The sequence below is a fragment of the Saccharopolyspora antibiotica genome (genome assembly GCF_047200635.1).
Lineage (GTDB): Bacteria > Actinomycetota > Actinomycetes > Mycobacteriales > Pseudonocardiaceae > Saccharopolyspora_C.
On the sequence record NZ_JBJZOI010000018.1, the window covers coordinates 56,543 to 112,295 of the forward strand.

At 72.8% G+C, this 55,753-nt stretch carries 56 protein-coding genes and 1 pseudogene (1 of these 57 only partly in view); 35 read left to right on the top strand and 22 right to left on the bottom strand.

Going from position 1 to position 55,753, the window contains the following annotated elements; genetic code table 11:
• Positions 1-107 precede the first annotated feature (107 nt).
• From ACL03H_RS16290 to ACL03H_RS16325, 8 genes are all read left to right on the top strand, one after another.
• A complete protein-coding gene (locus ACL03H_RS16290; protein WP_412812092.1) occupies positions 108-593 on the top strand; it encodes a helix-turn-helix domain-containing protein in 486 nt (161 codons plus the stop codon).
• Between the two features lie 23 nt (positions 594-616).
• Positions 617-1,189 (top strand): 2'-5' RNA ligase family protein, encoded by a 573-nt coding sequence (locus ACL03H_RS16295; protein WP_412812093.1) that lies wholly within the window; start codon positions 617-619, stop codon positions 1,187-1,189.
• Positions 1,190-1,520: 331 nt separating this feature from the next.
• The gene (gene rpsO, locus ACL03H_RS16300) at positions 1,521-1,790 is read left to right on the top strand and encodes a 30S ribosomal protein S15 (protein ID WP_412812094.1); all 270 of its coding nucleotides are present in this window, start codon (positions 1,521-1,523) and stop codon (positions 1,788-1,790) included.
• A gap of 233 nt (positions 1,791-2,023) precedes the next feature.
• Positions 2,024-4,279 carry a polyribonucleotide nucleotidyltransferase gene (locus tag ACL03H_RS16305; RefSeq protein WP_412812095.1) on the top strand — a complete coding sequence of 752 codons (2,256 nt, stop codon included), beginning with the start codon at positions 2,024-2,026 and terminating at the stop codon, positions 4,277-4,279.
• A gap of 125 nt (positions 4,280-4,404) precedes the next feature.
• The gene (locus ACL03H_RS16310; RefSeq protein ID WP_412812096.1) at positions 4,405-5,781 is read left to right on the top strand and encodes a M16 family metallopeptidase; all 1,377 of its coding nucleotides are present in this window, start codon (positions 4,405-4,407) and stop codon (positions 5,779-5,781) included.
• Positions 5,778-6,551, top strand: coding sequence for a 4-hydroxy-tetrahydrodipicolinate reductase (dapB, locus tag ACL03H_RS16315; RefSeq protein WP_412812097.1), 774 nt, complete (start codon positions 5,778-5,780; stop codon positions 6,549-6,551). Before ACL03H_RS16310 ends, dapB begins: the two co-directional genes overlap by 4 nt.
• Entirely contained in the window at positions 6,552-7,037 is a 486-nt protein-coding gene (locus ACL03H_RS16320) for a hypothetical protein (protein WP_412812098.1), read from the top strand.
• Between the two features lie 793 nt (positions 7,038-7,830).
• The gene (locus tag ACL03H_RS16325) at positions 7,831-9,075 is read left to right on the top strand and encodes a YeeE/YedE family protein (protein WP_412812099.1); all 1,245 of its coding nucleotides are present in this window, start codon (positions 7,831-7,833) and stop codon (positions 9,073-9,075) included.
• A 566-nt stretch (positions 9,076-9,641) separates the two neighbouring features.
• Here the strand turns inward: ACL03H_RS16325 and ACL03H_RS16330 are convergent.
• A complete protein-coding gene (locus tag ACL03H_RS16330; protein WP_412812100.1) occupies positions 9,642-10,133 on the bottom strand; it encodes a hypothetical protein in 492 nt (163 codons plus the stop codon).
• Between the two features lie 111 nt (positions 10,134-10,244).
• Entirely contained in the window at positions 10,245-10,811 is a 567-nt protein-coding gene (locus ACL03H_RS16335; RefSeq protein WP_412812101.1) for a GNAT family N-acetyltransferase, read from the bottom strand.
• A gap of 163 nt (positions 10,812-10,974) precedes the next feature.
• On the opposite strand from ACL03H_RS16335, the gene ACL03H_RS16340 reads away from it, so the two are divergent.
• Positions 10,975-12,219, top strand: coding sequence for a winged helix-turn-helix domain-containing protein (locus tag ACL03H_RS16340; protein WP_412812102.1), 1,245 nt, complete (start codon positions 10,975-10,977; stop codon positions 12,217-12,219).
• On the opposite strand, the gene ACL03H_RS16345 is transcribed toward ACL03H_RS16340, so the two are convergent.
• Both ACL03H_RS16345 and ACL03H_RS16350 read right to left on the bottom strand, forming a co-directional pair.
• Positions 12,203-13,183 carry a DUF4097 family beta strand repeat-containing protein gene (locus ACL03H_RS16345; RefSeq protein ID WP_412812103.1) on the bottom strand — a complete coding sequence of 327 codons (981 nt, stop codon included), beginning with the start codon at positions 13,181-13,183 and terminating at the stop codon, positions 12,203-12,205. The genes ACL03H_RS16340 and ACL03H_RS16345 overlap by 17 nt on opposite strands.
• Positions 13,184-13,200: 17 nt before the next feature.
• A complete protein-coding gene (locus ACL03H_RS16350) occupies positions 13,201-13,773 on the bottom strand; it encodes a toxin-antitoxin system HicB family antitoxin (RefSeq protein WP_412812104.1) in 573 nt (190 codons plus the stop codon).
• 218 nt (positions 13,774-13,991) lie between these two features.
• Here ACL03H_RS16350 and thyX point away from each other — a divergent pair, with 218 nt between their 5' ends.
• The 6 genes from thyX to ACL03H_RS16380 all read left to right on the top strand — a co-directional run bounded on the left by thyX (position 13,992) and on the right by ACL03H_RS16380 (position 20,281).
• The gene (gene thyX / locus ACL03H_RS16355) at positions 13,992-14,744 is read left to right on the top strand and encodes an FAD-dependent thymidylate synthase (protein ID WP_412812105.1); all 753 of its coding nucleotides are present in this window, start codon (positions 13,992-13,994) and stop codon (positions 14,742-14,744) included.
• Between the two features lie 71 nt (positions 14,745-14,815).
• Positions 14,816-16,243, top strand: coding sequence for a serine/threonine-protein kinase (locus ACL03H_RS16360; protein WP_412812106.1), 1,428 nt, complete (start codon positions 14,816-14,818; stop codon positions 16,241-16,243).
• A gap of 40 nt (positions 16,244-16,283) precedes the next feature.
• Entirely contained in the window at positions 16,284-16,910 is a 627-nt protein-coding gene (locus ACL03H_RS16365) for a TIGR03085 family metal-binding protein (protein WP_412812107.1), read from the top strand.
• Between the two features lie 178 nt (positions 16,911-17,088).
• Complete coding sequence (gene dapA / locus ACL03H_RS16370; protein ID WP_412812108.1) at positions 17,089-18,030, top strand: 4-hydroxy-tetrahydrodipicolinate synthase; 942 nt, start codon at positions 17,089-17,091, stop codon at positions 18,028-18,030.
• Positions 18,031-18,062: 32 nt separating this feature from the next.
• Complete coding sequence (locus tag ACL03H_RS16375; RefSeq protein ID WP_412812109.1) at positions 18,063-19,751, top strand: ribonuclease J; 1,689 nt, start codon at positions 18,063-18,065, stop codon at positions 19,749-19,751.
• 155 nt (positions 19,752-19,906) lie between these two features.
• Positions 19,907-20,281, top strand: a complete 375-nt coding sequence (locus ACL03H_RS16380; protein ID WP_412812110.1) for a hypothetical protein — start codon at positions 19,907-19,909, stop codon at positions 20,279-20,281.
• Between the two features lie 142 nt (positions 20,282-20,423).
• Here ACL03H_RS16380 and ACL03H_RS16385 read toward each other — a convergent pair whose 3' ends face one another.
• The gene (locus ACL03H_RS16385; RefSeq protein WP_412812111.1) at positions 20,424-21,065 is read right to left on the bottom strand and encodes a hypothetical protein; all 642 of its coding nucleotides are present in this window, start codon (positions 21,063-21,065) and stop codon (positions 20,424-20,426) included.
• Between the two features lie 119 nt (positions 21,066-21,184).
• Here ACL03H_RS16385 and ACL03H_RS16390 point away from each other — a divergent pair, with 119 nt between their 5' ends.
• Complete coding sequence (locus ACL03H_RS16390; protein WP_412812112.1) at positions 21,185-21,802, top strand: TetR/AcrR family transcriptional regulator; 618 nt, start codon at positions 21,185-21,187, stop codon at positions 21,800-21,802.
• 228 nt (positions 21,803-22,030) lie between these two features.
• On the opposite strand, the gene ACL03H_RS16395 is transcribed toward ACL03H_RS16390, so the two are convergent.
• The 7 genes from ACL03H_RS16395 to ACL03H_RS16425 all read right to left on the bottom strand — a co-directional run bounded on the left by ACL03H_RS16395 (position 22,031) and on the right by ACL03H_RS16425 (position 26,308).
• On the bottom strand, positions 22,031-22,483 hold the full coding sequence (locus tag ACL03H_RS16395; RefSeq protein ID WP_412812113.1) for a hypothetical protein: 453 nt from the start codon (positions 22,481-22,483) through the stop codon (positions 22,031-22,033).
• A 161-nt stretch (positions 22,484-22,644) separates the two neighbouring features.
• Positions 22,645-23,244: a hypothetical protein gene (locus ACL03H_RS16400; RefSeq protein WP_412812114.1), complete on the bottom strand. Its 600-nt coding sequence runs from the start codon at positions 23,242-23,244 to the stop codon at positions 22,645-22,647.
• 35 nt (positions 23,245-23,279) lie between these two features.
• Complete coding sequence (locus ACL03H_RS16405) at positions 23,280-24,425, bottom strand: hypothetical protein (RefSeq protein ID WP_412812115.1); 1,146 nt, start codon at positions 24,423-24,425, stop codon at positions 23,280-23,282.
• A gap of 2 nt (positions 24,426-24,427) precedes the next feature.
• Complete coding sequence (locus ACL03H_RS16410) at positions 24,428-24,709, bottom strand: hypothetical protein (RefSeq protein WP_412812116.1); 282 nt, start codon at positions 24,707-24,709, stop codon at positions 24,428-24,430.
• 1 nt (position 24,710) lies between these two features.
• Positions 24,711-25,070, bottom strand: coding sequence for an SAV_915 family protein (locus ACL03H_RS16415; protein ID WP_412812117.1), 360 nt, complete (start codon positions 25,068-25,070; stop codon positions 24,711-24,713).
• A 165-nt stretch (positions 25,071-25,235) separates the two neighbouring features.
• The gene (locus ACL03H_RS16420; RefSeq protein WP_412812118.1) at positions 25,236-25,427 is read right to left on the bottom strand and encodes a DUF397 domain-containing protein; all 192 of its coding nucleotides are present in this window, start codon (positions 25,425-25,427) and stop codon (positions 25,236-25,238) included.
• 17 nt (positions 25,428-25,444) lie between these two features.
• On the bottom strand, positions 25,445-26,308 hold the full coding sequence (locus tag ACL03H_RS16425; RefSeq protein WP_412812119.1) for a helix-turn-helix domain-containing protein: 864 nt from the start codon (positions 26,306-26,308) through the stop codon (positions 25,445-25,447).
• A 139-nt stretch (positions 26,309-26,447) separates the two neighbouring features.
• On the opposite strand from ACL03H_RS16425, the gene ACL03H_RS16430 reads away from it, so the two are divergent.
• Complete coding sequence (locus tag ACL03H_RS16430; protein ID WP_412812120.1) at positions 26,448-26,738, top strand: hypothetical protein; 291 nt, start codon at positions 26,448-26,450, stop codon at positions 26,736-26,738.
• Positions 26,735-26,956: a hypothetical protein gene (locus tag ACL03H_RS16435; RefSeq protein ID WP_412812121.1), complete on the top strand. Its 222-nt coding sequence runs from the start codon at positions 26,735-26,737 to the stop codon at positions 26,954-26,956. Before ACL03H_RS16430 ends, ACL03H_RS16435 begins: the two co-directional genes overlap by 4 nt.
• 400 nt (positions 26,957-27,356) lie before the next feature.
• Here ACL03H_RS16435 and ACL03H_RS16440 read toward each other — a convergent pair whose 3' ends face one another.
• Positions 27,357-28,946 (bottom strand): alpha/beta hydrolase, encoded by a 1,590-nt coding sequence (locus ACL03H_RS16440; protein WP_412812122.1) that lies wholly within the window; start codon positions 28,944-28,946, stop codon positions 27,357-27,359.
• 302 nt (positions 28,947-29,248) lie between these two features.
• Here ACL03H_RS16440 and ACL03H_RS16445 point away from each other — a divergent pair, with 302 nt between their 5' ends.
• Positions 29,249-29,602 (top strand): hypothetical protein, encoded by a 354-nt coding sequence (locus tag ACL03H_RS16445; RefSeq protein ID WP_412812123.1) that lies wholly within the window; start codon positions 29,249-29,251, stop codon positions 29,600-29,602.
• A gap of 3 nt (positions 29,603-29,605) precedes the next feature.
• Here the strand turns inward: ACL03H_RS16445 and ACL03H_RS16450 are convergent, their stop codons facing one another.
• Positions 29,606-30,349, bottom strand: a complete 744-nt coding sequence (locus ACL03H_RS16450; protein ID WP_412812175.1) for a lysophospholipid acyltransferase family protein — start codon at positions 30,347-30,349, stop codon at positions 29,606-29,608.
• A 277-nt stretch (positions 30,350-30,626) separates the two neighbouring features.
• Between ACL03H_RS16450 and ACL03H_RS16455 the strand changes: the two genes are divergently transcribed.
• Positions 30,627-33,143 (top strand): DNA translocase FtsK, encoded by a 2,517-nt coding sequence (locus ACL03H_RS16455; RefSeq protein WP_412812124.1) that lies wholly within the window; start codon positions 30,627-30,629, stop codon positions 33,141-33,143.
• A gap of 196 nt (positions 33,144-33,339) precedes the next feature.
• Complete coding sequence (locus tag ACL03H_RS16460) at positions 33,340-34,623, top strand: sialidase family protein (protein ID WP_412812125.1); 1,284 nt, start codon at positions 33,340-33,342, stop codon at positions 34,621-34,623.
• Positions 34,624-34,662: 39 nt separating this feature from the next.
• Here the strand turns inward: ACL03H_RS16460 and ACL03H_RS16465 are convergent, their stop codons facing one another.
• Positions 34,663-35,877, bottom strand: coding sequence for an alpha-hydroxy acid oxidase (locus tag ACL03H_RS16465; protein ID WP_412812126.1), 1,215 nt, complete (start codon positions 35,875-35,877; stop codon positions 34,663-34,665).
• Between the two features lie 83 nt (positions 35,878-35,960).
• Between ACL03H_RS16465 and ACL03H_RS16470 the strand changes: the two genes are divergently transcribed.
• Positions 35,961-36,098 (top strand): hypothetical protein, encoded by a 138-nt coding sequence (locus ACL03H_RS16470; protein WP_412812127.1) that lies wholly within the window; start codon positions 35,961-35,963, stop codon positions 36,096-36,098.
• Positions 36,099-36,133: 35 nt separating this feature from the next.
• Here the strand turns inward: ACL03H_RS16470 and ACL03H_RS16475 are convergent.
• Positions 36,134-36,451 (bottom strand): annotated as a pseudogene (locus ACL03H_RS16475) (phospholipase A2); the annotation flags it as partial.
• Between the two features lie 306 nt (positions 36,452-36,757).
• Between ACL03H_RS16475 and ACL03H_RS16480 the strand changes: the two are divergent.
• Both ACL03H_RS16480 and ACL03H_RS16485 read left to right on the top strand, forming a co-directional pair.
• Positions 36,758-38,071 carry an AAA family ATPase gene (locus ACL03H_RS16480; RefSeq protein WP_412812128.1) on the top strand — a complete coding sequence of 438 codons (1,314 nt, stop codon included), beginning with the start codon at positions 36,758-36,760 and terminating at the stop codon, positions 38,069-38,071.
• A complete protein-coding gene (locus tag ACL03H_RS16485; protein ID WP_412812129.1) occupies positions 38,068-38,646 on the top strand; it encodes an RloB family protein in 579 nt (192 codons plus the stop codon). The genes ACL03H_RS16480 and ACL03H_RS16485 overlap by 4 nt, the downstream gene beginning before the upstream one ends.
• Positions 38,647-38,653: 7 nt before the next feature.
• Here the strand turns inward: ACL03H_RS16485 and ACL03H_RS16490 are convergent, their stop codons facing one another.
• The gene (locus tag ACL03H_RS16490) at positions 38,654-39,187 is read right to left on the bottom strand and encodes an amino-acid N-acetyltransferase (protein WP_412812130.1); all 534 of its coding nucleotides are present in this window, start codon (positions 39,185-39,187) and stop codon (positions 38,654-38,656) included.
• Between the two features lie 171 nt (positions 39,188-39,358).
• On the opposite strand from ACL03H_RS16490, the gene rimO reads away from it, so the two are divergent.
• The 7 genes from rimO to ACL03H_RS16525 all read left to right on the top strand — a co-directional run bounded on the left by rimO (position 39,359) and on the right by ACL03H_RS16525 (position 46,090).
• Positions 39,359-40,798, top strand: a complete 1,440-nt coding sequence (rimO, locus tag ACL03H_RS16495) for a 30S ribosomal protein S12 methylthiotransferase RimO (RefSeq protein WP_412812131.1) — start codon at positions 39,359-39,361, stop codon at positions 40,796-40,798.
• Positions 40,798-41,412 carry a CDP-diacylglycerol--glycerol-3-phosphate 3-phosphatidyltransferase gene (gene pgsA / locus ACL03H_RS16500; protein WP_412812132.1) on the top strand — a complete coding sequence of 205 codons (615 nt, stop codon included), beginning with the start codon at positions 40,798-40,800 and terminating at the stop codon, positions 41,410-41,412. The genes rimO and pgsA overlap by 1 nt, the downstream gene beginning before the upstream one ends.
• Positions 41,409-41,885 (top strand): CinA family protein, encoded by a 477-nt coding sequence (locus tag ACL03H_RS16505; protein ID WP_412812133.1) that lies wholly within the window; start codon positions 41,409-41,411, stop codon positions 41,883-41,885. The genes pgsA and ACL03H_RS16505 overlap by 4 nt, the downstream gene beginning before the upstream one ends.
• Before the next feature lie 188 nt (positions 41,886-42,073).
• A complete protein-coding gene (locus ACL03H_RS16510) occupies positions 42,074-42,568 on the top strand; it encodes a helix-turn-helix domain-containing protein (protein ID WP_412812134.1) in 495 nt (164 codons plus the stop codon).
• Positions 42,569-42,939: 371 nt separating this feature from the next.
• A complete protein-coding gene (locus tag ACL03H_RS16515; RefSeq protein ID WP_412812135.1) occupies positions 42,940-43,761 on the top strand; it encodes a PspA/IM30 family protein in 822 nt (273 codons plus the stop codon).
• Positions 43,762-43,770: 9 nt separating this feature from the next.
• A complete protein-coding gene (gene pspM, locus ACL03H_RS16520; RefSeq protein WP_412812136.1) occupies positions 43,771-44,604 on the top strand; it encodes a phage shock envelope stress response protein PspM in 834 nt (277 codons plus the stop codon).
• 178 nt (positions 44,605-44,782) lie between these two features.
• Complete coding sequence (locus ACL03H_RS16525; protein ID WP_412812137.1) at positions 44,783-46,090, top strand: uracil-xanthine permease family protein; 1,308 nt, start codon at positions 44,783-44,785, stop codon at positions 46,088-46,090.
• On the opposite strand, the gene ACL03H_RS16530 is transcribed toward ACL03H_RS16525, so the two are convergent.
• Positions 46,066-46,836 carry a DNA-formamidopyrimidine glycosylase family protein gene (locus ACL03H_RS16530; protein ID WP_412812138.1) on the bottom strand — a complete coding sequence of 257 codons (771 nt, stop codon included), beginning with the start codon at positions 46,834-46,836 and terminating at the stop codon, positions 46,066-46,068. The two genes, ACL03H_RS16525 and ACL03H_RS16530, sit on opposite strands and share 25 nt — an antisense overlap.
• Complete coding sequence (locus ACL03H_RS16535; protein ID WP_412812139.1) at positions 46,836-47,732, bottom strand: ParA family protein; 897 nt, start codon at positions 47,730-47,732, stop codon at positions 46,836-46,838. The genes ACL03H_RS16530 and ACL03H_RS16535 overlap by 1 nt, the downstream gene beginning before the upstream one ends.
• Positions 47,733-47,834: 102 nt before the next feature.
• Here ACL03H_RS16535 and ACL03H_RS16540 point away from each other — a divergent pair, with 102 nt between their 5' ends.
• Together ACL03H_RS16540 and ACL03H_RS16545 are read left to right on the top strand one after the other, a co-directional pair.
• The gene (locus ACL03H_RS16540; RefSeq protein ID WP_412812140.1) at positions 47,835-48,560 is read left to right on the top strand and encodes a class I SAM-dependent methyltransferase; all 726 of its coding nucleotides are present in this window, start codon (positions 47,835-47,837) and stop codon (positions 48,558-48,560) included.
• A 271-nt stretch (positions 48,561-48,831) separates the two neighbouring features.
• A complete protein-coding gene (locus tag ACL03H_RS16545) occupies positions 48,832-49,248 on the top strand; it encodes a DUF3040 domain-containing protein (protein WP_412812141.1) in 417 nt (138 codons plus the stop codon).
• Between the two features lie 194 nt (positions 49,249-49,442).
• Here the strand turns inward: ACL03H_RS16545 and ACL03H_RS16550 are convergent, their stop codons facing one another.
• The 3 genes from ACL03H_RS16550 to ACL03H_RS16560 are packed head-to-tail and all read right to left on the bottom strand — an operon-like array spanning position 49,443 to position 53,981.
• The gene (locus ACL03H_RS16550) at positions 49,443-51,671 is read right to left on the bottom strand and encodes a transglutaminase TgpA family protein (RefSeq protein WP_412812142.1); all 2,229 of its coding nucleotides are present in this window, start codon (positions 51,669-51,671) and stop codon (positions 49,443-49,445) included.
• The gene (locus tag ACL03H_RS16555; protein WP_412812143.1) at positions 51,668-52,924 is read right to left on the bottom strand and encodes a DUF58 domain-containing protein; all 1,257 of its coding nucleotides are present in this window, start codon (positions 52,922-52,924) and stop codon (positions 51,668-51,670) included. Before ACL03H_RS16555 ends, ACL03H_RS16550 begins: the two co-directional genes overlap by 4 nt.
• A 4-nt stretch (positions 52,925-52,928) precedes the next feature.
• Entirely contained in the window at positions 52,929-53,981 is a 1,053-nt protein-coding gene (locus ACL03H_RS16560) for an AAA family ATPase (protein ID WP_412812144.1), read from the bottom strand.
• A 516-nt stretch (positions 53,982-54,497) separates the two neighbouring features.
• Here ACL03H_RS16560 and mraZ point away from each other — a divergent pair.
• Both mraZ and rsmH read left to right on the top strand, forming a co-directional pair.
• Positions 54,498-54,929 (top strand): division/cell wall cluster transcriptional repressor MraZ, encoded by a 432-nt coding sequence (gene mraZ, locus ACL03H_RS16565; protein WP_412812145.1) that lies wholly within the window; start codon positions 54,498-54,500, stop codon positions 54,927-54,929.
• Between the two features lie 391 nt (positions 54,930-55,320).
• Positions 55,321-55,753, top strand: partial view of a 16S rRNA (cytosine(1402)-N(4))-methyltransferase RsmH gene (rsmH, locus tag ACL03H_RS16570; protein WP_412812146.1) — the 5' portion only. Its footprint extends 557 nt past the window's final position; 433 of the gene's 990 nt are visible here — the first part of the coding sequence; the start codon lies at positions 55,321-55,323; its stop codon lies beyond the right edge, outside the window.

The following is a 55,753-nucleotide window of genomic DNA, read 5'->3' on the forward strand; positions in this document are numbered from 1 at the left end:
GGCGCGATTTCGCGAATCCGTTCGGCCCCGGGCGGCGACCTGGCAGTATGCAGTACCGGCGCCTCCCGCGGAGGCGGCGATCGACGGTGGCACCGGGGGAGCTGAGGGTGGCGGAGCACAAGAGCGTCCAGCGCAATCTGGAGTTGCAGCGGCAGTGGTACGGCGAGCCGCTGGGCGACCGGGTTCGGCGGCTCGTGGTGGCGTTCCGGATCTCGCAGGCCCAGCTCGCCGAGGTCCTCGGCATCAGCGCTCCCATGCTCAGCCAGGTGATGAGCGGCCGCCGCGCGAAGATCGGCAATCCCTCGGTGCTCGCCCGGCTGGTGATGCTCGAGCGGAAGGTGCTCGTGCCCGGGGTGGCCGCCGGCGAGTCGGAGGCGATCCAGGCGGCGCTGGCCGACGTGAAGGACTCCCGCCCTTCGGTGGGCCGGGACACGCTGCCGGTGATGGGGGCCTCCGGCGAGGAGGCGGCGTGGCCGGTGCTGCGGGGCGCGGCGAAGCCGAGCGAGCTGGAGGCCGCCGCCTCGCTGATCGACGGGCGCTACCCGGCGCTGGCCGGTTTGCTGCGCCGGGCCGCGAACGGGGAGCCCGCCTGAGCGCCCCCGAGGAGGCGGCGCGGTTGTTCACGGCCGTGCGCCCGCCCCCGGCAGCCCTGGACCACCTGCGCTCGGCGCTGCGCGCCCTGCCGCCGGGAGCGGTGGAGCGAGCGGCCTCGGGACTTCGCGGGTTCCGCCTCGCGCCCGCGCGGCAGTGGCACGTCACGCTCCGCTTCCACGGGACCGTCGAACCCGCGCCGCTGCTGCGCTCGCTGGAGCGGGACCTGCCCGCCGCCGGTCCCGCGCCGCTGCTGCGGCTCGCCGGGGCGGGGACGTTCCGCGGCGTGCTCTGGGTGGGCGTGGAGACCGCCGCGGAGGGCGACACGCGCGGGCTGCGCGCGCTGGTGCGGGCCGCCGGGGGCGATCCGGAGACGTTCCGGGCGCACCTCACCCTGGCCCGCTGGAACGGCGGCCACCCGGACCGGCGGGCGCTGACCGCGCTGCTCAGCGGGTACGCCGGCCCGTGGTGGGAAGCCGCGGACGTGGCACTGCTGCGCAGCGATCCCGGCCCGGAGGGCTCGGTGCACCGGGAGGTCCGCGCGGTCCCGGTGCCACGCCGGTCCGCAGGGGACCAGGGTCCCGGCGGAAGCTCCTGATATCCTGGCGGGTGGATTCGGCTGTAGTCCGTGGCGGCCGGATCCGGTGTGCCTGCACCTGGTGATACCGGCCCGAGGCCCCGGCCCGATCCTCGCGATCGGCCCGGAGACCGGCGGCCGGAGCAGCTGGAGCCTCCCGGCGAGCCCGAATTCGGCTCGTGACCGGGGGATGGACTCGGTGGGGGCCGCCCGGTGTGCGAGGTGTGGCGATGGCCGTGAGTCGTGTCCGGTGCGTCTCCCACCCGGTGTTCCTCCCCGGTTCCAGCGGGATCGAGGTGTCCGGCACATCCGCAGCACTTGACACGGCACGTGAAACAAGGAGAGTCAACAAGTGGCGCTGTCCACCGATCAGAAGAAGCAGATCCTGGCCGACTACGGTCTGCACGAGTCCGACACCGGTTCCGCCGAGGCCCAGGTGGCCCTGCTGACGAACCGCATCTCGGGCCTGACCGAGCACCTCAAGCAGCACAAGCACGACCACCACTCGCGTCGTGGCCTGCTGCTCATGGTCGGTCGTCGCCGTCGCCTGCTGAACTACCTGACCAAGGTCGACATCGAGCGCTACCGCTCGCTGATCCAGCGGCTCGGTCTGCGTCGTTGACCCACGTCGGGGGAGCGTTCCACAGTGGAGCGTTCCCCCGATGCACAACTGAACGCTACGAAGGCGGGCCGGACGGCCCGCGCACGAACTGGGTCCACGCCCACGGCGGGTCATCATCCGCCGGTCCTCGGTAGTGGCTTCCGGGCGCATTCGCCCCGGTGGCTTCGATCGATGACCGGCCTCGTCGGAAAGAGCCCGCGCGACCGTGGACCCCCTGAAACGAGGAGTTCCACTTGACACAAGCGCACACCGTCGACGAAGGCGTCTACGAAGCCACCGCGGTGCTGGACAACGGTGCCTTCGGCACCCGCGAGGTCCGGTTCGAGACCGGCCGCCTCGCCAAGCAGGCCGCGGGCAGCGTCGTCGCCTACCTGGACGACGACACCATGCTGCTGTCGGCCACCACGGCCTCCAAGCACCCGAAGGACAACCTCGACTTCTTCCCGCTGACGGTGGACGTCGAGGAGCGGATGTACGCCGCGGGCCGCATCCCCGGCTCGTTCTTCCGCCGCGAGGGCCGCCCCTCCACCGACGCGATCCTGACCTGCCGGCTGATCGACCGGCCGCTGCGCCCGTCCTTCGTGGACGGCCTGCGCAACGAGATCCAGGTCGTGGTCACGGTGATGAGCCTGGACCCGAAGGACCCGTACGACGTGCTCGCCATCAACGGCGCGTCCGCCTCCACCCAGCTGTCCGGCCTGCCGTTCTCCGGCCCGGTCGGCGGCACCCGGATGGCGCTCATCGACGGGCAGTGGGTGGCGTTCCCCACCTACGAGCAGCTCGAGCGCGCCGTGTTCGACATGGTCGTCGCCGGGCGCATCGTCGGTGAGGACGTCGCGATCATGATGGTCGAGGCGGAGGCCACCGACAAGACGATCGACCTGGTCGGGCAGGGCGCGCAGGCGCCGACCGAGGAGGTCGTGGCCGCCGGGCTCGAGGCCGCGAAGCCGTTCATCCGCACCCTGTGCCAGGCGCAGCAGCAGCTCGCCCAGGCCGCGGGCAAGGCCACCGCCGAGTACCCGCTGTTCCCCGCCTACCAGGACGACGCCTTCGCCGCCGTCGAGGACGCGGTCTCCGCCGACCTCGCGCAGGCGCTGGCCATCGCGGGCAAGCAGGAGCGCGAGTCCCGGCTGGACGAGATCAAGCAGTCCGCGCTGGAGAAGGTCGGGGTCGAGGAGGGCCAGGCCTTCGCCGGTCGCGAGAAGGAGATCGGCGCCGCCTTCCGCTCGCTGACCAAGAAGCTGGTCCGCCAGCGGATCATCACCGAGAAGGTCCGCATCGACGGTCGCGGCCTCACCGACATCCGCAGCCTCTCCGCCGAGGTCGGCGTGGTGCCGCGGGCGCACGGCTCGGCCCTGTTCGAGCGCGGCGAGACCCAGATCATGGGCGTCTCCACGCTGAACATGCTGCGGCTGGAGCAGACGATCGACTCGCTCGGTCCGGAGACCAGCAAGCGGTACATGCACCACTACAACTTCCCGCCGTTCTCCACCGGTGAGACCGGTCGCGTGGGCAGCCCGAAGCGCCGCGAGATCGGCCACGGGGCGCTCGCCGAGCGGGCGCTGCTGCCGGTGCTGCCGACGCGCGAGGAGTTCCCGTACGCGCTGCGCCAGGTCTCCGAGGCGCTGGGCTCCAACGGGTCCACCTCGATGGGCTCGGTCTGCGCGTCGACGCTGTCGCTGCTCAACGCCGGTGTGCCGCTGAAGGCGCCGGTCGCGGGCATCGCGATGGGCCTGGTCTCGGACGTCGTCGACGGCCAGACGCACTACGTGGCGCTGACCGACATCCTCGGTGCCGAGGACGCCTTCGGCGACATGGACTTCAAGGTCGCGGGCACGCCCGAGTTCGTGACGGCGCTGCAGCTGGACACCAAGCTCGACGGCATCCCCTCCGAGGTGCTGGCGCAGGCGCTGGGCCAGGCCAAGGACGCCCGGTTCACGATCCTGGAGGTCATGGCCGAGGCCATCGGCACCCCGGACGAGATGAGCCCGCACGCCCCGCGCGTGACCTCGGTGTCCATCCCGATCGACAAGATCGGCGAGGTCATCGGGCCGAAGGGCAAGATGATCAACTCGATCACCGAGGAGACCGGCGCCGAGATCACCATCGAGGACGACGGCACCATCTACGTCGGCGCGGCCGACGGCCCGTCCGCGGAGGCCGCGATCGACAAGATCAACGCCATCGCGAACCCGCAGCTGCCGAAGGTCGGCGAGCGCTTCCTGGGCACCGTGGTCAAGACCGCGGCCTTCGGCGCGTTCGTCTCGCTGCTGCCGGGCAAGGACGGCCTGGTGCACATCTCTAAGCTGGGCAACGGCAAGCGCGTCGGCAAGGTCGAGGACGTGGTCAACGTCGGCGACAAGCTGCGCGTCGAGATCGCCGACATCGACAACCGGGGCAAGATCAGCCTGGTCGTCGTCGACGAGGAGGGCGACGCCGCGAAGTCCGACGAGAACGTCGAGGCCCCCGCGGAAACGCCCGCCGAGTGACCTCCTGACCCGGATCGGGACAAGCCCGATCCGCGGCACCACCGACGCGGCCCGCCCCGGACAGCACGCCCGGGGCGGGCCGTATCGTGTGGCGGGCGGGGGAAGCGCGACGAGACCTGGAGACGATGAAGCAGAACCAGACCCGTGCCGGACACCTGCAACGGCCCGGAACCACCCGAGTCCTCGGGCGCGACGGAGCCGAATCGGTGCGGCGCACCGTGCTCCCCGGCGGCCTGCGCGTGGTGACCGAGGAGGTGCCGGGCGTGCGCTCGGCGTCCGTGGGCATCTGGGTGGGCGTCGGTTCCCGCGACGAGACCCGGCCGCAGGCCGGAGCCGCGCACTACCTCGAACACCTGCTGTTCAAGGGCACCGCGCGGCGCACCGCCGTGGACATCGCCCAGGAGATCGACGCGGTCGGCGGTGAGCTCAACGCGTTCACCTCCAAGGAGCACACCTGCTACTACGCGCACGTGCTCGACGAGGACCTGCCGCTGGCCGTGGACATGCTCTGCGACGTGGTGTTCGACGCCGTCAACGCGGCGGCCGACGTCGAGGTGGAGCGCAGCGTGGTCCTCGAGGAGATCGCGATGCGCGACGACGATCCCGAAGACCTGCTGCACGAGCTGTTCGCCGCCGCCGTCCTCGGCGACCACCCGCTCGGGCGTTCCGTGCTGGGCACCGAGGACTCCATCACCGAGATGAGCCGCGGCCGGGTGCACGGCTTCTACCGGCGCAGCTACGCGCTGCCCAAGATGGTCATCGCCGCCGCGGGCAACGTGGAGCACGCCGACGTGCTGCGAGCCCTGCGCAAGGCGCTCGGCGACCGGCTGCGGGGCGAGGAGCAGCCCGCCCCGCCGCGAACGGGCCGCACCCGGCTGCCCCGGCAGCGCTCCCTCGTGCTGGAGCACGACAACACCGAGCAGGCGCACCTGCTGCTGGGCTGCCGCGCGCTGCACCGGCACGACGACCGGCGCTTCGTGCTCGGCGTGCTCAACGCCGCGCTGGGCGGGGGCATGAGCTCCCGGTTGTTCCAGGAGGTGCGCGAGCAGCGCGGACTGGCCTACTCGGTGTACTCGTCGGTCAGCGCCTACGCCGACGCCGGCACCTTCTCGGTGTACGCGGGCTGCCAGCCGGACCGGCTCGGCGAGGTCGCGGGCGTGATCCGGGACGTGCTGGCGGAGGTCGCCGAGAACGGGCTCGGCGAGGACGAGGTGGCGCGCGGGCGCGGGCAGCTGCGCGGCGGCCTGGTGCTCGGGTTGGAGGACAGCGCCTCCCGGATGAGCCGGATCGGCAAGAGCGAGCTGAACTACGGGCGGCACCTCAGCGTCGAGGACACCCTCGCCCGCATCGAAGCGGTCACCGCGCAGGACGTCGCGGAGCTGGCCCGGGACCTGCTGCGGCGCCCGCTGAGCACCGCGGTGGTCGGTCCCTACGAGAACGTCGAGGAGCTGCCGGACTCGGTCCGGCTGCCGGAGCAGACCAGGAAGGCGGCACGTTCGTGACATCCCCAGCATCCCCGGTGACCACCCCGGTGCGGGTCGGCGTGCTCGGCGCCCGCGGGCGGATGGGCTCGGAGGCCGTGCGCGCCGTCAGCGAGGACCCCGGAGCCGAGCTCGTGGCCGCGGTGAACCGGGAGGACCCGCTGCAGGCGCTGGTCGACTCCGGCGCCCAGGTCGCCGTCGACCTGACCCACCCGGACTCCGTGCTGGAGAACGTGCGGTTCTGCGTGGAGCACGGCATCCACGTCGTCGTCGGCACCAGCGGCCTCGGCTCGGCCGAGCTGGAAGAGGTCGGCTCGCTGCTCGACGAGCACCCGAGGGTCGGGGTGCTGGTGGCGCCGAACTTCGCGCTCGGAGCGGTGCTGTCGATGAAGTTCGCCGAGGTCGCCGCGCGGTTCTTCGAGTCCGTGGAGATCGTGGAGCTGCACCACCCGAAGAAGGCCGACGCCCCCTCCGGCACCGCCGCGCGCACCGCCGAGGTCGTGGCGCGCGCCCGCGCGTCGGCCGCGCTGGACCCGGCGCCGGACGCCACCACGAAGCAGCTCGACGGAGCCCGCGGCGCCGCGGTCGACGGGGTGCCCGTGCACTCGATCCGGATGGCGGGGCTCGTCGCCCATCAGGAGGTGCTGTTCGGCACCGAGGGAGAGACGCTGACCATCCGGCACGACTCCTACGACCGGCGCTCGTTCATGCCCGGGGTGCTGCTGGCGATCCGCGAGGTCGGCGGACGCCCCGGCCTGACCGTGGGCCTCGACGCGGTGTTGGGGCTGTGAATGTCCGGCGCTGAGCGGCGGCGCGGTCCCGGTCCGCGCGCCGCGGCGTTCGTGCTCGCCGCCGTGCTGCTGGTGTACCTGGTGATCATGGGCGGCCGGGCCATCGAGATGATCGTCACCGGGCGGCCGGTGTTCGTGGTGCTCGGCGCGGCGATCTTCGTGCTGCCGGTCCTGGGCGTGCTGCTGGTCGCCGACCAGCTCCGGTTCGGCGCGCAGACCGAACGGCTCGCGCGGAGGCTGGACGAGGAGGGCGCGCTGCCCGACGTCTCGCACCTCCCGCGCCGCCCGTCCGGGCGCGTCGAGCGCGCGGCCGCCGACGAGTGGTTCGACGCGAAGCAGGCCGAGCTGGAACGCGCGCCGAGCGATTGGCGGGCGTGGTTCGCCCTCGCGCAGGCCTACGACCTCGCGGGTGACCGGAACCGGGGGCGCAAGGCGATGCGCCGGGCGATCGAGCTGGAGCGCGGCGGAGCGGACGACCAGCGGTAGTTCCGCCGATCCGGCACCGGAGTGCGCTGCCGAGCCGGCTTCCCGGGTCGAGCCGCGCGCCTCGTGACGGCGGTCGACGTCCCCGGCTCCGCGGTGGTCGCCGCTCCGGTGGTCGTGCTGCGCGGCAGCGGTCCGGTGCCCCCGCCGCGATCGGCTGCCGCCGCGACCTCAGCTCCCGGTTCTCCTGGCGGGAGGCGGCGCGGCCCCCGTCCCGGCCCGGTTCGCCCGGCTTGCCGTCAGCGGGTGGCGCGTCACCGCCGTTCCACCCGGTGGGATACGGCCGGAGCGTGCCGGGCGTTCTCGGCGGTGATGTCCACCACGGCGACGCGCGCGATCCCCGCCCCGCGACGGTTCGTCGCGTGGTGGTGGAGCGGCTGGTCGGCCGCGCCCCGACCGGGCGTTGGTGCTCGTCGGCTGCCGGGCGCGGCCGCTCGGAGCTCGACGAGGCCGCCGCGCCGGGGCCGGATTCCCGGCGTCCGCACGGGCTGCGCCCCGCCCGTGGCCGCCCGCCCCCGAACGCCGGTGCCGCCGCCGCTCGATCGGCGAGCCGCGGCACCGGAGGTCCGTTCCCCCGGCAGGCGCGTCCCCAGGCCGGGGGAGGGCATCGACGGCCCGCTCCCGGAGGTGGCGCGGGCGAGAGCTCCGGGAACGAGTGGCGGAATGCACGTCGCCGAACCGTCCGGCCAGCGGGTTCCACGTGGCACCGTGGTGGCCGCGTCCGGCCTCCCGGGCCCTGACCGCGCGTCCGCGCCCCGACCGCCCGGCGCCGCGCACCGAGAACGAGGAGAAAGCGATGTCCGCAACGGACACGGTCACCGAACCCAGAACCGCCCCGTCCCCTGCCGAGGCCCCGCCCGCGCGGCGCGGTGTCGTCGCCATCGGCGTGGGACTCGCCCTCGTCGTCGGTCTCGCCGTGCTGCACGAGGCGGGCTGGAAGCTCGCCTCGCTGTACGTCGTCGGTCTGGCGCTCGGACTGGTGCTGTTCCACTCCCGGTTCGGCTTCACCTCCGCCTGGCGCCAGCTCGTCGCGGTCGGGCAGGGGCGCGCGCTGCGGGCGCACATGCTCATGCTCGCCGCGGCCTGCGTGCTGTTCTCGGTGATCCTCGGCGCCGGACTCGGGTTCTCCGGCGCCACCGAGGGCTCCGTCGCCCCCGCGGGACTCGGCGTGCTGCTCGGCTCCTTCCTGTTCGGCATCGGAATGCAGGTCGGCGGCTCCTGCGCCTCCGGCACCCTGTTCGCCGTGGGCAGCGGCCAGACCGCCATCCTCTACACCCTCGGCGGGTTCATCGCGGGTTCGGTGTTCAGCGCGTTCCTGGCGCCGTGGATCAGCGCGCTGCAGCAGACCGGGCCGACCGTGTCCTTCGCCGACACCCCGCTCGGCTACCCGGGGGCGCTGCTCATCTCCCTGGTGATCATCGGGGCCGTCGTCGGGGTGTCGCTGCTCGTGGAGCGCCGCCGCACGCCGCCGCCGCTCTCGGCCCCGCCCACCGCCCGGGGCCTGCTGCGGGTGCTGCGCGGCTCCTGGCCGCTGTGGGTCGGAGCGCTGGCGCTGGCCGGGCTGAACGCGTTGACGCTGCTCATCTCGGGCGGGCCGTGGGGCATCACCTCGGCGTTCGGCCTGTGGGGCGCGAAGTTCCTCGGGTGGATCGGGGTGGACATCTCCGGCGCGCCGTTCTGGACCGACCCGGAGAACGCGGCGAAGCTCAACGCCTCGGTGCTCGCGGACAAGATCTCGGTGATGGACTTCGGGATCATGATCGGCGCGCTGATCGCCGCCGCGCTGGCGGGCGCCTTCGTGCTGCACCGGCGCATCCCGTGGCGGCTCGCCGTCGGTGCCGTGCTCGGCGGGATCGCGATGGGCATCGGCGCCCGGTTCGCCGGCGGCTGCAACATCGGTGCCTACTTCTCCGGCATCGCCTCGTTCAGCTTGCACGGCTGGTTGTGGGGCGTGACCGCGATCGCGGGCACCTATGTCGGGCTGCTGCTGCGGCCGCTGTTCGGCCTCGGCAACCCCAAGCCGACCGACGCGGTCTGCTGACTCCGGAACGCCCTCGGCACCGAGTCGCGGCGGCCCTCTCGCTGAGGGCCCGGGCCGGTCCGGACGTCGCGGCACGGCGTCCTCGCCGGAGTGAGCCGGAGCGGTGCCCAGCGGCGCGCGTGGCCGTCGCCCGGCGGCACCAGGTGCGGGGGAACGACCCGGGGCGGGCGGAACTGAGGTGGGGCAGCCCGGCGGGGGCGGCCTGCGCCGCCCCGGACCGGGCGCCCTCACCGATTCGCTCGACGCGCTGAGCCCCCGCGCCGAGTCCCCCGAGGCATCCGCAGCCGACCCGCTCGCCGGGCTCGGCCACCGCCGACCCGCCCCGGAGCACGAGGGCACCGACCGGCCGGGCACCGAGGACCCGCGCACCACGTGGCTGTCCCGGCGCGTGCCGCTGGCGGGTCCGGTCCGTTCCTCGCCCACGTGCTCGGGAGTTCGCCGCCGCCAGCGGCCGGGGAGACCGACGGGCCCCCTGCTCGTCGTCCGGAGGGGGCCTCCGCAGGACCGGCACGACGCCGGTGCGCGAGCGTCCGCCCGGAGCGCGCGAAGGAGATCCGCCCGGAGGGTCAGAGCCAGGCGATCAGGACCCCGGGGGCCACGGCGAGCGCGGCGAACCGCGCGAACCGCCCCACCAGGCCGGTGACCAGGAACGTGCTCAGCGGTACCCGTGCCCAGCCCGCGACCACGCAGGTCGCCAGGAAGGGCGGCAGGCTCGCCGTCGCGCTCAGCAGCAGCATCCCGCCGGTCCACAGCGGGCGGCGGTGGCAGCTTGCGCGGAACCGCTCCATCCACACCGCCCAGCGCCCCGGCCGCCGCGTTGGTGCGCTCCTGCGCTGCAGGACGGCGGGGAGCGTGATGAGGCCCCGGGCGGCGTAGAAGTAGAGCAGCTTGCCGCCGATCTGGCCGACGGCCACCACCAGCGCGAGCAGCCACCACGGCACTTCCGGGCCCTTGACGACCATGCCGACCACGAAGATCTCGACGCTGATCACGGGGAGCAGCGCCGAAGCCACCGCCATGCCGAACGCGCTCGCGATCAGTCCGATCGAGGTCAGCACCAGGTCCCCCGGAGGTCGGAGTGCGGTCCGTCACAGGCTAGCAACGCGCCCTGACCGGGACCTGATGCACGTGCGGTCACGGCGCGTTCTCGCTGCGCGATCGGGCCGGGCTCAGCCCGGCTGGCGCATCCGGAGGTCGAGCGGGCCCGAGAGCCGCAGTTCGCGAACCGGCCGGCCGCCCGCGTCCAAGGTGCGCACCGTGCCGTCCGGGCCCCAGCCCGCGTGGTCGAAGAAGGAGAGCGACGCCGAGTCCGCCTCCGGGATCCAGCAGATGCCGCGCGTGGCTCCGCCCGCGGCGAGTTGCTGCGCCATCGTCGCCAGCAGCCGTCCGCCGTGCCCGCGCCGCCCCCAGCGGGGCTCCACCAGCAGCGAGCTCAGAAGCACCAGCTCCGCGAGATCCGGTGGCGCGGAACCATCCGCGCCCGCGGCTTCCTGCTCCGGAGCGGCGCCCGCCGCGCAGAACCCCACCGGCACGCCGCCCTCGACGGCGACCAGCACCGACACCGCGCCGCCGGTCAGGGCCTCCGACCACTGCCGGGCCGTCTCCGCCTCGTCCAACGCGGTCAGCACCTCCGGCGGCAGCAGGTCCGCGTAGGCGCTGCGCCAGGTCGACAGCTGCAGTCGGGCGATCACGGGGGCTTCGTCGGGCGTCGCGGCCCGGACCTCGGCTTCAGCCATGCGCGCCAACCTAGCGCCCGCGGCCACCCCCGCGTCGGGGCAGGGCGAAGATCGAGACGCTGACCTGGCGGCGAGGGGAACGACCGCCCGCCCCGGGCGGGTGCGCGCGGGCCGGGAACGCTCGGTCAACGGGCACGTCGGTGGTGGATGGCACGATCGGCGGATGCAGACGATGAGCACCGCGACGGCCCGGCGCACCGCGCTGGCGGCGCAGGGATTCACCGATGCCCGCCCTGCCGGGCAGGTCACCCGCCAGCACCTGAACCGCGTCCTGGGGCGCACCAAGCTGCTGCAGCTGGACTCGGTGAACGTCGCGGTGCGCGCGCACTACATGCCGCTGTTCAGCAGGCTCGGCGCCTACTCCGCCCGGCTGCTCGACGACGCCGCCTGGAACCCGACCGCCGCCAAGCCCCGGCTGCTCGTCGAGTACTGGGCGCACGAGGCCTCGCTGATCCCCGTGGCCGACTGGCCGCTCCTGCGCTGGCGGATGCGCGAGCACGGCGGTTCGTGGCGCCGCCGGGCCCGCGAGCTGCTGGAGAGCTCGCCCGGCCTCGTCGACGACGTCCTCGCCGCCGTGAAGGACCTCGGCCCGGTCGGCGCGGGAACGCTGGAGCGCGAACTGGGCGGCGGGATCCGGCAGGGCCGGGGGCCGTGGTGGAACCGCACCGAGACCAAGCGCGTCTGCGAGCTCCTCTTCGCCACGGGCGAACTCACCACGGGAACCCGCAAGGGCTTCGAACGCCGCTACGACCTACCGGAACGCGTGTTGCCGCCCGAGGTGCTCGCCCAGGACCCGCCCGAGGACGAGGCGATCCGCGAACTGGTGCGCCGTTCCGCCACCGCCCTCGGCGTGGCCACCGAGACCGATCTGCGCGACTACTACCGGCTCGGCCCGCAGCAGGCGCGGCAGGCCATCGCGGAACTCATCGACGGCGGCGAGCTGGAGCCCGTCGCAGTGCGGGGCTGGCAGCACCAGGCCTACTTGCACTCGACCGCCCGCACCCCGCGCCGCGTCCAGGGGCACGCCCTGCTGTGCCCGTTCGACCCGGTGGTGTGGGAGCGGTCCCGCGCTGAGCGGCTGTTCGGCTTCCGGTACCGCATCGAGATCTACGTGCCGGAGGCGAAGCGCGAGTACGGCTACTACGTCTTCCCCTTCCTGCGCAACGGAGAGCTGGTCGCCCGGGTGGATCTGAAGGCCGACCGGGCGGCGAAGGTCCTCCGGGTGCCCGGGGCCTTCACCGAACCCGGTCGCGAGGCCGGAGCCATCGCACCGGACCTCGCCGAGGCGCTGACCGAGATGGCCGCCTGGCTGGAACTGGACGGCGTCGAGATCGGCGAGCGCGGTGATCAGGTCTTGACCGCCGCGCTGCGCGACCTCACCAGGGGCGACCTCACACGGCAGAGGTGAGCAGGGCGTCACCGCTGCCGCTGCGGCCGAAGATCCGCAGCGCGGGTTCCTCCCGAGTCGGCTCCGGCGCGACGTCCAGGTCGCTGCGCACCGTTCCAGTGGTCGAGGTCAGGTCGACCTCGGCATCGACACCGGCGGGCAGCGCCACCCGGAGCTCACCGGAACCCGTGATGAGTTCGAGCTGGCCGGACGTCGCCTCGGCGACCGTGACGGCACCGCTGCCGGACCGCACCAGCACGTCCGAGCCGACCGAACCCAGCCAGACCGCGCCGCTGCCGGTCACCACCGAGGACGGTGCCCGCACGGATGCGATCTCCACGTCCCCGCTCCCGCTGCGCGCCTGCACCCCGGCACCCATCTCGCCGAGACGCAAGGCGCCGGACCCGGTGCGGGCGACGGTGGTGCCCCCGGCCCGCTCCACGGACACGGCGCCACCGCCGGACTGCACCTCCACGCGCCCGGCGGGGCCGGTGATCCGCACCTCGCCGCTCGACGACCGGATCCCCAGCTGGGAATCCGCCGGGGCGCGCACGAGCACCGCCAGCGGGACCGCGCGCAGCGGCACCGAACTCGGCGTGCGCACCGCCAGCCGGTTGCCGGTGAGGTCGACCCGGGTCTGGCGCACCGCCTCCGCGATCGGCTCGCGGATCCCGCCCCGCTCACCGAAGGCGCGGTCGCCGAGCCCGCCGCGCAGCCCGGACTCGCTGAGCTGCTCGCTGACCCAGCTCAGCAGGCCGGTGAGCCCGCTGCGCCAGTCCGCACCGCCGCCCGCGCTGTCGTGCCGGATCTCGACGTGGGTGATGTCGGTCGTGCACAGCTCGACCGTGATCGAGCCGAGCCCGTTGCCGATGTCGACCTCGATCGGCGCCGCGGTGTCGAAGTCCTGCGTCCGCACCAGGTCCTCCGGTTCCCGAGGTCCGGAAGCTCCGCCGGAACCGGGCCCGCCCGTGTCGTCGCCACTCATCGCCGTCCCCTTCCCGCTCAGCCGTGCACCCAGCCGTGCAGCCGCGAACCCGGCCCGTCCTCGGGTCCTTCCGGACGCCAGCGACCGGAGCCGGGCGGTCCCCAGCCCGGCCCGCGTCCTGCCCGGGGGTGGTCCCAGGGCCCGCGCGGCCTGCCGCCGTGCAGAGCGCCCTGCACCGCCTGCGCCACCCAGGTGTTGAGCGAGACCCCCTGCGTCGACGCCGCCCGCTCCGCCTGGGACTTGATCTCGTCGAGCAGCCGCAGCGTGATCCTGCTGATGTCCCCGCCGTCGGCGCCCGGAGGCGGGGGCGGCGGTCTCTCCTCCTCGCCGGACGGAGGTGGTGCCGCGGCGCCGCCGCTGACGACCACGCGGACGTCCCGGCCGTCCAGCCGGACGTCGACCACCTGGCCGTCGAGGTGCGTCGTCACCTCCGCGGCCAGGTCGGAGAGCGCGTTCATGATGGCCAGCCGGGTCGCCGGTTCGATCGCGGCGGACAGGGCGGCGGCGGTCTGCCGGGTCTGCTCGTCGCCCGCCGAGGCGGCCGAGCCGAGGTCCTCCCGGAGCTGCGCGATGTAGGGGCTCAGATCCATGACGCCACTATGGCGTCATCACTGGCGTCGTGCAAGGGCACGATGGTGTCAAGGTGTGTCACCGGGTCGTCGCGGACGGTGGCCCGGGCGGTCCGCCGGGGCGGTCGGACCCGCCGGTTAGGCTCGGAAACCGCCAGCACCCGGCACCGCCAGCACCCGGTCCACGGGCACGCGGCCGGAACATCCGCACACCTCCCACGCGAAGGGGTCCCCGCACAGTGACCGAGATCGTGCCGCCGAAGGTCCAGCTGATCGGCAAGACCGAGTTCTTCCCGCCCGCCGACGTGGACTGGTCCACCGACGCGGACGGCGGCCAGGCGCTCGCGGAGTTCGCCGGCCGGGCTTGCTACCAGTCCTGGCGCAAGCCGAACCCCGCGACCGCCACGAACGAGGGCTACCTGCGGCACATCATGGAGGTCGGCCACCTCTCGGTGCTGGAGCACGGCTCCGTGACGTTCTACCTGACCGGGATGTCCCGGTCGCTGACCCACGAGCTGATCCGGCACCGGCACTTCTCCTACTCGCAGCTGTCCCAGCGCTACGTCCCCGAGCGCGACGCCGCGATGGTGGAGCCGGACGTCATCGCCGAGGACCCCGCGCTGCACGAGAAGTTCGTGCAGGCCACCGAGGCCAGCGTCGCCGCCTACACGGAGCTGCTGGAAGCGCTGCAGGAGAAGTTCGCCGACGAGCCCAAGGCGACGCTGCGCCGCAAGCAGGCCCGGCAGGCCGCCCGTTCGGTGCTGCCCAACGCCACCGAGACCCGGATCGTCGTCAGCGGCAACTACCGCGCCTGGCGGCACTTCGTCGCGATGCGCGCGAGCGAGCACGCCGACGTGGAGATCCGCGCCCTCGCGGTGGAGTGCCTGCGCCAGCTGCAGGAGGTGGCGCCCAACGTGTTCGGCGACTTCGAGATCACCCACCTCAAGGACGGCTCGGCGGTGGCCTCCAGCCCGTTCGTCACCGAAGGCTGACGGAACCGCGACCGGCCCCCCGGTCGTCCGATGCGATGATCTCGCGGAGGACGGCTGGGGGAGGACGCGACGTGGGGGAACGGACCGATGCGGTGCCCGGGGTGATCGGGGGCCGCTACCGGATCGACGGGGAGCTCGGCCGCGGTGGCATGGGTGTCGTGCGGCGCGCGCGGGACCTGGTCATCGGGCGCGACGTCGCCATCAAGCAGCTGCACCTGCCGGACGGCGTGCCGCCGGCCGAGCGGGCGGTGTTCCAGGAGCGGGTGCTGCGGGAGGCCCGCACCGCCGGCCGGCTCAGCGACCCCGGCGCCGTCACGGTGCACGACGTGCTGCAGGAGGGCGGCGGCACCTACATCGTGATGGAGCTGGTCGAGGCGGCCACGCTCAGCGACCTGATCGCCCAGCGCGGGCCGATGCCCGTCGAGCGGGTCCTCGACCTGGCGCTGCGGCTGCTCTCGGCGCTGCAGGCCGCGCACGCGGCGGGGATCGTGCACCGGGACGTCAAGCCGAGCAACATCATGATCTCCGACGACGTGGTGAAGCTGACCGATTTCGGCATCGCGCAGACCCTGGACGACCCCAGGCTGACCACCAGCGGGAGCATCATCGGCTCCCCGTCGTTCATGGCCCCGGAGCGCATCCAGGGCGCCGACGCGACGCCCGCGAGCGATCTGTGGGCGCTGGGCGCCACGCTCTTCTTCGCCGCCGAGGGCTGGATGCCGTTCGAGCGGCAGAGCACGGCGGCCACGCTGCACGCGGTGCTCAACGAGCCGCCGCGGCTGGCCCGCGCGCACGGCCCGATCGCCGCGGTGATCACCGGCTTGCTGCTGCCGGACCCGCGCCGCAGGCTCACCGCCGACCAAGTGCGCGCGCTGCTGGACCACCGGGCCGTCGGCCCGGGGCGCGCCGCGCAGGCCCCGACCCACCGGGTGCCCGCCGCGAAGCCCCGCCGGTGGGCGATCGGCGCCGCGGTCGCGGTCGCGCTGTTCGCGGCGGGCCTGCTGCTCGGCCGGTTCGCGCTGCTCCCGGGCGGACCGGTCGCCGAGGAGCCCGCGCTGAGCTACGGGCCCGGCGGGGACGTGGAGGTCTTCGAGCTCGGCGACGTGAAGCCGTGCGGGGCGGGCAGCCTGGTCCCGGGTGGCACCGTGCCGGTGGCCGCCGAACGCTCCTGCTCGGAGCCGCACGACTTCGAGCTCTACGCCTCCGGCGACCCGTTCGAGGGCGGCTCCAGCAGCGATGTCGACTACCCGGGGCAGGAGCAGCTGACGCGGTTCGGCGACGGGATGTGCGCCGCGTACTTCGCCACCGACAAGATCGTCGTGCCGGGCAAGGACGCCGCGCTGCGCTACGGGGCGCTGGTGCCGACCGAGCAGGCGTGGGACCTCAAGCGGCGCAGCTCGCTGAACGGCGACAGCGACGACGACGAGGGGTCCCAGGTGGTCTACTGCTACCTGCGCAGCGCCGACGGAGTTCCGCTGACGACCTCGGCGAGCGGCTGACCCCCGGCGACGGGAACGGCACCCCCGGTAAGGTGGCCGCATGGGAGTGGCCAACGACGAACGCCGTGAATTGTGCGACCTGTTCGAGCAGGTCGGTCCGGACGCCCCGACGCTGTGCGGGGAGTGGCGGACCAGGGACCTCGCCGTCCACCTGGTGCTGCGGGAACGCCGGCCGGACGCGCTGGCGGGCAAGTTCGTCAAAGCGCTGGCCGAGCGCGGGGACAAGGTCGAGCAGGAGCTGCGCGAGAAGCCGTGGCCCGAGCTGGTCGGCACCGTGCGCGAGGGCGCGCCGAAGTGGAACCCGCTGTCCATCGGCGCGGTGGACGCGGCCGTCAACAGCGCCGAGTTCTTCGTGCACCACGAGGACGTGCGCCGCGCGCAGGCGGGCTGGCAGGCCCGGCCCAGCGACCCGGAGCGCGAGGAGGCGCTGTGGAAGTCGCTGAGCCGGATGGCGAAGATCTTCTACGGCCGCAGCCCGGTGGGCGTGGTGCTGCGCCGCCCGGACGGCACCGAGATCGCCGCCAAGCGCGGTCCGCGCACCGTGCGCTTCAGCGGTGAGCCGAGCGAGCTGCTGCTGCACGCCTTCGGCCGCAAGCAGGTGACGATCGAGACCGAGGGCAACGACGCGGACGTGCTCGCGGTGGAGGACCTGCGCCGCTCGCTCTGAGCCCGGGGCGACCGCCCCTCGCCGCGTCGGTGGGAGTTCGATCGTCGCATCGCTGAGCTGCGGGAACGCGGAGGTTCCCGGCGCGGGGTCGCCGCGATCTCCGCGTCCCGCGCTCAGCGGCCCCGGGCGTGGTACATGCGGCGCGCCCACCAGCGGGCTCACCAGGTAGCGTCAGGGCATGACCGTCTGTCCCACCGCCACCGAAGGTCGGCCTTTCGGCCGGGTCCTGACCGCCATGGTGACCCCGTTCGACGCGGACGGGAAGCTCGACCTGGAGTTGGCGCAGGAGCTCGCGAGCTACCTCGTCGACCACGTCGGCAACGACGGGCTGATCGTCAACGGCACGACGGGTGAGAGCCCGACGACCAGCGATGACGAGAAGGACCGGTTGCTGCGCGCGGTCGTCGAAGCGGTGGGGGACCGCGCGACGGTGGTCGCGGGCGCGGGCACGAACGACACGGCGCACTCCGTGGACCTCGCGCGCACCGCCGAGAAGGCCGGCGCGCACGGGCTGCTCGTGGTGACGCCGTACTACTCCCGCCCGCCGCAGGAGGGCCTGCTGTCGCACTTCACGACGGTGGCCGATGCGACCGAGCTGCCCGTGATGCTCTACGACATCCCGCCCCGCTCGGTGGTGCCGATCCACACCGACACGCTCAAGCGGCTCGCGGAGCACCCGCAGATCAAGGCCGTGAAGGACTCGAAGCACGACCTGTGGGCGGGCAGCGAGGTGCTGGCCAACAGCGACCTGGCCTACTACTCGGGAGAGGACCCGCTGAACCTCCCCTGGTTGTCGGTGGGTGCGGTCGGGTTCGTCAGCGTCATCGGGCACGTCGTCGGGGACCGGCTGCGCAAGATGCTCGACGCCTACGAGGCGGGCGACATCGCCACCGCCCGGGAGATCCACTTCGGGCTGATGCCCGTGTACCGGTCGATGAACTTCGTCGGCGGTGTGATCTTCGCGAAGACGGCGCTGAGGTTGTGCGGTTACGAGACCGGACACCCGAGGCTGCCCCTGCCGCAGGCCACCGACGAGCAGGTGCGCGTGATCACCAGTGATCTGTGGGACGCCGGTCTGGTCCTGGTCAATCCCGACGCCGCAGCAGAGGTGACGCGTTGAGCGCTCGCGCAACAGCTTCCGAACACCACCCCATGACGCCGACCGCCTCGGCGCCTCCACCCGCGCTGCCCGAGGGCGGCCTGCGGGTGACCGCGCTGGGCGGCATCGGCGAGGTGGGCCGCAACATGACGGTCTTCGAGCACGAAGGCCGGTTGCTCATCGTCGACTGCGGGGTGCTGTTCCCGGAGGACGACTCGCCCGGGGTGGACCTGATCCTCCCCGACTTCGGGGCGATCGAGAACCGGATGGACGACATCGAGGCCGTGGTGCTCACCCACGGTCACGAGGACCACATCGGCGCGGTGCCGTTCCTGCTGCGGTTGCGCCCGGACCTGCCGGTGGTGGGCTCGAAGTTCACGCTGGCGCTGCTGGCGGCCAAGTGCAAGGAGCACCGCCAGGACCCGGTCCTGGTCGAGGTCACCGAGGGCCAGCACAGCGAGCACGGCGTGTTCGACCTGGAGTTCTTCGCCGTCAACCACTCCATCCCGGACGCGCTGGCGGTGGCGATCCGCACCCCGGCGGGCGTCGTGCTGCACACCGGTGACATCAAGCTCGACCAGCTTCCCCTGGACGGCAGGCTCACCGACCTGGCCGGGTTCTCCCGGCTCGGCGACGAGGGCGTGGACCTGTTCCTGGTGGACTCCACCAACGCCGAGGTGCCCGGGTTCGTCACGCCGGAGCGCGAGATCGGCCCGGTGCTGGACACCGTGATCGGGAAGGCGACGCAGCGGCTCATCGTGGCCTGCTTCGCCAGCCACGTGCACCGCGTGCAGCAGGTGCTGGACGTCGCCGATCGGCACGGGCGCAAGGTGTGCTTCGTGGGCCGTTCGATGGTGCGCAACATGGGCATCGCGAACGAGCTGGGCATCCTGCGGGTGCCGCCGGGCCTGCTCGTCGAGCTCGACGAGGCGCTGGCGATGCCCGAGCACATGGTGCTGTTCGTCTCGACCGGTTCGCAGGGCGAGCCGCTGTCCGCGCTGTCCCGGATGGCCCGCGGCGAGCACAAGCAGATCCGGATCCGCGCCGGTGACACCGTGGTGCTGGCGAGCTCGCTCATCCCCGGCAACGAGACCGCCGTGTTCGGCGTGGTCAACGGGCTGGTGCGGCTCGGCGCGGACGTGGTCCACCAGGGCGGGGCGAAGGTCCACGTCTCCGGGCACGCCTCGGCGGGCGAGCTGCTGTACCTCTACAACGCGGTGCGACCGAGCAACGTGATGCCGGTGCACGGCGAGTGGCGCCACCTGCGTGCGAACGCGGAGCTGGCCCGGCTGACCGGTGTCCCCGCCGAGCGCGTGGTGATCGCCGAGGACGGCGTGGTGGTGGACCTCGTCGACGGCATCGCGAAGGTCTCCGGCCGGGTCGAGGTCGGCCACGTCTACGTGGACGGCCTGTCGGTGGGCGACGTCGGCGAGTCGACGCTCTCGGACCGGTTGGTGCTGGGTGAGGGCGGTTTCATCTCGATCACCGTGGCCGTGGAGGCCGCGACGGGACGCGCCGTGTCCAGCCCGACGATCTCGGGGCGCGGTTTCTCGGACGACCCGAAGGCACTGGACGGCGTCGTGCCGCTGGTGGAGATGGAGCTGGCGCGCACCGAGTCGGAGGGCATCACCGACACGCACCGCGTCGCCCAGGCCGTGCGCCGGGTGGTCGGCAAGTGGGTGGCCGACACCTACCGACGCCGCCCGATGATCGTGCCGAACGTGCTGCCGGTCGACTCCTGATCCGCCGCCGCGATCGGAAATCCGGTGCGCACCCCGGATTTCCGCTCGCGGGACCGGAGGGTTTCCCCGCGAGGAAGCCGAGGACCGTCCGGCTGCCCTCCGGCGTCGTAGCGTTGCCGCATCTCATCGGGAGAGTTGTGGAAGGGGCACGACACATGAAGCGATTCACCGCAGCGGCGGTCCTCGCGGTGGCCGCGGCGCTGGCGGTACCCGCCTCGGCGCTGGCCGCACCGGCATCAGCAGTGCAGATCGTCGACGACGGCACGGTTCGCGGTGGTGACGTCCCGCCGGACCAGACCGCTCCGGGTGGTGACGTCCCGCCGGACCAGACCGCTCCGGGTGCTGACGTCCCGCCGGACCAGACCACGTCGATGGTGGTGCGGGCCGCCGCGGGTGACGACAAGGGCGACGGCGGCGGCTGCGACCCGGAGTCGTCCAAGGTGCCGTGCGGCCGCGCCGCGCTCCTGGAGGACGAGGACGGCACTTCGGAGCTGGGCGCGAGCGCCGCGCCCACCCGGCCGGTGCGCTGAGCCCCGAGCCGATCGGCGCCCCGAGCCGTCTCCCGGCTCGGGGCGCTCGTCGTCCGGCACCGGGTGGTCAGCGCCGTGCTGCCCGCAGGGGTCTGCGAGGGCGGCCGGCCGCGTCGAGCCGCGACGGCCGCCGCTGCCGGAGTCAGTTCCCGGCGCCGTCGAGCAGCCAGTGGTAGCGCATCCGCAGCCCCCGTTCCATGCTCGCCATCGCCGCGCCGACGGTGAGGGCGATGTTGAGCCACGCCGGCAGCCGCAGGGGAGATTCGAAGATCCCGATGTTCTCGGCGATGGGAGGGATCCGGGAGATCGGTTCCGCGACCTGGAGGACGAGCAGCACCACGCCGATGATCAGCATGACGACCGAGAGGAATCCGAGCGCGCGGCTGGCGGCCGGGTGGTTGCGCTCGAGGCGGGCGCGGCGTCCCTCGGCGGACTTCGGGTCCGGGACGAGCTGCTGCTCCGCGCCTCCGTCGGTGACGTGGTGACAGCGCCTGAGCCCGACGCGGCTCACCGCCACCTCGATCACACCGCCGTCGACGGGGAAGATGGCGGGGACCTTGGAGACCGCGTGGTGCCTGCCGTCGCGGAACAGGTTGGCGTGGACCTCGCCGGTTTTCGCGTCTCCCATGAGCCGGACGTCGACGGCGTACTCCGTCCGGCCGTCCTGCCGGAGGTAGTACAGCGATCGGTTGAACTGCTGCCACCAGCGGAAGGGTTTCAAGGGGCGCCCGTCCCCGCTCTTGACGCGTCCGACGGCGCGCTGCCGCCGCCACTCCTTGAACATGCCCGACCCTTCTTCGATGGTGGAAGAAATTGTTCAGAACGCCGCAATGTGGTGGTTATCACGCTAGCACAGCGTGTTAAAAAGTACTATCACGGTGTGCCAGTACAGTGTGGTGGGAGGTGGACGTGGACGTATCGGACGACCCGGCGCTGAGCACCCGGCACCGGATCCTGGTGGCCGCGGCAACGATGCTGGGCGAGGACGTGGCCGCGCGGCTGAGCGTGCGAGCGGTCGCCGCTCGGGCTGGGGTGAGCACCGGTTCGCTGCGGTACCACTTCCCGACGCAACGGGACCTCCGCGACGCCGTGCTCGCCGGCATCTACGACCTGGTGGCCTCGGACGACGCCATCCACGACCGGTCGGTCCCGCCCCGGGAACGGCTCGTCGCGTGCCTGCGGCAGGTGCTGGCGCCGACCGGGGTCGGGGAGCAGGCGCGTGCCGCTCTGGGCAAGCTCTACGAGGCGTTCATCGCGTCCGAACCGGATGAGGACGCCCGGGCCGCGTACCTCGGCATGGAGCGCGAGGGCTTCCGCCGCACCGAGCGCTGGCTCGCCGTCCTGGTGGAGGAAGGCGCGCTCGCCCGAGGCGACAACGCACGGCGAGCGCGCTTCCTGATGACCGTCCTCGACGGCCTCTCCATGGAGCGCGCGCTGCCCGCCGAGGACTCCCTGCTCGCCAGGGAAACGGAGACCTTGTACCTGGCCGTCGATTCCGTCCTGGCCTCCCGGGAGCCGTGACCGCCGTACCTGCTCGGCGACGGCCCCGCCCCGGGTCGGGCGGAGCGGGGCCGTCGCCGGTGCGGGTCGTGAGCCGCGTCGGAGTGCGGCGGCCTGCGCTGCTGCGGGAGGCGGTCGGTGGAGCTCCGGTGTGCTGCGACGCTCGACCCGGCACGACCGTTGCCGGAGTCGGTGGGGAAGGGCACGCAGGACGCGCTCGATCTGGGGCTGTGCTGCTTCGCGGCGCGGTCAGCGCAACTTGAGCGTGTCGAGGGCGCGGCCGGTGGCGGTGGCGGGGCCTCGGTGCACGGAGTGCGCGATGCCGTTGTAGACGAGGTCCCACAGCGCGCGTTTGCGCTGGATCTGGTGCAGCGGAGCGCGGGCGGAGCCGCCGTGCCCGTCGGTCAGCACGAGCCACGGTTCGGAGTCCTCGGCACGAGTCTCGATGTCAATCCGCAGCAGCTTGTAGAGCCTGACGTAAGTGGTGCGGTTGCTCGCGAACCAGTCGGCTCCGGCCGAATACCCCTCGCTTCGGCCACGGAGGTAGAACGGGACGGCAGCGGCGGCGGCGATCAGCCACAGCCACCAGGTCCGCGCCCACTCGAATCCCCAGTCGAGCCAGCAGTAGCGCAGCACGAGAATCCCGCTCAGGAACAATCCGGCTTTGAGCAGGCCGGTGTCCAACCCGTGGCACCACTCCAAGATCGGTCCTTCGCCCGGCGGTGCGGGCGGGAAGCGCGCGAAGGTGCGTCGAGTGCGTCCCTCGTTCCGCCAGGTGACGACCACCGGCGCCCGTGGTGGGCGCGGCAGGCCGGTGGCCGGGTCGGGTTTGCGGGCGGGTGAGTGCGGCCGGGCTTGTTCGGTCACCGGAGCTGGAGCTTGTCGAGGGCGAGTTCGTTCGCGGTGGCGGTGCCGGTGTTCACGGAGTGGACGATCCCGTTGTAGACGAGATCCCAGAGGGCGCGGTTCTGCTGCACCTCGCGCAGCTTGACTCCGGCGAAACCGCCGCTCCGGTCGGTGAGTTCGAGCACCCATGCGTCCACGCCCGCGGGGTTCGTGACGGTGACCTTCGTCAGCTCGTAGAGCTGCACGTGACGTCTGCGGCTCGTCGCGAACCAGTCGGCACCGGCCGAGAAGCCTCCGCTGCGGCTGTAGAGGTAGAAGACCGGGATCGGGGCGAGGACGAATGCCCACAGGCCCCAAGTGGTGATCCAGTCGAATCCCCAGTCCTTCAAGGACAGGAACGCGGCGATCAGGAAGGCGACGAAGATTCCCGACTTGATGCCGTTCGAGCTCGACTCCTGGAACCATTCGAGAACCGGGCCTTCACCGGGTGGCGCGGGCGGGAAGCGCGCCCGTGCCGGATCACGCTCTCCAGGCTGTTGCGCGCCGAGCACGACGGGTGCCCGAGGTGGCCGAGGGCTCCCGGTCGTCGCGTCCGGTCGAGATGCTGCTTGCGGCACTGGCTGATGTTCCTTCCTGGGCAGGAGAAGGGAGGTCAGTCGAGCAGATTCCATCCTTCGTCTACCAGGATGCCAACCCCGATTCCGATGATCGCTCCGCCGACCGCTCCGACCGGGCCACCGATCATCGCACCCGCAACGGCACCGGAGACCAACGAAGCTCCACCGGAAGCGATTGCCTGCGTCGGGTCTTTCCCGTTGTCTATGTCGTAGTAAACGCCCGCGCCCGTGAAGAGGACGCCCGCGACGGGAATGCTCTTGCCGAGTTTGGTCGAGCCCTTCAGTAGCCAGTTGTTCGGGGTCGGAACCCGATCCGGGATGACCTTTTGGTCGAGGCTCGCACTCAGCCAGCGGGGCACGTGCTCGTCGATGGACGCCGCGATGCGGGTCGGGTAGGCCTCGGCTAGGGCGCTGGCTCGTGTCGCGGTGCGTTCGGCGGCTATCTGGGCAGCGGTGAAGCGACCGCTTGCGCTCATGCTGGTGTTCTGCGCCAGTTTCGACGCGAGCTCGGCGGCAGGTTTGACGTGCTTGGCGACGTCCGTCCACTTCGAGGTTCTGGCTGCGATCGCAGCGGTCAGCCCCGTCGACACGTCGCCCAGGGTCAGGCCGAGTTTGACCGGGTCGACGATGCCCGCGATGGAGCGGACGATCACGTTCTGGGAGTCGGTCTCGGTTTTCTTGGCCTGTGCGACGGTTTCGGCGGCTTCGCGGTAGGCCGCGATCTTGCGCTGGTACTCGGCCACGGCGGCCACCGAGGCCTCGTGGCGTTGTGCTTGCCGCCGGGTGGCGGAGCCGTCGGACGGGAGCGGTTTCGGCTCGGCCGGCGCTTCTCCCGGGGGCTGGATCTTGAAGCCGTGAATCGTCAGGCCGCCGTCCAGCGCGGCGTCGCGGGCGTGCCGCATCTGGGCTCGGGCGGTGCGCAGTCCGTCGGCGTGGACCTCCATCGCGTCGCACACCTCGGAGATCATCTGCACGGTGTCGCCCGCCATCCGCGCGCCCTGGAAGGCGACGTCGCGGAACGCCTCGCCCGCCGCGCCATCCCAACCGGCCTCGGACGAGCCCCGGGCCGCGAGGTAGTCCCGTTCGGCCTGCTCGATGTTCGCGGAGGTGTCGCGCAGCCACTGGCAGGTGGCGGTGAAGCTCTCCGGGTCGCCCTTGATCTCGGTGTCGAGTTCGTCCACCGTCAGCCCCCGGCCTGCGTGCGCTTCAGGTGCAGCACCTGGTCGTAGTCGATCGTCTCGTAGTCGGCGCGGCCCTCGGCGACGGCTTGGCCGAGCCCGCCCGCGCTCGCGGCGACGTTGCCGACCCCCTCGCACAGCAGCGCCAGGGTCGCGGACAGCAGCTCGGTGATGTCCCCGGCCTGCGGAACGGGCGGTGGTGTCGCGGCGGTGTCGAGGTCGGATTCCGCGTTGCGCAGTCTCGTCGACACCTGGGACAGGACGAGCGGATCCGCTGCGAAGCCCACGTCAGCGCGCCCCTTCGCCGTGCCGCTGATCGGCGGGCACCGCCGCGTCCCACACCACCTGGTCGGCCCCGCAGCGCCGTTGCAGGTCCGGGATCGACCCGCCCTCGACCGCGATCCACGGCTGGGTGTCCCCGCAGCCGGACACCAGCGCTTCGAGGGTGGTGAAGGCGAGCATGGCGGTCGTGCCGTCGGCGAGGCGCCGGAGCTCCAGGGTGACCGGCTGGTTCCGGTTCGTGATGCGCTCGGCGGGCAGGAACACCTGGGCCGGCGGCTGGTCCTCGTCGTCGAGCGGTGCCGCGCCCAGCACCGCCGGAGCCTCGTTCGCGTGGTCGCGCATCACGTGCGCGTCTCCGTACACCATCCGGTACCTCAGCCAGCCTGCGTTGAACGTGTCCGGCGGGACGGTACCGAATGGGTGAGGGCGTCGAGAGCGGGAAATTACTCAACGCCTGAGCGGAGCAGGGAGCGGGGGAGCGGGCCGCCCCGCCGTGTGGGTGGCGGGGCGACCCGCGGCTTCTTCCGGGGATCAGCCCCGCTTGAGGGTGGTGAGGAAGGCTGACCAGGTGGTGCCGGTGAAGGTGAGGGTGCCGCCGTCGCGGTCCTTGGTGTCGCGGACCCCGGCGCCGCCGGGAACTAACGCCACCTCCACGCACTCGTTCTGCGAGTTGCTGTAGCTGCTCTTGAACCAGGTGGCGCCGGTCAGGTCGCGATCGGTCATGGTGGGCTCCTCGTCGGCTACGAGTACTGCTTGCCCACCGATCGTATGAGTTCGAGAGACTCGCTCGGGCCGAGCGCGGCGGCCGAGAGCCGGTTCCACTGGCGCGTGTAGGCGGCCACCGCGTCCTTGTCGTCGAGGTAGCGCGCGTCGTCGAACGACTCGACGTAGACGAACTCCAGTGCCGATGAGATGTCGGAGGACGGGATCTGGAGCAGCGTGAAGTCGTACGAGATTCCGCCGACCGGCGTCGCGGCCTGGAACGGCATCACCTGGAGATCGACGTTCGGGCGTGAGGCGATCTCTTCCAGATACCGCAGTTGATCGTGCATCACCGCGTTGGTGCCGACCTGCCGCCGCAGGCAGGATTCCGAGAGCACGAAAGCTAAAGTCGGCGGGTTCGCCTCCCGGGAAACGGACTTCTGCCGTTCTTGGCGAGCGAGGACGCTCTCGTCGGAGCTTTCGCCGTCGGTTCGCACCGGGGCGTCGTGGAGTGCTCGGATGTAGCCCTCCGTCTGCAAGATGCCCGGAATGATCTCGGTCTGCGCGTGCCGGATGCTCTCCGCGTCCGTCTCCAGGTCCACGTACATCCGGAACCACTCCGGGAACACCGCCCGGTAGCCGGTCCAGCGGCCTCGGGTGCTGCGGGTGCGGGCCAGCTCGAACATCCACTGCATGTCCGCCGGGTCCACGCCGTAGAACTCCAGCAGCAGCTTGAGATCGCCCTTGGTGATGCCGCCCTGGCCGAGTTCCAACCGGGAGATCTTGCTGCTGCTCACGCAGTCCAGTTCCTTCGCGGCCTCGTGCTGCTCGAAACCGGCCTTCTGCCGCGCGTGACGCAGCTCGTTGCCGAGCTGGAGCCGCCGCACCGTCGGTGTCGCCATCCCGCCTCCGTCGTGATCCTCACTGGCCGGATCAGTCTCCCGCGATCGGCATTCACGGCGGAACTACACGATCAGGCGACTAGCTAAGCCGCATTTGCGGTTCTAACTTTGCGTCGAATTGATCGACAAGGGGGTTCGGATGTCATCGACGCAAGGCGGCCTGCTGCTGGTGCTGATGGGAGCCACGGCCGTCGCGCCGTGGGCGGCGCTGGTGCTCGAATCGCGGCCGGTCCGCGAGAAGCTCGCCCGCAGGAAGGTCCGCCGCACGCTGCGCGCCGCCGGACTCCGCGCCACGCCGGGAAGAACTCCCGGCACCGGAGCGCCGGGAAGCTCCGTCGCCGTCCCGGTCAGCGCCCGACCGGGCGCGGTGTTCGTCAGCGTCGGCGCCGTCGTCCCGCTCGCCGACGAACCGCCGACGCTCGCCGCGTGAACCACGAACCGCGGTCCGAACGCCACTTCTGGCTCCCCGTCCCGGATTCCGGCGCGCTCGTGCGGCACGCCTTCCGCGGCCGCCGCTGGGAGAGCCAGCCCGCCGACGACTCGGTGTGCGGGCGGCGCGTCGCGATGGCCCAGCCCAGCGAACTCGACTGGTGCCGCGCGCCCACCTGCGCCGACTGCAACGACACCTTGAAGAACGAGCGGCCCTGACCGCTCCCCAGAACCCCGGGGCGAGGTTCCCCCTCCGACCCCTTGCCTCGGGACGTCCGGCCGGTGCGGCTGTCACCCCGACCAGCCCACCGGCCGGACACCAACCGCTCAGCGGTGGCGAGCAGGAGCGGGCGAGTGATCGGTGCGGGAGACCGGGTGGCCGGTCACCAGATCCGCCGACCCGCGATCCCGACCGCACCGAGGCCCCGCACCGACGCCGAGTCCCGCTCCCTGGTCGGCGAGCTCTGGAACTGCCGCGAAGTCCTCGCGGCGAAGGCACCTCCCCATCGACCACGGACGCACTTCGAGATCGTGAACTCCGGGATGATCGGCCCCGCACGTGAGCGGACCGTTCGTCCAGTCCTGGTGGACGAACGGTCCGCTCACCACCTGCGCTGGATCAGCGCCAGTGCGACAGGGCGTCCTGGAGGGCCTCGGGTTGGTCCGGGCGCTTCGGGGCGATGGTTTCCGCGCCCTCCGGGGTGGGCTGGGGGAGCGGTTCGCAGGTGACGTCCGGGCCCTCGCCGGGGGTGCGCTCGGGCAGGGCGCCGGTGGTCAGGTACTCGGCGATGCGGTCGTCGACGCAGGCGTTGCCGGACAGCGAACCCGAGTGCGTGGTGCCGCCGGGCAGGCTGATCAGGCTCGCGCCGGGGAACCGCTTCCGGGTCTCCAGGGCGCCGGGGAACGGCGTGGCGGCGTCCAGCTCCTCGTTGATGAGCAGGGCGCCCTCGACCTCGCCGCCGTCGACGTCCACCGGGGTGCCCGCCGGCGCCGGCCAGGTCCGGCACGAGGCGTTGTACCAGGCGTTGGCCCAGGTCTCGAACGGCGCCGTCGCGTGGGTCACCCAGTTGTCCGCGCGCCAGCGGCCCCACTGCTCCGGCCACCGCGCATCGGTGCACTGCACCGCGTTGTAGACGGCGAAACCGTTGTCGTCGCCGGGCGGGTTGGACCGGTCGTAGATGTCGACCAGGGGCTGCCAGTCGCCGTGGTGCACCCAGCCGGCGAACGCCGTCGCCCGCTTGTCCCAGCCGGTCTGGCCGTAGCCCGCCGCGAGGAACAGGTCCGTCCACTCCGAGGAACCGATCTCGCCGCCCGCGGGCCGCGCCTCCAGCTCCGCGCGCTGCTCGTAGAACAACCGCTCCACCTGCTCACCCGTGGTCCCCAGGTGGTAGACGGAGTCGTAGCGGGCCACCCAGTCGAAGAAGATGCCGATGTTGCGGTCGAAGGCGACGTCCTGGTTCAGGTTCGCCTCGTACCAGACGTCCTCGGGGTTCACGACCCCGTCGAGCACGACCCGGCGCAGCCGCTCCGGGTGCAACGTGCCGTACACCTGCGCCAGGTAGGTGCCGTAGGAGAAGCCGTAGTAGTTCAGCCGCTCCTGCCCGAGGGCCTTGCGGATGCTCTCCACGTCCTCGGCGGAATCCGTCGTGCGCATGTGCTCCAGCAGCGCACCACCGGTGTTCCCGCAGGCCCGCGCGTAACCGTCGGCGCGGGTGAGCCACTCGCGCTCCTTCTCCAACGTCGTGGGCAGGTAGTCGGGGCGGTCGTGGGCGAAGTAGTCCGGATCGCAGGAGAGCGCGGGAACGCTGGAACCGACTCCGCGCGGGTCGAATCCGATCCAGTCGTAGGCGCCACCGGCTCCGCCCGGGACAGCGGAGCCCAATGTCGCCAGGTACAGGCCGGAACCACCGGGACCACCGGGATTCAGCAGCATCACGCCCTGGTACTGCTCCTCGGGAACGGTGTGCTTCACCCGCGAGACCGCGAGTGAGATCCGTTCCCCGCCGGGATTCGCGTAATCGAGCGGAACCTCCACCACTCCGCATTCCGCGCCCGCCTCCCGCAAGGACTCGTCCTCGCAGGGTCTCCAGGAGACGGGTGCGGGATCGAAGGGCGGCGGGGCGGTCGGGGCGGCGGAACTCGCCGGTGCGCACAGCAGGCCAGCGGCCAGCAGTCCGCTCACCGCTGTCGCGGTCGCTGTTTTCTGCACTTCGCACCTCGATGTCCGATTCCAGGTCCGCCGGGGGCGCGGATCCGCACAGTCTCTCCATCGGACTCGCATTTCACCAGCACTTTCGCGAAACGGCTCGATCACGCGCATTCCCAGTCGAACGCCCCGGTCACCAGGAGCGCCCGCGCGGTCGCGGTTGGCGCCGGAACGACCGAGTAGAAATGCGCTCCCGCCGCGTGATCACGGGCAACACGGTGCGGTCGATCCGGCACGCAGGAGGAACCATGACGGAATCGCCCGCGGGAACGGCATTCGCCCGCTGGAGAACCGCACCGCGCCCGGTGCGAGCCACGCAGCTGGTCTGGCTGGCGGGAGTGGCGGTCCCCGTGGGCTTCTTCCTGGTCGCGCTGATCAGCGACCCGGTACCGATGGTCGTGGCCTTCTCGATCCCGGTGTTCCTGCACGCCGCGCTCGTCGTACCACCCGCGATCATGCTGGGCACCGGAGCGAACTGGGCGCGGGTCGTGCTCGTCGTGCTGGGCGCGATCAACCTCGTCAGCACCTTCGTCGGCGGACTCACCGTCATGGTCGGGTGGTTGCTGCCGCTGCCCCTGGTGTTCGCCGCGACGATCGTGCTGCTGGAGCTGGACTCGACCCGCCGGTTCTGCGGCGCCCGGCCGCGCCGGCGCAGCTGAGGCTCACGGCCGCCACGGGCTGCGCCGGTCGGTGACCGGGCGGGTCGGGTCGTGGTGGTGCGGCACGTCGAGCTCGTCGGCGCGCAGCGGCACCAGGCCCTCGGCGATCGCGCGCATGATGCGGTCCCGGGCGCGGCTCGCGTCCCCGGGCCGGTCCGGGGACAGATCGCCGAGCTCCACCGGCGCGCCGAAGTGCACGCGCAGCACCGGGCGGCGGCGGACCGCCCCGAGCCACGACGACAGCAGCACCCAAACGTCCCGCGCGCTCTCCACCCGCAACATCCCGTAGCACATGGCCTCGTGCGCACCCCACTGGCTGACCGGCACGACCGGAGCTCGCGAGGTCAGCGCCATCCGCGCCACTCCCGTCTTCCCGCGCTCCGGCCACAGGCCCGGCTCCAGGCTCAACCGGCCCTCCGGGTACACCAGCACCGGCCGGTGGTCCTCCTCCAGCGCCCGCACCACGTGATCCAGCGCTTCGGCCGCGTTCGCCCTGCCGCGATCCGCGCGGACGTGCCGGCAGTGCCGCAGCACCGGGCCGATCACCGGGGCGTCGAACAGCCCGCCCGTGGCCAGGAACCGCAGCGCCAGCCGCCGCCTGCCGCACGCCGCCATCACGACCAGCGCGTCGACGTTGCCGATGTGGTTGGCGGCCAGCAGCAGCGGCCTGCCGCGCAGGTGGTCCGGCACGTCCCCGGTGACCTCCAGGCGCCCCGTCAGCAGCATCAGCGCGCGGTTCACGCGCATCAGCACCCGCCACAGCAGCGGGGCCTCGCGGAACGATCGGGAGCGGGACCGGCGGGTCGCGCGCGGGCTGCGCCGCGGCTCCGCGGGATCGACGGGCTGGGCCACCATGACGAGTGAGGATCGCACAACCGCGGGCCCGCCAGGCCCGGGGCACCGGGATCCCGGCAAAGATCCGGGCGTCCGCGCTCCGGCTCGCGGGGCGACGCGGTGGCGGGAACCGGGCGGGGCCGCTGTGCCGCTTGTGACGGGAGGGGCCGGGGCGAGATACCGTGAGCGCATGGCGGGCCGGACCACGAGCGGCGCCCAGCGCAAGAACCAGTCGCCACGAGGTTCGAAGAGCGGGGCCCAGAGCTCGACACGAAGCTCAGGTGGCGCGAAGAGCGGGAGCGCGGGGAGTCGCAAGAGCGGCGGCGGCTCCCAGCCGCGCGCCGGTTCCACGCACGCGCCGCGCCGCACCCCCGCGAAGAGGACCACCGCGGCGAAGCGCGGCGCCCAGGCGAAGAACGCCCCGGCCCGCACCGGCGGCGTGCTGGGCCGCGCCAAGGACATCGACCCCGCCCACGGCCGCACCGGGCTCGCGATCATCGCGCTCGCCGCCGCCGTGATCACCGCGGCCGGGATCTGGTGGCACGCGGGCGGCCCGGTCGGGGAGTGGCTGGACTGGGGGCTGAGGTTCGTCATCGGCGACGCCGTGCTGGTGCTGCCGATCGTCGTCGCCGGGGTCGCGGTGTTCTTCGCCAGCACCGACGACAACCCCGAGGCCAGGCCGCGCGTGGTGCTCGGTTCGGTGCTGCTCGGGTGGAGCGCGCTGGGCGTGCTGCACATCGGCTCCGGCGCCCCGGGCGCCTGGCACGCCTGGCCCGCCGCGGGCGGAGTGCTCGGCTTCCTCGCCGGCGGGCCGCTCGCCCAGGGGCTCACCGGCTGGGTCGCGGTCCCGGTGCTGGTGCTCGTCGCGCTGTTCGGGCTGATGCTGCTCACCGACACGACGCTCGCCGCGCTGCGCGGTCACCTGCTCGGCACGCCCGTCGAGGACGAGCCGCCCGCCACCGAGGAGGTGTCCCCGGAGACGGTGCGGCTGCGCCGCCCCTCGCGCCGGAGGCAGTCCGCCACCCCGCGCGGCGAGGACGCCGCCGACGCGGACGCCGCGCCGGCGAAGAAGTCCGACACCCGGCAGCTCTCCCTCGACGACGTCCCCGACGAGGCGCCCACCAAGCCGCGCGGCAAGAAGGCCGCCGAGGTGCCCGCGGCCGCCGAGCCCGAGCAACCCGCCGACAGCGGTGGGCTCACCATCAGCCGCGCCGTCGAGGGCGACTACAAGCTGCCGCCGCTGGACGCGCTCACCGGCGGCGACGCGCCGAAGACCCGCAGCAAGGCCAACGACTCCATGATCGAGGCGATCACCGCGGTCCTGGAGCAGTTCAACATCGACGCGCAGGTCACCGGCTTCGTCCGCGGCCCGACGGTCACCCGCTACGAGGTCGAGCTCGGCCCCGGGGTGAAGGTCGAGAAGATCACCGCGCTGACCAAGAACATCGCCTACGCCGCCGCCACCGACAACGTGCGGCTGCTCGCCCCGATCCCCGGCAAGTCCGCCGTCGGCATCGAGGTGCCCAACAGCGACCGCGAGATGGTGCGGCTCGGCGACGTGCTGCGCTCCACCAGCGCCTCCGGCGACCAGCACCCGCTGGTGATGGGCCTGGGCAAGGACATCGAGGGCCACATGGTCACCGCGAACCTGGCCAAGATGCCGCACCTGCTGTGCGCGGGCTCCACCGGCTCCGGCAAGTCCAGCTTCGTGAACTCGATGCTGGTGTCGCTGCTGGCGAGGGCCACGCCGCAGGAGGTCCGGATGATCCTCATCGACCCGAAGATGGTCGAGCTCACCCCCTACGAGGGCATCCCGCACCTGATCACGCCCATCATCACCCAGCCGAAGAAGGCCGCGGCCGCGCTGGGCTGGCTGGTGGACGAGATGGAGCAGCGCTACCAGGACATGCAGGCCAACCGGGTGCGCCACATCGACGACTTCAACGCGAAGGTCCGCTCCGGCGAGATCACCGCCCCGCCCGGCAGCGAGCGCGTGTACCGGCCTTACCCGTACATCCTCGCCATCGTCGACGAGCTCGCCGACCTGATGATGACCGCCCCGCGCGACGTCGAGGACGCGATCGTGCGGATCACGCAGAAGGCCCGCGCCGCCGGGATCCACCTCGTGCTGGCCACCCAGCGGCCCTCGGTGGACGTCGTCACCGGCCTGATCAAGACGAACGTGCCCTCGCGGCTCGCGTTCGCGACCTCCTCGCTCACCGACTCGCGGGTCATCCTCGACCAGCCGGGCGCGGAGAAGCTGATCGGCATGGGGGACGCGCTCTACCTCCCGATGGGCGCGGGCCGACCGCAGCGCGTGCAGGGCTCCTTCGTCAGCGACGAGGAGATCCACCGCGTCGTCTCCTACACCAAGGAGCAGGCCGAACCGGACTACACCGACGGCGTCACCGCGGCCAAGCCGGGCGAGGCGAAGGAGGTCGACTCCGACATCGGCGACGACCTCGACGTGCTGCTGCAGGCCACCGAGCTCGTCGTGACCAGCCAGTTCGGCTCCACCTCGATGCTGCAGCGCAAGCTGCGCGTCGGGTTCGCCAAGGCCGGCCGGCTCATGGACCTGCTGGAATCCCGCCACGTCGTCGGGCCCTCCGAGGGCTCCAAGGCGCGCGAGGTCCTGGTGAAGCCGGACGAGCTGGAGAACGCGCTGCACTCGATCCGCGGCGGACCACCACCGGACTCCGAGGAGTGATCGACGGCCCCGCCGGATCCGGCGGGGCCGTCGTCGTCGCGCACCGCCGAACCTCGCCCCGGCAAGCGCGTCCGACGGGTGCGATGCGCGGCCGCGACACCGCCACCCGGGGGAGTGGTGGGAATGCGCCACGAGGGTTCCGGCGCTGATCACCGTCGGATATGTTCTCGGCCGCTCCTCGATCGAAGGGTTCGCGATGAACGGCACGAGAGCACGAGCCGGCGCCGCCACCGCGCTGTCGGTGCTGCTGCTCGCCGGCTGGTACCAGGCGAGCGCCTGGGCCGAGCCACCCGCCACCGACCCGGTGCCGATGGACGTCTCGAAGGGCGAGATGTTCCGGCAGGGCGGCAGCAGCTACCCGCGCCTGGTCCGGCTGGAGAGCAGCGGTGCCGCCAACGGCCGCGTCCTGGCCAGCATGACGACCTACGTGGACAACGCCGGACGTGCGGTGATCTACGAGAGCACCGACGACGGCAGGTCGTTCCAGCCGGTCGGTGAGATCCGCGACCCGGCGGGCGAGAACGCCAAGGGCATGTGCTGCTCCACCCTCTACGAACTGCCCCGCCAGGTCGGGGACATGCCCGCGGGCACCCTGCTGTGGGCGGGCACCGCCGGAGTCGGCGACGACGCGGAGACCCGCACCAGCAGCGTCCGGTTGTGGCGCAGCGATGACCAGGGCCGGAACTGGACGTACCTCTCCGACGTCGTGTCCAAGCCGCCGGGGCCGGGGATCTGGGAACCGGAGTTCACGGTTTCGGCGCAGGGCGATCTGGTCGCGTTCTACTCCGACGACATGGACCCGGCGCACGATCAGAAGATGGTGCAGGTCCGGTCGGCGGACGGCATCACCTGGACCGGCGAACGCGACGCGATCAAGCAGGACGAGTTCCGGGTCCGGCCGGGAATGGCCGGGGTACGGCAACTGCCGGACGGCACGTACGTGATGACCTACGAGATGTGCAACTTAGACCCGGTGCACACCTGCACCGTGTGGATGCGCACCTCACCCGACGGTTGGGACTGGGGCGACCCGTACGACCCGGGCACCGAGATCGTCTCGGACACCGGCGGTCAACCGCTGGGCACCCCGACGATCACCTGGGCCCCCGGCGACGACCCCGACGGGAGGCTGGTCCTCGCCTACCAGATGCTCGCCGGGGACGAAGGCGGCTGGGCACCCGGCAACGGGCGCACGCTCCTGGTCAACGACCACCCGTCCGACCTGTCCCGGGGCTGGCGCGAGATCGACGCCCCCGTGCACATCGAGCACAACCAGGGCAGCACCTGCCGCGGGTTCAGCCCCTCGGTGCTGCCCACCGAGGACGGCGAATCGCTGATCCACGTGGTGACGGACTTCGAGAAGTACGTCGGCGGGCCGTGCGAGGCCTACTTCGGCACCGGCCCGATCGACGGCGACGGCGACGCGGCCACCGCTGATCGCGGCGAGCCCGCCCCGCTCGACCCGCGCCCGGGGAGGTGAGCCGCCCCTTCCCCCGCCCGGCCGGTCGGGGGAGGGGCCTCAGGGTCGCAGGGTGGCGTGCGACTCGTTCAGCTCGGCCAGCGACGTCACGCCGAGCAGCCGCATCGTGCGCTCCACCTCGGTGCGCAGGATGTCCACGGCCCGCTGCGCCCCGCGCTCCCCGCCCGCCATCAGCCCGTACAGGTAAGCGCGCCCCACCAGGCAGGAGTCCGCGCCCCGCGCCAGCGCCGCCACCACGTCACCCCCGCTGAGGATCCCGGAATCCAGCAGGACCTCGGCGCGGTCGCCGATCTCGTCGCGCACCCGGGGCAGCAGCTCCAGCATCGTCGGAGCCCGGTCCAGCTGGCGGCCGCCGTGGTTCGACAGCACCACCGCGTCGGCCCCGAGCTCCACCACCCGCCGCGCGTCCGCCGCGTTCTGCAGGCCCTTCACCACCAGCGGGCCGTCCCAGAGCTCCCGCAGCCACTCCAGGTCCGCGAAGGTCATCGACGGGTCGAACATCTCGTTGATCAGTTCGGCGACGGTGCCCTCCCAGCGCTCGAACGAGGCGAAGCTCAACGGCGCCGTCGTGAGCAGGTTGAGCCACCACGCCGGGTGCAGGGCGGCGTCGGCGATCGTGCGCGGCGTCAGCGCGGGCGGGATCGTCAGGCCGTTGCGCACGTCCCGCAGCCGCGCGCCCGCGACCGCCGTGTCCACGGTCAGCAGCAGCGCCTCGTAACCGGCCTCCCGCGCCCGCCGCACCAGCTCCCGGCTCGCGCCCCGGTCCCGCCACACGTAGAGCTGGAACCACCTGCGGGCGTCCGGCGCCACCGCCGCCAGGTCCTCCACCGAGGTGGTGCCCATCGTGGAGAGCGCGTAGGGGATGCCCGCCCGCTCCGCGACCCGGGCCACGGCGGGCTCGCCCTCGTGGTTCATCATCCGCGTGAACCCCGTCGGGGCCAGCGAGAACGGCAGCGCGGACGGGGCGCCGAGCACCGTCGTCGACGTGTCCACGGTGGAGACGTCGCGCAGCACCGAGGGGTGGAACTCGACCTCGCGGAACGCCCGGCGCGCCCGGCGCAGGCTCGTCTCCCCCTCCGCCGCGCCATCGGTGTAGTCGAACACCGCGCGCGGTGTGCGGCGGCGCGCGATCTCGCGCAGGTCGGCGATCGAGTGCGCCCGGGAGAGTCGGCGCTCGGTCGGACTGGCCTTCGGCACCTCCACCCGCAGCAGCGGCCGGAGTTCGGACCAGCGAGGGAACTGCCTGCGCACCAAGAGGAACGCCTCCTCCGAGATCGTGGACAGGCGCTGAGACTACCGAGCCGGGGCGGGGTGGAGCACCCCCTCGACGCGCGCGGATGGTCTCCCCGCTGCGGGTCTTCGCCTCGAAGCCGATGACCTGGCCGGACTCGGCGTGGACCGTCGTGATGTCGGCCTGCTCGACCGCGTCGGCGGTGGACGTGCTCATGTTCCCGAACTCGCGAACCGCGGCGTAGTAGATGTTCGCCGCGGCCTTGCAGGTGCCGTCGCCGTCGCAGGCCCCGTACATGTCGGCCTTGAAGTTGTCGTCGATCCGCAGCCGGTTGCCCTCGGTGAACCGGGTCTGCGCCTTGTAGTTGCGGTAGCCGAAGTCGTGCCGGTCGCAGCTGGTGGAGAAGTCGAAGCCCAGCGGCTTGTCCGGCGACCAGGAGCAGCTGTCGGAGGACCAGTCCAGCTGGGCGGAGTGCGGCTGCTCGGAGCGCAGATCGGTGAAGTCGCTCAGCGAGGTCTCGAACAGGTACTCGTCGGTGACCTCCCGCAGCTCGGAATCGGACAGGTCCGCGTAGGCGGTGCCAGCCGAGAGCAGCATGGCGGCGCCCGCGGCGACGGAGGCGACGAGGCCGCGGCGGGTTCGGGCGGAACGGAACACGAGATCTCCTCGGGGTCAGGGTGGGGCCTGCCAGGATCAGCACCTGTTATAGCTGTTTCGCGTGGGGCTCGCGGGTTCCTGCGGATATTCGCCGGAAGGAACCGGCACCGCGAGGTCGTGCATCACCCCGAGCAGTCACGATCGGGTGGGAAGACATCCCGAACATCCTCACGGAGGTGCCTTCACGGCATTTTCTGCGGTTTACTTGCGAGCAACGGCGTGAAGCTCAACCGCGGAAGGTGTCCCATGCTTCGGAGCTTCCGGCTCGGCAATCACTGCTCGTTCGCCGAGGAGCAGGAACTGCTGCTCATGCCCGCGTACGACAAGTCGCGCCCGGTGCTGCCGGTGACCGCGATCTACGGTGCGAACGCTTCCGGCAAGTCGAACCTGCTGGACGGGTTGCGGTTCATGCAGTCGGCGGTCACCAGGTCGTTCAGCCGCTGGGACGCGGAAGGTGGCGTGCCCAGGCGGCCGTTCAGGCTCGACCCGGCGGTGCGGGACGAGCCGTCCGCGTTCGTGGTCGAGCTGATCATCGACTCGGTCCGCTACACCTACGGATTCGTCGTCGATGACGCGGCCGTCCGGGAGGAGTGGCTCTACTCGTACCCGGCGAACCGGAAGCGTGTGCTGTTCGAGCGCACGGGCGCCGAGGTGAAGTTCGGCTCGACCGTGCGGACCGCGAAGGTCAAGCGCGAGGTGATCGAGGAACTGACCCGGGAGAACGCACTGGTGCTCCCGGTTGCCGGGCAGTCCCGGTTCGAGGAGGTCCAGCCGGTCTACCGGTGGTTCGCGCGCACGTTGCGCTTCCGGGAACCCGGACGGGTGCTCCGCCTCGCACCACTGCACGCCGAGCGAGACCTCGCGGCACTTCTGGAGGAGGGCGAGGGGACCCGGGAGCAAGTGCTGGAATTGATCAGAGCAGCTGATCTCGGAATCAAGGACGTTCGAGTGGAGCGGCGGGAGAATCGCCGAACCCTCGATCACTACGCGATGCTCGCGAAGCAGGTCGAGACGGCCGGTGATCCGGAGGAGGCCACCCGGATCAAGACCCGCCTCGCGGAGCTGGAGGCACGCGGTCCGGAGGTGGAGGTACGACTCCAGTTCTCGCACGCCGACGGCGGAGACGAGCCCTTCGGCCTCGTCGATGAATCGCAGGGAACCCAGCACTGGATAATCCACCTGCCCGCCGTGCTCCGCGCGCTCCGCGCGGGCTCGGTGCTCGTGATCGACGAGATCGACACCAGCCTGCACCCGCTGCTCACCTCCCGGCTGATCGGGTTGTTCCGCGACGAGCGGATCAACACCCGGCAGGCTCAGCTGATTCTCACCACCCACGACACGAGCCTGCTCGGCACGATGCTCGACGAAGACGCGCTCCCGAGGGACGCCGTGTGGTTCGTGGAGAAGGACCGCTCCGGGCGGAGCTCGCTCTACGCGCTGTCCGACTTCAAGCCGCGCAAGGGCGAGAACCACGAGCGGCGTTACCTGCACGGGAGCTACGGGGCCGTCCCGTTCACCGCCGCCGAGCGCTTCGCGGGGGCGTTCGGGGGCGACCGGTGACCCGACGGGAGAACCGGGGCGGGCGCCGTTCACCCCGGCTGACGTCGAAGCTGCTGGTGCTGTGCGGCGCGGTCCGGACCGAGCGGCAGTACCTCGGCGCGTTGCGCTCGCACTTCCGCGCACTCGCCGTGAACGTGCGGTTCGAGAGCGAAGCGGTCGACCCGGTCACCCTCGTGGCGAAGGCCAAGCGGTGGCGCAGCAGGAGTCCTGGCGCCCATGACGAGATCTGGTGCGTGGTGGACGTGGACCAGTTCGACATCGACGCCGCGCGTTCGGCCGCGAGGGCGGCTGGGATCAAGCTCGCGGTGTCCAATCCGTGCTTCGAGTACTGGCTGCTGCTGCACTTCGAGGACTTCGGTGGTTCGTTACCCGACTACGGCTCGGCAGTGCGCAGGCTCCGGCGTCACGTCCGGCACTACGAGAAGAGCGCGATCCGCTTCGAGGACTACGCGGACGGTCTGGGGGCCGCGCGGGAGCGGGCCGAGCGCAGGTGCCAGCACGAGTGCGAGCATCAGCGCAACCCGTCGAGCGGGGTGTGGCGGTTGGTCGACGTGATGGACGGCCGCGGGGCGTAAGGCTCGGTCAGCGGGGGAGTTCCAGGAGCATCCGGGTGTTGCCGAGGGTGTTGGGCTTGACGTACGGGAGGTCGAGGAATTCGGCGACGCCCTCGTCGGCGGAGCGGCGCATCTCGGCGTAGACCTCGGGGGAGACGGGGGCGCCGTCGATCGGCTGGAAGCCGTGGCGCTGGAAGAACGTCGTCTCGAAGGTGAGCACGAAGACCCGGGCCAGGCCCAGGTCGCGGGCCAGCTCCACCAGGCGGCCGACGACGCGGTGCCCGACGCCGTGGCCGCGCGCCCCCGGGTCCACCGCGACCGTGCGGATCTCGGCCAGGTCCTCCCACAGCACGTGCAGCGCGCCGCAGCCGACCAGGCGCGGCGGGGTGTTCTCGGCGGTGAGCTCGGCGACCCAGAACTCCTGCACGTGCTCGTAGAGGGTGACGAGCTCCTTCGCCAGCAGCACCTTGCCCGCGTAGGAGTCGACGAGAGCCTTGATCCCCCGGACGTCCCCCACCCGCGCTCGCCGAATCGATATCGCTCCGGCCGCATAATCATGCATGGTCGAGATGCTACCTTTCCCGGTGCACCGGGGTCGACGCTCCCCGAGTCCGCGCTGCAGCCGCCCGGCGGCGCGGCCGCGGAGCTCGTCGTGAACGCCGCCTCCGCCCCTGAGCGGCCCTCCGGCGGGCGCGGGCGCAGTGCGGCTGAGGGCGGCGGCTAACCTCGGGTCATGCCTGCTGGGTCCACGCCGCGCCGAGTGTCCATGGTCACTCTGGGATGTGCGCGCAACGAAGTCGATTCCGAAGAGCTCGCCGGAACGCTGCACGAGCGCGGCTGGGACCTCGTCGACGGCGAGGACTCCGCGGACGTCGTCGTCGTCAACACCTGCGGCTTCGTCGAATCGGCGAAGAAGGACTCGGTGGACACGCTGCTGGCCGCCTCCGACACCGGCGCCAAGGTCGTCGCCGTCGGCTGCATGGCCGAGCGCTACGGCCAGGAGCTCGCCGAGCAGCTGCCCGAGGCCGACGCGGTGCTCGGCTTCGACCACTACGCGCAGCTCGCCGAGCGGCTCGACGACGTGCTCGACGGCCGCCCGCTGGCCTCCCACCAGCCCCGCGACCGGCGCACCATGCTCCCGATCACCCCGGTCGAGCGGCCCGCCGCCGCCACCGAGGTCAGCGTGCCCGGCCACGGCTGGATGCCCGCGGCGCGGGTGAGCAGGCGGCGGCTGGACGACGCGCCGGTGGCCTCGCTCAAGCTGGCCTCCGGCTGCGACCGGCGCTGCACCTTCTGCGCCATTCCCGCATTCCGCGGCTCCTTCCTGTCCCGCAAGCCGGAGGAGGTGCTCGGCGAGGCGGCCTGGCTGGCCCAGCAGGGCGTGCGAGAGCTGTTCCTGGTCAGCGAGAACTCGACCTCCTACGGCAAGGACCTCTCCGATCCGCGCGCGCTGGAGACGCTGCTGCCCCGGCTCGCGGGCATCGACGGCGTCGACCGCGTCCGGGTCTCCTACCTGCAGCCCGCCGAGACCCGGCCCGGCCTGGTCCGCACCATCGCCACCACGCCCGGTGTCGCGCCCTACTTCGACCTGTCCTTCCAGCACGCCAGCGAGACAGTGCTGCGGCGGATGCGGCGCTTCGGATCCACCGCGGCCTTCCTCGGGCTCATCGAGCAGATCCGCGAGCTCGCCCCCGAGGCCGGGATCCGCAGCAACTTCATCGTCGGCTTCCCCGGGGAGACCGAGGAGGACTACGCCGAGCTGCGCGACTTCCTCACCCGCGCCCGGCTCGACGCGGTCGGTGTCTTCGGCTACTCCGACGAAGACGGCACCGAGGCCGAGGGCTTCGCGGACAAGCTCGGCGAGGACGTCGTCGCGGAGCGCGTCGCCGACCTGTCCGCGCTCGTCGACGAGCTCACCGACCAGCGCGCGGAGGACCGCGTCGGCACCGAGGTGCGGGTCCTGATCGAGCGCGACGCCGAGCACGAGGACGGTTGCGCGGGCCGCGCCGAGCACCAGGGCCCGGAGGTCGACGGCGAATGCCTCGTCACCGACCCGGGAGCGGTCGGCGTGGGCGAGGTGCTGCACTGCCGCGTCATCGCCAGCGAGGGCGTTGACCTCGTGGTCCGACCGATCGAGGAGCCCGAACGGCGCCCCTCCGGGGAGACGACGTGATGGCTGGAGGCGCGGCCCCGGGATCACCCGCCCCTGGCGGGGAAGCCCGTCCGGTGCCGCTGCTCAACATCGCCAACGTGCTCACCGTCTCCCGGCTCGCGCTGGTGCCGGTGTTCCTGGTGGCGCTGCTGCGGGAGGACGGGCACCAGCCGCTGTGGCGCTGGGTGGCGCTCGGGGTGTTCCTGGTCGCGGCGATCACCGACCGGATCGACGGCGAGCTGGCCCGCCGACGCGGACTCATCACCGACTTCGGCAAGATCGCCGACCCGATCGCGGACAAGGCGCTCACCGGCGCCGCGCTGATCGGGCTCAGCGCGGTCGGGGACCTGCCCTGGTGGGTCACCCTGGTGATCATCGCGCGTGAGCTGTTCGTCACACTGCTGCGGTTCTGGGTGATCCGCCTCGGCGTGATCCCGGCCAGCCGCGGCGGCAAGCTCAAGACGTTGCTGCAAGCCATCGCGATCACCCTCTACCTGGTGCCGCTGGGCGGTCCGCTGGAGCCGTTGCGCTGGGTCGTGATGGGGGCCGCGGTGCTGGTCACGGTCGTGACCGGCGTGGACTACGCGGTCCGCGCCTGGCGGCTGCGGGCGCGGGGCCGCGAGGGCGCGGCGTGAGCGCGGCGGTCGCCGAGCTGCTGGACCTGCTGCGCGCCCGGGGCGAGACGGTCGCCACGGCCGAATCGCTCACCGCGGGACTGCTCGCGGCGACCCTCACCGAGGAGCCGGGGGCCAGCGCGGTGGTGCGCGGAGGACTGATCGTCTACGCCACCGACCTCAAGTCGGAGCTCGCGGGCGTCGACGAGGAATTGCTGGTCACCGGTGGTGCGGTGCAGCCGGAGGTCGCCGCGCAGCTGGCCGTCGGCGCTCGCGACCGGTGCGGGGCGAGCTGGGGGATCGGCCTCACCGGCGTGGCCGGGCCGGATCCGCAGGACGGCGTCGAGCCCGGCACCGTGCACCTCGGGTTCGCGGGCCCGGACGGTCCCGCGGTGCGCACGGTGCACACGGTGCGCCTCGGCGGCGACCGCTCGACGATCAGGGCGGCGGCCGTTCGAGTGGCGTTGGAACACCTGACGGCTCTCGTCCGTTGAGACCGGGAGGTGCGCGCACCGCCCAGCGCTGCGGAATCGCGGTCGCGGGGCGTCCGCGCGCGAGTTCGCGCACCGTTCGCCCTCGGCGGATTACCGGATGATCGCTCTCGCTACGGCGTCGCGATGAGTAACGTAGGGGGCGTTGACGCGTAGCGCACGATGTAAGCGACGAAGGAGGGAGGCGCGCGATGACCGTGTTGTTGCGGGAAGCAGTCGGTGAAAGGCTGCGCCGCGCCCGGACCGCTCAGTCTCGTACGCTGCGAGACGTCTCGCGCGCCGCCCGGGTGAGCCTCGGCTACCTGTCCGAGGTGGAGCGAGGTCGCAAGGAGGCGTCGAGCGAACTGCTCGCTTCGATCTGCGGTGCGCTGGACCTGCCGCTGCCGGAACTGCTCGTCACGGTCGCGGGTGACCTCGACGGGTCGGGTTCCGTGCTCACGGCCGCCATGGTGGAGCAGCGGACGACCGCGGACTTCGACGGTGGCCGCCTGGTGCCGAGCCTGATGGGGACCGACCTCGGCGAGGCCGACCTGTCCGGCGCCGACTTCGCCGACGCGGAGGCGGCGGCCGTCGACGCTCAGCTCGCCGGCGACGACCTCACCGACGAGCACCGCCTGCAGCCGGTGCTCAGCCAGCGAATCAGCGCGCCGTTGCGCACCTCCGGCGGCGTCGTCGTCGCTGCCTGACCGGATCGGCCGGACGATCCGAGCGCCTTCGAGACGGGATCGACACCTCCGGCCGGAACCTGGCGGGGCTCTGCCGCGTTGGTCGGGGTGGAGCGGTGCGGACCGCGGTCACGCCACCCGGGCGCGAGTCCGGGTGGCGGAGCTGGTTCGATCATGTCGTGACCGTTCGCCGGTCCCGGGGGGATTTTCCCGGAGATCTGCGCATCCTGGTGGAACCGGACACCGCGCCCTGACACGATGGGTGCGACGGCGCCACGCGGGGGACACGACGTGCCGGGAAGGGTCCGCGCAGGGCCCCCGGCGCTGGGTCGTTTCCAGCGGTCGCGGTCGCGCACGAGCAGCACCGGCAGGAGAGAAGGCAGGCGGAGGAGATGGCCAATCCGTTCGTGAAGTTCTGGAAGTACCTGATGGCGTCGTTCTCGTCGAAGATCGACGAGAACGCCGACCCGAAGGTGCAGATCCAGCAGGCCATCGAGGATGCGCAGCGCCAGCACCAGGCACTCTCCCAGCAGGCGGCCTCGGTGATCGGCAACCAGCGGCAGCTGGAGATGAAGCTCAACCGCCAGCTCGGCGAGGTGGAGAAGCTGCAGTCCTCGGCCAGGCAGGCCCTGGTCATGGCCGACCAGGCGCGCACCGAGGGTGACGTGGCCAAGGCGCAGAAGTACGAGGAGACCGCCACCCAGCTCGCGAGCCAGCTGGTCACCGCCGAACAGGGCGTGGAAGACCTCAAGACGCTGCACGACCAGTCGCTGCAGGCCGCCGAGCAGGCCAAGCAGGCCGTCGAGCGCAACTCGCAGATGCTCCAGCAGAAGATCGCCGAGCGCACGAAGCTGCTCAGCCAGCTGGAGCAGGCCAAGATGCAGGAGCAGGCGTCCAACTCGCTCAAGCAGATGAGCGACCTCGCCGCCCCCGGCAACACCCCCTCCCTGGAGGAGGTCCGGGACAAGATCGAGCGCCGCTACAGCACCGCCCTCGGCGAGGCCGAGCTGGCGCAGAACAGCGTTCAGGGCCGGATGATGGAGGTTCAGCAGGCCTCGATCGACGCCGCTGGCTCGAACCGCCTCGAGCAGCTGCGCGCCTCCATGGGCGGCGGGCAGCAGCAGGTCACCGGCGGGCAGCAGGCGAGCGGAGCGGCCGAACCGGCCACCCGCCCGCAGCAGCAGCAGCAGAACCCGCAGACCGGCCAGGCCTGATCGAAGCCGATGTCCCGGCGGAAGAGCGAACTGGCGGAATGGGGCGAGGCCGCGCTGCGCGAGCTGCGCGGCCCCGTCGCCGGTGAGGTCCGCCGCAAGCTCGCCCGCTGGCGGGACCCGAGGGCGCGGCTGCTGCGCAAGCGCAAGCGAGCGCGGCAGACCACCACGGCCGGGGCCGTGAGCACCGGGGTCCTCGGCGTCGGCGCCGTCGGGTCCTTCCAGCCCCAGGTGTTCGGTCTCGCCATCGGCGCTGGTCCGCTGGAGACCGCGCTGGACGTGGCCGCCTTCGGCCTCGGCGGGGTCGCCCTCGCCGCCGCCTGCGGAACCGTGGCCGAGTGGCGGCGCTACCGGCGGCTGATCCGGATGCCGCTGCCGGAGGCCCCGCCGGAGCCCGTGGAGCTGCCGCCGACCGGCTCGCGAGCGCGGGAGCCGATGCGGCTGCTGCGCGACGCCGAGCAGAGCCTGCACCAGGCGCTCGCCCCCCTGGAGCAGAGCGGCTTCGGCGAGGCCGCTGACGCGCGAGCCACCGCGAACCGGGCCGCCACCGCGCTGCGGGAGGTCGCCGCCCGGCTGCGGGCGGTCGAATCGGCGCTGCCGCACGTGCCGACCAGCGAGCAGCAGGAGCTGCGCGCCGACGCGGACCGGCTGCGCGCGGAACTCGACGAGGGCATCGAGGGGTACCGGCACCTCGTCGCCTCCGCCGGTCGGGCCGCCGCGGTCAGCGGGGCCCAGGAGCAGCGGGCCGCCGTGCAGGACGCCACCGATCGGCTCGCCGGGCTGGCGACCGCGCTGCACGAGCTCGGCCGGGGCAGCGACGCCGCCGGACCGACCGGCCGCGGCTGAGCTCCACCCCAGGTGATCGACCCGGCACGTCCGGTGCCGCCGACCCGACAGTGATCATTTTTACCCGCCGATGAGCCCGGGCCGGGTTGATTGTGCGATGCCGAATAGTAATCTTCCCACCGTCGTCGCGTTACGCGGCGGCGTTCCCCGCTGCCGGGGGGAAGTCGGGGAGGACGATGTGGCGTTGTGGACCGTGCACGGCAACGGTCGTCAGGTGGTGGACGACGCGGTCGTGGGGTCCGGTGAACGGCTCAGCTGGCCGCTGACCGCCGGGTTCGGCCTGCAGCACCTGATCGCCATGTTCGGCACCACCGCGCTCGTCCCGCTGCTGACCGGTTTCCCCGCCTCGACGACCCTGCTGCTGTCCGGCCTCGGGACGCTGCTGTTCCTGCTGGTCACCCGCAACCGGGTGCCCGCCTACCTGGGCGCCTCCTACGCCTTCGTGGTGCCGATGGGCGCCGCCGTCGACCACGGCGGCGCGACCCGGGGCGCGCTGCTCGGGGCGATCATCATCGTGGGCTTGGCCGTGTTCACCCTCGGCGTCGCCGTAAAAGCGCTCGGCGTGCGCCTCCTCGAATCCGCGATGCCCCCGGTCGTCACCGGGGGCATCGTGCTGATGCTGGGGCTCAGCTTGGCCCCGCGGGCCGGGTCCGCGTTCACCGCGCAGCCGCTGCCCGCCGTGCTGTGCCTGGTCGTCGTCATGCTCGCGACCGTGCTCAGCCGCGCCATGCCCCGCAGGCTCGCGGTGCTGGCCGGGGTGCTGGCCGGCTGGGGGTGCGCGGCGATGCTCGGGCAGGTCGACCCCGAGCGGCTGGCCGCCCTCGCCCGCGCGCCCTGGTTCGCCGCGCCCGAGTTCGTGGCCCCCCAGCTGCACCTGTCGGCGGTGCCGTTCGTGGCGCCCATGGTGCTGGTGCTGCTCGCCGAACTCGTCGGCAACGTCAAAGCCGTGGCCGCGATGAGCGGGCGCAACCTCGACGGGCAGGTCGGCGACGCGCTCATCGGAGGCGGTCTCGCCACCGCGCTGTCCGGCGCCGGGGGCGGCTCCGCGCTCAGCAGCCACGCCCCGAACGTCGGGGTGATGGCCGCGGCCCGGGTGTACTCGACGGCGGCCTGCGTGGTCGCCGCCGTCGGCGCCGTGCTGCTCGCGTTCTGCCCCAAGCTGACCGCCCTGATCGGAACCATCCCGCTCGGCGCCCTCGGCGGGGCGATGTTCGTCGTCGTCGGCGTGCTCGCCCTCGTCGGGGTGCGGATCTGGAGCGAGGCGGGCGTCGACTTCTCGGACCCGGTCAACCTCACGGTGCTCGGCACCGCGCTGATCGCCGGGGTGGGGGACCTCACCGTCTCGCTCGGCGCGCTGCGGCTGACCGGGCTGGTCTGGGGCTCGCTCGGGATCGTGCTCGTCTACCCCGCGCTGCGCGGCCTCGCCGACGCCGTCTCCGCCCGCCGCTCCGGACCGGGCGATCAGGGTTGGCAGCGGGGGCAGTGATAGCTGACGCGCTCCGCGTCCGGCGCCTCCCGGTGCACCGGGCCACCGCACCGCAGGCAGCTCCGCCGCCCGTAGACCCAGTACCGCACGCCCCGTCGCAGATCACCGGTCGTGGATCGCTGCTGCTGCCGGGTACCGCGCAGCAGCAGGTCGTGGGCCAGCCGCACCGCGCGGTCCGCGTCGACCTCGCCCACCGGGGTCCGCGGCGAGCAGCGCAGCAGGAAGCACAGCTCAGTGCGGTAGATGTTGCCCACGCCCGCCAGCGACGACTGGTCCAGGAGCGCGGCGCCGATCTCGCGCCCCGGATCCGCGGTGAGGCGGCGCACCGCCTCCGCGTGCCGCGCCTCGTCCCAGCCGGGGTCGAGCAGGTCGGGACCGAGGTGGCCGACCAGCTCCGCCTCGTCGGCGGTGCGAATCCAGTGCAGCTGCCGCAGCTCGAAGCCCACCGCGCTGAGCTGCGGGACCTCCAGCACCGCGCGGGCCCGGTGCGCCGGACGGCGCCACCGCGCGCCCGGCGGGTACAGGTGCCAGGCACCGTCCATGCCGAGGTGGCTGTGCAGCGTCCGGTCATCGGTGAAGCGCAGCAGCAGGTGCTTGCCCACCGGGCGCACCTCGCGCACCACCCGGCCGCGCAACGGCACCTCGGCGAGCCGGGGATGGCGCAGCTCGCCGCGCACCAGCTCCTCGCCCGCCAGCGCCTCGTGCAGGCGCCGGCAGGCGCGGAAGACGGTGTCGCCCTCGGGCATCAGGCTCCGGAACGAGAACCCGCGTCGAGATCACCCTCGTCGAGGTCGTGATCACCCGGGTCGTCGTCGAAGGAGTCGTCCAGCGCGGCCTCGGCCCCCGGTCTGCGCCGCCCCGCGCGCAGCGTGCGGGCCAGCAGCAGGTTGAAGCCCAGCGCCACCTCCCGGGCGCCCGGGGTTCCCCACTGGTGGATGGGCAGGCAGGCGCCCTGGGCCTGCTGCACCGCGAGCCGGTCCGGCAGCGCCACCGGCATCACCAGCGGGCCGAAGATCTCCCGCAGCTCCTCGACCCGGAACTGGTGCTCGTGCGAGCGGGGGCGGACCCGGTTGATCACCACGCCCAGCGGTTGCAGCCGCGGGTTGTTCTCGGCCCGCTCCGCCTGCACCGCCTCGAACGCGCGCTGCACCCCGGAGACCGCGAAGATCGTCGGCTCGGTCACCAGCAGCGCCCGGTCCGCCGCGATCAACGCCGATCGGGTCAGCCTGCCCAGCGACGGCGGGCAGTCCAGCAGCACCAGCTGGTAGGGCAGCTCGCCCTCGGCGATCAGCGCGTCCAGCGCGGAGAGCGCCTCGGTGAGCTTGGCCAACCCGCCCCGGCCGCGGTCGGGGCCGCCGTTGAAGGACTCGGCGTCCTCCGAACCGACGAGGACGTCGACCTCCTCGCCCCAGCCGCTCGGCGCCACCGCCCCGCGCAGCGTCTCGGGGCTCGGATCGGCCAGCACGTCGCTGAGCCCCAGCCGGGTCTCGTCCGGCTCCAGCGCGGCCGTCGCATTGCACTGCGGATCCAGGTCCACCACCAGGGTCCGCGCTCCGCGGCGCATGGCCGCCGAGGCGAGCCCGAGCACCACGGTCGTCTTCCCGACCCCGCCCTTGAGGCTGAGCACTGCCACCGTTTGCACGCCCGTAGCCTACGGAACCGGCCCGCGCCCGTGTGCTGCTGCGCCCGCCGTCCCGCCCCGCCGGTGCGATGCCCGCTCCGACCCGGCATTACGCTGCGGGCCATGAGATCCGACGCCGTGCACCGGGTGCTGGAAGAAGAGATCGCCGAAGCCCGCGCGCGCCGCGACGGCCGCCCGCCGCGCGTCCTCGACGTCGGAGGGGGCAGCGGGGTCTGGGCGGTGCCGATGGCCTCGGCGGGCTGCGAGGTCACCGTGGTCGACCCCAGCCCGAACGCCCTCGCCACCCTGCAGCGCCGCGCCGCCGACGCGGGCGTCGCCCAGCTGATCACCGCGCTGCAGGGCGACACCGAGGCGCTGCACGCCTTCGCCCCGCCCGGTGGCGCGGATCTCGTGCTCGGGCACGGGCTGCTGGAGTACGTCGACGACGTCGCCACGTCGCTGGTCTCGCTGGCCGCCGCGACCGCCGACGGCGGGGCCGTGTCGGTGCTGGTGTCCAACCGGTACGCGGCGGTGCTCGCCAGCGCCCTGGCCGGGCGGCCCGCGGACGCGCTGCGGGTGCTGCGCGACCCCGCCGGCAGGTACGACGGCGCGGGGGACACCGTGCTGCGCCGGTTCGACGGCGCCGAGCTCGCCGACCGGATGCGGGAGGCCGGGCTCTCGGTCGACCTGGTGCAGGGGCAGGGCGTGTTCACCGACCTCGTCCCCGGCTCGGTCCTCGAAGGTCACGGGGCGGAACCGCTGGCCGAGCTCGAGCGCGCCGCCGCGGTCACCCCGCCGCTGCGCGACATCGCCTCCCGGTTGCACGCGCTCGGGCGGCCGGTGCGCTGACGCGGCGGCTCGGCCCGGCGGAGAACGAGCCGGACGTGGTCCGGCCACCTGGGGGAACGGCGGGTGAACCCCGGTCCTTCGGCCGTTCGGTTGATCCGACGGGATGATGTCGGCGACCTCGGTCGGCCGAGCTGCCCCCTGCGGGTAGTCGTGGCGTCCCGGGAACCGTATCCTCGACGGTGACGCCCCCAAGCGTTCGCCGGGTTCCTGCCCGGAGGTCCCGTCCTCCGAGTTCCGGCGCCACTGAGTTACCTGTGCCGGAGGAGGAGCCATGCCACTCTCCGAGCACGAGCAGCGACTGCTCGACCAGATCGAGCGCGCGCTCTACGCCGAGGATCCGAAGTTCGTCTCCACCGTGCGCGGTGGGCGGTTGCACCGCCCGTCGCGGCGGCGTCGCCTCCAGGGCATCGCCGTGTTCGCGCTGGGGTTGATCCTGCTGGTGCTCGGCGTGGTGATACCGGTCAAACCGGCCGATATCCCCGTGGTGAGCGTGGTCGGCTTCCTCGTGATGTTCGGCGGAGCAGTACTGGTGCTGTCCGCCATGCGTGGCGGCAGCCAGGAAGCGGAATCCGAGGGGGAGGGAAGCGCAGGCTCATCCGGCGGAGACCGGAAGAAGACCGAGCCACGCGAGCGCGGTTCCTTCACCCAGCGGATGGAAGAACGCTTTCGCAAGCGTTTCGAGCAGTAGACCCGGACCTCGGTCCGGGCAGTGGTGGCGGTGATCGTCGACCTCGGGTCGGCGATCCGTCCGCTCGGATGGAGCACCGCGGCACTTCCGGTGGCGGGAGCAGCGGCCCCGGCCGAGCCTCCCCGCTGGTGAAACCCGGCGATCCCGGTTCCTCGATCGCCGGGTTTCGACGTGTCCGGGGCCGGGCGCGAGGCTCAGCCCCGGCGGTCGAGCCGGGCTAGCACCGACGGTGGCAGCAGCCGACGGCGCGGGCTCAGCGGGGCGCGCTCGCGCAGCCCCTCCAACGCCGCGGTCAGCGATTCCGCCGGTCCGGTCCCGGTCACGGCGCGGTCGGCGGGCGCGTACCACTCGCGCTCCACCGCGCCCACCAGGTCGTGCACCGGCTCGGCGGCCGCCCCGGTGAGCCCGTGCGCGCCGATCAGCTCGGCCGCCGCGGTCCGCGCGGTCCCGTTCGCCCCGCGCCGGGAGCCGCCCCGGTCGGTGCTCTCGTCCAGCAGTTCCCGCCACGCGGCGGTCGCCGCGCCCCGCTCACCCGAGCGGATCTCCCGCCACCGCCAGCGGCGGCGCGCCTCGCGCAGTCCCGCCGGGACCGCGCACAGCAGCAGCGCGGCCAGCAGCGCCACCCCGGTCGCGACCCACCAGGTGCCGGAACCGCCCTCGGCGGGAGCGGGGAGTTCGTCCGGACGCGGGCTCTCGCCCGGCGCCGGGCTGGGGGTCCGCGTCGGCGACTCCGGTGCGGGCTGCTGGGAGTCCCCGGCCCCCGGAGCCGGAGCGGGGACCGGCGGCGGCGGGGGCTGGTAGCCCCGCAGCGGGGTGCGGCCGTCGGCCAACGGCGTCGGGTCGAAGGTCACCCAGCCGTACTGCGGGAAGTACGCCTCCACCCAGGCGTGCGCGTCGTTCGTGGTGATCACGCGCTCGTCGCCGTCCCGGTAGCCGGAGGTGAACCCGACCGCGACCCGGGCGGGCACGCCCGACGCGCGCAGCAGCACCGCCATCGAGGAGGCGAACTGCTCGCAGAAGCCCCGCTTGCCGCGGAACAGGAAGTCCTCCAGCGCGTTCCCGCTCGTCGACGGGCCGGTGCTCAGGTCGTAGCGGAAGCCGTTCGCGCGGTCGGTGAAGAAGCGCTGCAACGCCACCGCCTTGTCGAACGACGTCGGCGCCTCCGCGGTGATCTCGCGGGCCAGCCCCGCGATGCGCGGGGACACCCCGGTGGCGTCCAGGTAGGCCGGGCTGATGGTGATCGGCCCGTTCGCCTCGCGCAGCTGCTCCGGGGTGGGCGCGGGCAGCGTCAGCTCCTCCTCGTACGGCCTGCTCTCCTGGCGGACCTGGGTGAACACCACGCCGCTCGCCGGGTCGTACTGCCACTGCTCGCCCATCCCGCGGACGGCCTTCGGCACCCCGAAGATCGGCAACCACGGATCCCGGTAGCCCACCGGATCGATCCGCACCGTCGCGGCCGGGCCCGCCGCCGGGGTCTCCACGCCTTCCGGCAGCGGCAGCGGCTGCTGGGCGTCCACCCCGGCCGTGAGCGACCCCAGCTCCCACCCGCGCGCCGGGTCGAAGTGCTGCAAGGTCATCGCCCGCAGGTAGGTGGGCCGGGGCAGCCCGCTCACCCGGAACAGGTCGACCGCGTTGTCCCGGTCCAGCTGACCGCGCAGCGAGGTGAACGGGCGCAGCCCGACCCCGCCGGACGCCGGCCCGTACCCCGCGGACGCGCCGCCCGGCAGCCGGCCCTCGGTGCCCACCCCGGTGAACACCACGCCCGTCAGCAGCGCCACCACCCCGGCCGTCGCGGTGAGCGCGGCGGCGAGCCCGCCCGGGCGCACCCGCGCCTCGGCGCCCCCGCTCCGGCCCGAACAGGCCAGCAGCAGGGCGAAACCCGCCGCGCCCGCCGCGAACGTCCACCAGGGCAGCATGTTCGGCGCCAGCGATGCCGGGATCGCCACCACGCACAGCAGCACCAGGCCCGCGACCGCCGGAACCCCCACCGTCACCGCGACGAGGTCCACCAGCAACGCGACCAGACCCACGCCCAGGCAGATCAGCACCTGCAGCGGTGGCTCCACCGGCACGGGTGGCACGCCCTCCCGCGCCACCTGCATCGCCTGCCCGAGCAGCGCGGACAGCTCACCCAGCGCGCTCGGGCCCGGCAGCGCGCCCAGCAGCGCGCTCCGGGTGAACAGCGCCGAGACCAGCACCGCCAGCACGGCCAGCTGGGACAGCACCACCAGCGGGGACCACCAGCGCATCGTGCGGCCCAGCAGGCCCGCGCCGCCGACCACCGCGACCGCCAGCACGGTCGGCACGATCCAGCGGCCGTCGCCGAGGACACCGGTGAACGCCGTCGCGGCGGCCAGCGAGGCCGCCGCGGCCGCCAGCGTCGCGCCCGCGGTCGTGCCCGGCGCGCTCACCCGGGAGCTCACGAGATCGCCTCCGAACCCGGCGCGCCCGCCGCCGACCGGCACAACCGGCTCCACGCCCCGGCCATCGACGCGCGCGGACCGTCCACGACCACGACCGTCCAGCCGGAGGCGCGCAGCTGCTCGCGGGTGCGCTCCGGGGAGAAGGAGCGGTCGGCCGGATCACCGGCCCACGCCCGCACGTCCAGCAGCAGCGCCAAGCTGCGGGCCCGCTCCGGGCGCAACCGGCTCAGCTCCTGGACCCCCGCCGGGGTGGTAGCTCCCAAGATCGCGATCAACTCCTGCCCGCTTCCCGGGTCCTGCGTGCACACCAGGTCGCGCTGGGCGGACGGGCGCACCGCCGCCAGCGCGTCCAGCATCGCCGCGTCGTCCCGGCCGCCGTCGAAGGGGCCGGGCCCGCCGCTGAGCGTCTCCCCGTCCTCGGTCACCAATCGGACCTGCTGGCCCTGGTCGTGCAGGTGCGCGCAGATGCTCGCCGCCGCGGAGACCGCCCACTCCAGGCTCGCCGCCGAGCCCGTTCCCCGGTGCGCCGCCGAGCGGCGGTCCAGCAGCACCGTCACTCCGCCGTGCCAGGGGCGTTCCTCGACCCGCACCATCAGCTCGTCGCGCTTCGCGGTGCTCTTCCAGTGCACCCGGCGGATGTCGTCGCCGTGCCGGTACTCCCGGACCATCGTGTCGTCGTCGCCGTGCCCGGCCCGCAACCGGGTCGAGCCGTCCTCGCCGGTACCGAGCCCGGAACCGGCGGGCAGCCCGCCCAGCGGCACCACCTTCGGCACCGCGACCAACCTGCTGCGGCCACCCAGCTCGTGCTCGAACTCCACCAGCCCGAACGGATCACCGATCCGGGTCCGCAGCGGTCCGATCTGGTGGATGCCGCGCAACCCGGGGCTCACCTGGTACTCCAGCGTCGCGCCGGAACGGCCCACGCGGTCCACCCGGAACCGGGTGCGGCCGCCGAGCGCGTGCGGCACGCCGTCCTCCAGCAGCAACCCGCCCACCGGCGCCCGGCCCGCGCCCGTCAGGAGCAGCCGCACCGATGCCGAGCCGCCGACCGGAGCCCGGCCCGGCAGCACCTCGCGCCGGACGCGCACCCCGTGCCGCGCACCGCGCGCCAACCCCATCGCCAGCAGCGGCAGCACCACCACGAACACGGCGATCCGCAGCAGATCCCGCTCGTCGAGCACCAGGGAGCACACGGCCGCGGCCACCCCCGCGGCGAGCAGGCAGCGACCCCGGACCGTCAGGCCGGACAGCACGCGGTCACCGCCGGGACCCGGTGTCGCCGCGCGGCACGTCGACCTTGCGCAGCAGCGAGCCCACCAGGTCCGAGGCGGAGCGCCGGGTCGCGCGGGCCTCGCTGGTCAGCACCAGCCGGTGCGCCAGCACCGGTACCGCCACCGCCTGCACGTCGTCCGGGATCACGTAGTCCCGGCCGGACAGCGCGGCCTGCGCGCGCGCCGCCCGGACCAGCTGCAGGGTCGAGCGCGGCGACGCGCCGAGCCGCAGCTCCGGCAGCGTGCGGGTGGCGGTGACCAGGTCGATCACGTAGCGGCGCAGCTCGGTGCTCACGTGCACCGCGCGCACGGCGCGCAGCAGCGAGCGGACCTGGTCGGCGTCCGCGACCGGGCGAAGCTGGTCCATCGGCTCGCGGCCCGCGTGCTCGTCGACCATCGCCAGCTCGGCCTGCTGGTCGGGGTAGCCGATGGAGACCCGCGCGGTGAAGCGGTCGCGCTGCGCCTCGGGGAGGGCGTAGGTGCCCTCCATCTCGATCGGGTTCTGGGTCGCGATCACCATGAACGGCGCGTCGAGGTGGTACGTCTCGCCGTCGACCGTGACCTGGTCCTCCTCCATGCACTCCAGCAGGGCGGACTGGGTCTTCGGGGAGGCGCGGTTGATCTCGTCGCCGACGACGATGTTCGCGAACACCGGCCCGGCCCGGAACTCGAAGGCCTCCGCCTGCCTGTTGTAGAGGGAGACACCGGTGATGTCGCTCGGCAGCAGGTCCGGGGTGAACTGGATCCGGTTCACGGTGCAGTCGATGGAGCGGGCGAGCGCCTTGGCCAGCGAGGTCTTGCCCACTCCCGGAACGTCCTCGACCAGCAGGTGCCCCTCGGCGAGCAGCGTGACCAGCGCGATCCGCACCACCTCGGGCTTGCCGACGAGCACCTGCTCGACGTTGGCGGCGATGCGCCGCACCGTGCCGTGCAGGGCGGCGATCGTCGCGGGTTCGGTTCCTCCCGCGCGCTCGCCGTCGGCGGCCTCGGCGTGCCCGCCACCGGCGAACGCAGTGCCGGATGTGGGCGTGTTGGGCATCGCGCAACCTCCAGGTGTTTCGCTGAGCGCCGCGGCGCGCCGACGTCCGCGCCCGCGCTGCCGGGGCCGTCGACCGGCGATCGGAGATCGCGCGCTCAGATGCCTTTGCAGTGTGCCAAACCGCAGGCGCCGGTCCTACCGGTGCCGGTGTGCTGCGGCGTTCCCCACGTTCCCCCACCGCGGAGCCCGGGAGCGCCACGGGAGGGGCTCCGCGGCGGCGTCACCGCTCGATCGTCGACCGGGCGCGGGCCCGGTCCGGCCCGCGCCCCCCACCGGCCCCCCACCCCCGCCCCCCGCCTCCGGCGGCCTCGCTAGCTGGGCAAACGTCCGACACGCCGTGGCGTGTCGGACCTCGTTCCAAGTTGACGGTGGAGGGAAGTGGGGTACTGTGGCGCTCGGTGGGGCAGACGGGGGCCTCGCCCAGCTCCGAGGAGCGCGGGGTGGTCGGCGGAGGCCGGTCTCCCGGCCGGACGGAGCTGATCGGGCCGGAGGGGCCCGAGGGGGGAGGTGGACCGGGTGTTCCTCGGTACCCACAACCCCAAGCTCGACGACAAGGGGCGTCTGACGCTGCCGGCGAAGTTCCGGGACGCACTGGCGGGGGGTTTGATGGTCACCAAGGGACAGGACCACTGCCTCTACGTCTTCCCGCGCGCCGAGTTCGAGCAGATGGCCCGCAAGGTCGCCGAGGCCCCGCTGACCAACGAGTCCGTCCGCGCCTACCAGCGGTACCTGTTCGCGGGCACCGACGAGCAGCGTCCGGACGGGCAGGGCCGGATCCCGATCGCCGCCGAGCTGCGCCGCTACGCGGGTCTGGCGAAGGAGTGCGTGGTCATCGGCGCGATCAACCGGCTGGAGATCTGGAACGCCGAGAGCTGGCAGAGCTACCTCGACGAGCACGAGGAGAGCTACGCGCAGGCCCGGGAGGAGGTCCTCCCAGGAGTCTTCTAGCGGTTCCGGTGGTGTGAGGCCTCGGTCCGCTCACCCGTCCTGGTGCACCTTCCCCGGCACCAGAACGGCGGGAGCGGACTGGGACCTGAGGCCACCAGGAGCGGTGGGGCTCGTGCGGGCCGCGCGGATGATGTCCGCCCGGCCGCGAACAACCGAGAACGGCAGATCGCCGAGGCGGAGCGCGCGCTCGCCCGGCGATTCGCCGTTCGCCAGCAGCCATCCGCGCGGACCCGGTACCGGGTCGTCCCGCTCCGGTGGGAGCGCGGGTGGCTCGGCTCCGGGAGCGGAGCCGACCGGGCGCACCGGGATCGGCGCGTCCGGGGCGGGCAGCGATGCGACGGCGTGACGGAGGAGTGCGGCAGTGACCGGCTTGCGGGAGGGAGGGACCACCGTGGCGCGAGGAGGGTCGCCGGAGGACACCGGTGGGTCCGCCCGGGACCGGCACGTGCCCGTGGCGCTGGACCGGACGCTGGAGCTGCTGGCTCCCGCGCTGGCCGACCGCGCGGCGGTCGTCGTGGACGCGACGCTCGGCATGGGCGGCCACGCGGAGGCGTTGTTGAGCGCGCACCCGAGGCTCACGCTCGTCGGGCTGGACCGGGACCCGCAGGCGCTGGCGCTGGCGGGAGAACGGCTGAGCCAGTTCCGGGACCGGCTGCACCTGGTGCACGCGGTCTACGACGAGTGGGCCGAGGTGCTCGCCGATCTCGGGCTGCCCGCGGTGGACGGCGCGCTGTTCGACCTCGGGGTCTCCTCGTTGCAGCTGGACGAGGCCGACCGCGGCTTCGCCTACGCGCAGGACGCCCCGCTGGACATGCGGATGGACC

Bases quoted from the DNA above. Each gene is read 5' to 3' on its own strand.
- ACL03H_RS16455 (WP_412812124.1), top strand. From the start codon at position 30,627: ATGGCGGGCCGGACCACGAGCGGCGCCCAGCGCAAGAACCAGTCGCCA.
- ACL03H_RS16420 (WP_412812118.1), bottom strand. From the start codon at position 25,427: ATGACCGATCGCGACCTGACCGGCGCCACCTGGTTCAAGAGCAGCTAC.
- ACL03H_RS16365 (WP_412812107.1), top strand. From the start codon at position 16,284: ATGGGAGTGGCCAACGACGAACGCCGTGAATTGTGCGACCTGTTCGAG.
- ACL03H_RS16545 (WP_412812141.1), top strand. From the start codon at position 48,832: ATGCCACTCTCCGAGCACGAGCAGCGACTGCTCGACCAGATCGAGCGC.
- ACL03H_RS16320 (WP_412812098.1), top strand. From the start codon at position 6,552: ATGTCCGGCGCTGAGCGGCGGCGCGGTCCCGGTCCGCGCGCCGCGGCG.
- ACL03H_RS16560 (WP_412812144.1), bottom strand. From the start codon at position 53,981: ATGCCCAACACGCCCACATCCGGCACTGCGTTCGCCGGTGGCGGGCAC.
- ACL03H_RS16530 (WP_412812138.1), bottom strand. From the start codon at position 46,836: ATGCCCGAGGGCGACACCGTCTTCCGCGCCTGCCGGCGCCTGCACGAG.
- ACL03H_RS16340 (WP_412812102.1), top strand. From the start codon at position 10,975: ATGCAGACGATGAGCACCGCGACGGCCCGGCGCACCGCGCTGGCGGCG.
- ACL03H_RS16460 (WP_412812125.1), top strand. From the start codon at position 33,340: ATGAACGGCACGAGAGCACGAGCCGGCGCCGCCACCGCGCTGTCGGTG.
- ACL03H_RS16450 (WP_412812175.1), bottom strand. From the start codon at position 30,349: ATGCGCGTGAACCGCGCGCTGATGCTGCTGACGGGGCGCCTGGAGGTC.
- ACL03H_RS16490 (WP_412812130.1), bottom strand. From the start codon at position 39,187: ATGCATGATTATGCGGCCGGAGCGATATCGATTCGGCGAGCGCGGGTG.
- dapA (WP_412812108.1), top strand. From the start codon at position 17,089: ATGACCGTCTGTCCCACCGCCACCGAAGGTCGGCCTTTCGGCCGGGTC.
- ACL03H_RS16430 (WP_412812120.1), top strand. From the start codon at position 26,448: ATGTCATCGACGCAAGGCGGCCTGCTGCTGGTGCTGATGGGAGCCACG.
- ACL03H_RS16350 (WP_412812104.1), bottom strand. From the start codon at position 13,773: ATGGATCTGAGCCCCTACATCGCGCAGCTCCGGGAGGACCTCGGCTCG.
- rimO (WP_412812131.1), top strand. From the start codon at position 39,359: ATGCCTGCTGGGTCCACGCCGCGCCGAGTGTCCATGGTCACTCTGGGA.
- ACL03H_RS16310 (WP_412812096.1), top strand. From the start codon at position 4,405: ATGAAGCAGAACCAGACCCGTGCCGGACACCTGCAACGGCCCGGAACC.
- ACL03H_RS16345 (WP_412812103.1), bottom strand. From the start codon at position 13,183: ATGAGTGGCGACGACACGGGCGGGCCCGGTTCCGGCGGAGCTTCCGGA.
- ACL03H_RS16470 (WP_412812127.1), top strand. From the start codon at position 35,961: ATGGTCTCCCCGCTGCGGGTCTTCGCCTCGAAGCCGATGACCTGGCCG.
- ACL03H_RS16480 (WP_412812128.1), top strand. From the start codon at position 36,758: ATGCTTCGGAGCTTCCGGCTCGGCAATCACTGCTCGTTCGCCGAGGAG.
- ACL03H_RS16515 (WP_412812135.1), top strand. From the start codon at position 42,940: ATGGCCAATCCGTTCGTGAAGTTCTGGAAGTACCTGATGGCGTCGTTC.
- ACL03H_RS16385 (WP_412812111.1), bottom strand. From the start codon at position 21,065: ATGTTCAAGGAGTGGCGGCGGCAGCGCGCCGTCGGACGCGTCAAGAGC.
- ACL03H_RS16380 (WP_412812110.1), top strand. From the start codon at position 19,907: ATGAAGCGATTCACCGCAGCGGCGGTCCTCGCGGTGGCCGCGGCGCTG.
- ACL03H_RS16375 (WP_412812109.1), top strand. From the start codon at position 18,063: ATGACGCCGACCGCCTCGGCGCCTCCACCCGCGCTGCCCGAGGGCGGC.
- ACL03H_RS16415 (WP_412812117.1), bottom strand. From the start codon at position 25,070: ATGGTGTACGGAGACGCGCACGTGATGCGCGACCACGCGAACGAGGCT.
- ACL03H_RS16425 (WP_412812119.1), bottom strand. From the start codon at position 26,308: ATGGCGACACCGACGGTGCGGCGGCTCCAGCTCGGCAACGAGCTGCGT.
- ACL03H_RS16335 (WP_412812101.1), bottom strand. From the start codon at position 10,811: ATGGCTGAAGCCGAGGTCCGGGCCGCGACGCCCGACGAAGCCCCCGTG.
- ACL03H_RS16540 (WP_412812140.1), top strand. From the start codon at position 47,835: ATGAGATCCGACGCCGTGCACCGGGTGCTGGAAGAAGAGATCGCCGAA.
- pgsA (WP_412812132.1), top strand. From the start codon at position 40,798: ATGGCTGGAGGCGCGGCCCCGGGATCACCCGCCCCTGGCGGGGAAGCC.
- ACL03H_RS16325 (WP_412812099.1), top strand. From the start codon at position 7,831: ATGTCCGCAACGGACACGGTCACCGAACCCAGAACCGCCCCGTCCCCT.
- ACL03H_RS16510 (WP_412812134.1), top strand. From the start codon at position 42,074: ATGACCGTGTTGTTGCGGGAAGCAGTCGGTGAAAGGCTGCGCCGCGCC.
- pspM (WP_412812136.1), top strand. From the start codon at position 43,771: ATGTCCCGGCGGAAGAGCGAACTGGCGGAATGGGGCGAGGCCGCGCTG.